General features: G+C 39.6%; 42 protein-coding genes and 1 tRNA gene (1 of these 43 only partly in view). 14 read left to right on the top strand and 29 right to left on the bottom strand.

The window, feature by feature from the left end:
* The 11 genes from A923_RS21905 to A923_RS0101660 all read right to left on the bottom strand — a co-directional run.
* Positions 1–806 (bottom strand): PhzF family phenazine biosynthesis protein (locus tag A923_RS21905; protein ID WP_017219911.1); only part of this gene is annotated, 806 nt, incomplete at its 3' end.
* Positions 807–1,098: 292 nt separating this feature from the next.
* Positions 1,099–1,731 (bottom strand): type B chloramphenicol O-acetyltransferase, encoded by a 633-nt coding sequence (gene catB, locus A923_RS0101705; protein WP_017219910.1) that lies wholly within the window; start codon positions 1,729–1,731, stop codon positions 1,099–1,101.
* A gap of 142 nt (positions 1,732–1,873) precedes the next feature.
* Positions 1,874–2,281, bottom strand: coding sequence for a GFA family protein (locus A923_RS0101700; RefSeq protein ID WP_017219909.1), 408 nt, complete (start codon positions 2,279–2,281; stop codon positions 1,874–1,876).
* Positions 2,282–2,326: 45 nt separating this feature from the next.
* A complete protein-coding gene (locus A923_RS0101695) occupies positions 2,327–2,545 on the bottom strand; it encodes a glutathione binding-like protein (RefSeq protein ID WP_272942713.1) in 219 nt (72 codons plus the stop codon).
* Between the two features lie 20 nt (positions 2,546–2,565).
* Positions 2,566–3,357 carry a PhzF family phenazine biosynthesis protein gene (locus tag A923_RS0101690; RefSeq protein WP_017219907.1) on the bottom strand — a complete coding sequence of 264 codons (792 nt, stop codon included), beginning with the start codon at positions 3,355–3,357 and terminating at the stop codon, positions 2,566–2,568.
* Positions 3,358–3,405: 48 nt separating this feature from the next.
* Entirely contained in the window at positions 3,406–3,957 is a 552-nt protein-coding gene (locus A923_RS0101685) for a sugar O-acetyltransferase (RefSeq protein WP_017219906.1), read from the bottom strand.
* Between the two features lie 8 nt (positions 3,958–3,965).
* On the bottom strand, positions 3,966–4,964 hold the full coding sequence (locus tag A923_RS0101680; protein ID WP_017219905.1) for an alpha/beta hydrolase: 999 nt from the start codon (positions 4,962–4,964) through the stop codon (positions 3,966–3,968).
* Between the two features lie 100 nt (positions 4,965–5,064).
* The gene (locus tag A923_RS0101675) at positions 5,065–5,472 is read right to left on the bottom strand and encodes a bleomycin resistance protein (protein WP_017219904.1); all 408 of its coding nucleotides are present in this window, start codon (positions 5,470–5,472) and stop codon (positions 5,065–5,067) included.
* Positions 5,473–5,569: 97 nt separating this feature from the next.
* A complete protein-coding gene (locus A923_RS0101670) occupies positions 5,570–5,965 on the bottom strand; it encodes a VOC family protein (RefSeq protein ID WP_017219903.1) in 396 nt (131 codons plus the stop codon).
* A gap of 30 nt (positions 5,966–5,995) precedes the next feature.
* The gene (locus A923_RS0101665) at positions 5,996–6,631 is read right to left on the bottom strand and encodes a Vat family streptogramin A O-acetyltransferase (protein WP_420192175.1); all 636 of its coding nucleotides are present in this window, start codon (positions 6,629–6,631) and stop codon (positions 5,996–5,998) included.
* Positions 6,632–6,922: 291 nt separating this feature from the next.
* Positions 6,923–7,486, bottom strand: coding sequence for a GNAT family N-acetyltransferase (locus tag A923_RS0101660; RefSeq protein ID WP_017219901.1), 564 nt, complete (start codon positions 7,484–7,486; stop codon positions 6,923–6,925).
* A gap of 265 nt (positions 7,487–7,751) precedes the next feature.
* Between A923_RS0101660 and A923_RS23300 the strand changes: the two genes are divergently transcribed.
* Positions 7,752–8,096 carry a DEAD/DEAH box helicase gene (locus A923_RS23300; protein ID WP_017219900.1) on the top strand — a complete coding sequence of 115 codons (345 nt, stop codon included), beginning with the start codon at positions 7,752–7,754 and terminating at the stop codon, positions 8,094–8,096.
* On the opposite strand, the gene A923_RS0101650 is transcribed toward A923_RS23300, so the two are convergent.
* The gene (locus A923_RS0101650; protein WP_017219899.1) at positions 8,083–8,499 is read right to left on the bottom strand and encodes a hypothetical protein; all 417 of its coding nucleotides are present in this window, start codon (positions 8,497–8,499) and stop codon (positions 8,083–8,085) included. The two genes, A923_RS23300 and A923_RS0101650, sit on opposite strands and share 14 nt — an antisense overlap.
* A gap of 373 nt (positions 8,500–8,872) precedes the next feature.
* Between A923_RS0101650 and A923_RS0101645 the strand changes: the two genes are divergently transcribed.
* Positions 8,873–10,066 (top strand): DEAD/DEAH box helicase, encoded by a 1,194-nt coding sequence (locus tag A923_RS0101645; protein ID WP_017219898.1) that lies wholly within the window; start codon positions 8,873–8,875, stop codon positions 10,064–10,066.
* Positions 10,067–10,183: 117 nt separating this feature from the next.
* Here A923_RS0101645 and A923_RS0101640 read toward each other — a convergent pair whose 3' ends face one another.
* The 3 genes from A923_RS0101640 to cysK form a co-directional block, all read right to left on the bottom strand.
* Positions 10,184–11,236 (bottom strand): CNNM domain-containing protein, encoded by a 1,053-nt coding sequence (locus A923_RS0101640; RefSeq protein WP_017219897.1) that lies wholly within the window; start codon positions 11,234–11,236, stop codon positions 10,184–10,186.
* Between the two features lie 194 nt (positions 11,237–11,430).
* Positions 11,431–11,835 carry a VOC family protein gene (locus tag A923_RS0101635; protein WP_017219896.1) on the bottom strand — a complete coding sequence of 135 codons (405 nt, stop codon included), beginning with the start codon at positions 11,833–11,835 and terminating at the stop codon, positions 11,431–11,433.
* A gap of 129 nt (positions 11,836–11,964) precedes the next feature.
* On the bottom strand, positions 11,965–12,903 hold the full coding sequence (cysK, locus tag A923_RS0101630; protein WP_017219895.1) for a cysteine synthase A: 939 nt from the start codon (positions 12,901–12,903) through the stop codon (positions 11,965–11,967).
* A gap of 121 nt (positions 12,904–13,024) precedes the next feature.
* Between cysK and A923_RS0101625 the strand changes: the two genes are divergently transcribed.
* The gene (locus A923_RS0101625) at positions 13,025–13,435 is read left to right on the top strand and encodes a GNAT family N-acetyltransferase (protein WP_017219894.1); all 411 of its coding nucleotides are present in this window, start codon (positions 13,025–13,027) and stop codon (positions 13,433–13,435) included.
* 64 nt (positions 13,436–13,499) lie between these two features.
* Here the strand turns inward: A923_RS0101625 and A923_RS0101620 are convergent, their stop codons facing one another.
* From A923_RS0101620 to A923_RS0101610, 3 genes are all read right to left on the bottom strand, one after another.
* Complete coding sequence (locus A923_RS0101620) at positions 13,500–13,721, bottom strand: tautomerase family protein (RefSeq protein ID WP_017219893.1); 222 nt, start codon at positions 13,719–13,721, stop codon at positions 13,500–13,502.
* A gap of 64 nt (positions 13,722–13,785) precedes the next feature.
* The gene (locus tag A923_RS0101615; RefSeq protein WP_017219892.1) at positions 13,786–17,622 is read right to left on the bottom strand and encodes an amino acid adenylation domain-containing protein; all 3,837 of its coding nucleotides are present in this window, start codon (positions 17,620–17,622) and stop codon (positions 13,786–13,788) included.
* A gap of 556 nt (positions 17,623–18,178) precedes the next feature.
* The gene (locus tag A923_RS0101610) at positions 18,179–18,703 is read right to left on the bottom strand and encodes a hypothetical protein (RefSeq protein WP_017219891.1); all 525 of its coding nucleotides are present in this window, start codon (positions 18,701–18,703) and stop codon (positions 18,179–18,181) included.
* Between the two features lie 86 nt (positions 18,704–18,789).
* Between A923_RS0101610 and A923_RS22900 the strand changes: the two genes are divergently transcribed.
* Positions 18,790–18,996 carry a hypothetical protein gene (locus A923_RS22900; RefSeq protein WP_017219890.1) on the top strand — a complete coding sequence of 69 codons (207 nt, stop codon included), beginning with the start codon at positions 18,790–18,792 and terminating at the stop codon, positions 18,994–18,996.
* A gap of 272 nt (positions 18,997–19,268) precedes the next feature.
* On the opposite strand, the gene A923_RS0101600 is transcribed toward A923_RS22900, so the two are convergent.
* The gene (locus tag A923_RS0101600) at positions 19,269–19,679 is read right to left on the bottom strand and encodes a hypothetical protein (RefSeq protein WP_017219889.1); all 411 of its coding nucleotides are present in this window, start codon (positions 19,677–19,679) and stop codon (positions 19,269–19,271) included.
* Between the two features lie 94 nt (positions 19,680–19,773).
* A complete protein-coding gene (locus tag A923_RS0101595; protein WP_026006012.1) occupies positions 19,774–20,247 on the bottom strand; it encodes a cold shock domain-containing protein in 474 nt (157 codons plus the stop codon).
* Between the two features lie 484 nt (positions 20,248–20,731).
* Between A923_RS0101595 and A923_RS0101590 the strand changes: the two genes are divergently transcribed.
* From A923_RS0101590 to A923_RS0101580, 3 genes are all read left to right on the top strand, one after another.
* A complete protein-coding gene (locus A923_RS0101590) occupies positions 20,732–21,493 on the top strand; it encodes an SDR family NAD(P)-dependent oxidoreductase (RefSeq protein WP_017219887.1) in 762 nt (253 codons plus the stop codon).
* Positions 21,493–22,122 (top strand): TetR/AcrR family transcriptional regulator, encoded by a 630-nt coding sequence (locus tag A923_RS0101585; protein WP_017219886.1) that lies wholly within the window; start codon positions 21,493–21,495, stop codon positions 22,120–22,122. The genes A923_RS0101590 and A923_RS0101585 overlap by 1 nt, the downstream gene beginning before the upstream one ends.
* 150 nt (positions 22,123–22,272) lie before the next feature.
* On the top strand, positions 22,273–23,916 hold the full coding sequence (locus tag A923_RS0101580) for an alkaline phosphatase (protein ID WP_017219885.1): 1,644 nt from the start codon (positions 22,273–22,275) through the stop codon (positions 23,914–23,916).
* Between the two features lie 55 nt (positions 23,917–23,971).
* On the opposite strand, the gene A923_RS0101575 is transcribed toward A923_RS0101580, so the two are convergent.
* Positions 23,972–25,009 (bottom strand): GGDEF domain-containing protein, encoded by a 1,038-nt coding sequence (locus A923_RS0101575; protein WP_017219884.1) that lies wholly within the window; start codon positions 25,007–25,009, stop codon positions 23,972–23,974.
* Between the two features lie 185 nt (positions 25,010–25,194).
* Positions 25,195–27,393, bottom strand: a complete 2,199-nt coding sequence (locus tag A923_RS0101570) for an ExeM/NucH family extracellular endonuclease (RefSeq protein WP_017219883.1) — start codon at positions 27,391–27,393, stop codon at positions 25,195–25,197.
* Between the two features lie 81 nt (positions 27,394–27,474).
* Between A923_RS0101570 and murQ the strand changes: the two genes are divergently transcribed.
* Positions 27,475–28,368 carry an N-acetylmuramic acid 6-phosphate etherase gene (gene murQ, locus A923_RS0101565; RefSeq protein ID WP_017219882.1) on the top strand — a complete coding sequence of 298 codons (894 nt, stop codon included), beginning with the start codon at positions 27,475–27,477 and terminating at the stop codon, positions 28,366–28,368.
* Positions 28,369–28,437: 69 nt separating this feature from the next.
* Positions 28,438–28,803, top strand: a complete 366-nt coding sequence (locus A923_RS0101560) for an FKBP-type peptidyl-prolyl cis-trans isomerase (protein ID WP_017219881.1) — start codon at positions 28,438–28,440, stop codon at positions 28,801–28,803.
* Between the two features lie 113 nt (positions 28,804–28,916).
* Here the strand turns inward: A923_RS0101560 and A923_RS0101555 are convergent, their stop codons facing one another.
* The 3 genes from A923_RS0101555 to A923_RS0101545 all read right to left on the bottom strand — a co-directional run bounded on the left by A923_RS0101555 (position 28,917) and on the right by A923_RS0101545 (position 33,194).
* On the bottom strand, positions 28,917–30,107 hold the full coding sequence (locus A923_RS0101555; RefSeq protein ID WP_017219880.1) for an iron-containing alcohol dehydrogenase: 1,191 nt from the start codon (positions 30,105–30,107) through the stop codon (positions 28,917–28,919).
* A 147-nt stretch (positions 30,108–30,254) separates the two neighbouring features.
* Positions 30,255–31,847 carry an MATE family efflux transporter gene (locus tag A923_RS0101550; RefSeq protein ID WP_017219879.1) on the bottom strand — a complete coding sequence of 531 codons (1,593 nt, stop codon included), beginning with the start codon at positions 31,845–31,847 and terminating at the stop codon, positions 30,255–30,257.
* A gap of 93 nt (positions 31,848–31,940) precedes the next feature.
* The gene (locus tag A923_RS0101545; protein WP_017219878.1) at positions 31,941–33,194 is read right to left on the bottom strand and encodes a winged helix-turn-helix domain-containing protein; all 1,254 of its coding nucleotides are present in this window, start codon (positions 33,192–33,194) and stop codon (positions 31,941–31,943) included.
* Positions 33,195–33,604: 410 nt separating this feature from the next.
* Here A923_RS0101545 and A923_RS0101540 point away from each other — a divergent pair, with 410 nt between their 5' ends.
* The gene (locus A923_RS0101540) at positions 33,605–34,822 is read left to right on the top strand and encodes an alpha-xenorhabdolysin family binary toxin subunit A (RefSeq protein WP_017219877.1); all 1,218 of its coding nucleotides are present in this window, start codon (positions 33,605–33,607) and stop codon (positions 34,820–34,822) included.
* A 159-nt stretch (positions 34,823–34,981) separates the two neighbouring features.
* On the top strand, positions 34,982–37,351 hold the full coding sequence (locus tag A923_RS0101535; RefSeq protein WP_017219876.1) for a hypothetical protein: 2,370 nt from the start codon (positions 34,982–34,984) through the stop codon (positions 37,349–37,351).
* A gap of 93 nt (positions 37,352–37,444) precedes the next feature.
* On the opposite strand, the gene A923_RS0101530 is transcribed toward A923_RS0101535, so the two are convergent.
* Positions 37,445–37,535 (bottom strand) — tRNA-Ser (locus A923_RS0101530).
* Positions 37,536–37,833: 298 nt separating this feature from the next.
* Between A923_RS0101530 and A923_RS0101525 the strand changes: the two genes are divergently transcribed.
* Both A923_RS0101525 and A923_RS0101520 read left to right on the top strand, forming a co-directional pair.
* Positions 37,834–38,193 (top strand): DUF2750 domain-containing protein, encoded by a 360-nt coding sequence (locus A923_RS0101525; RefSeq protein ID WP_017219875.1) that lies wholly within the window; start codon positions 37,834–37,836, stop codon positions 38,191–38,193.
* 274 nt (positions 38,194–38,467) lie between these two features.
* The gene (locus A923_RS0101520) at positions 38,468–38,866 is read left to right on the top strand and encodes a hypothetical protein (RefSeq protein WP_026006009.1); all 399 of its coding nucleotides are present in this window, start codon (positions 38,468–38,470) and stop codon (positions 38,864–38,866) included.
* Positions 38,867–38,972: 106 nt separating this feature from the next.
* On the opposite strand, the gene A923_RS0101515 is transcribed toward A923_RS0101520, so the two are convergent.
* Positions 38,973–39,671, bottom strand: a complete 699-nt coding sequence (locus A923_RS0101515) for a metal-dependent hydrolase (RefSeq protein ID WP_017219873.1) — start codon at positions 39,669–39,671, stop codon at positions 38,973–38,975.
* Positions 39,672–39,749: 78 nt separating this feature from the next.
* On the opposite strand from A923_RS0101515, the gene A923_RS0101510 reads away from it, so the two are divergent.
* On the top strand, positions 39,750–39,929 hold the full coding sequence (locus tag A923_RS0101510; protein WP_017219872.1) for a hypothetical protein: 180 nt from the start codon (positions 39,750–39,752) through the stop codon (positions 39,927–39,929).
* 135 nt (positions 39,930–40,064) lie between these two features.
* On the opposite strand, the gene yidA is transcribed toward A923_RS0101510, so the two are convergent.
* Together yidA and A923_RS0101500 are read right to left on the bottom strand one after the other, a co-directional pair.
* Positions 40,065–40,874 (bottom strand): sugar-phosphatase, encoded by an 810-nt coding sequence (gene yidA / locus A923_RS0101505; RefSeq protein ID WP_017219871.1) that lies wholly within the window; start codon positions 40,872–40,874, stop codon positions 40,065–40,067.
* Positions 40,875–41,134: 260 nt separating this feature from the next.
* Positions 41,135–41,438, bottom strand: partial view of a cold-shock protein gene (locus A923_RS0101500; RefSeq protein WP_017219870.1) — the 3' portion only. 359 nt of this gene lie beyond the right edge of the window; the window shows 304 of its 663 coding nt (coding positions 360–663); its start codon lies beyond the right edge, outside the window; its stop codon occupies positions 41,135–41,137.

Below are 41,438 nucleotides of genomic sequence, written 5' to 3'. Positions count from 1 at the left end.
GCGTAGCGGCTTCGTTCAACAATGCTCTTAAGCACAACATTTACCTTTAATTCAATAGTATAATTCTGCTTCTGAGCAACTTGAAAGTACCCGCCTTGGGAAGATAACTGCTGCACTTCTAATTGACGAGCTTCTAACGGATCTACTGATAACTTGTTTGACCAATATGGTACCAGTGAACATTGCGCAGATCCTGTCGCAATATCTTCATCAATACCAATTTTAGGAGCGAAGAATCTGAGTACATAACCAACCTCGCCTTTCTGTGCTGTCACTATCAAAGCATGGTAATAATCAATACCTTTAATGACGGTAAAGTCAGGCTTGAAGTTACGAACTTGGTCCTCATCCTCAAGTACTAAAATCAAATCTCTGGTTGCAAACACATCAATAGGGTCTAGGCCAAATAGCTTGCCATAATCATTGTCATGTAAGTCTAAACTTGGTTTAGCAGTCCAACTCGGCATTACCATTGAATAACCACCAGCTAATTTTTTGATGGTAATGATGCCATGTAGACTATGCAGTTTGACGTCTAATGCATGCTCTGGTGTTATTTCAAAAATAGCCGCCGCAGCCGCTAAACTGCCATGGCCGCATAAGTCGATTTCGACATCACCAGCAAACCAACGAATAGCATAGCCCTGCTCGGTAGCAACAATAAATGATGCCACCGGTTGGCCTAAGTTTTTAGATAATGCTTGCAATTCTGTATCTGCCAACCAAACTGTTAACTTAACGACTGCTGCGGGATTTCCCTGCGCGTGCTCACCTGTAAATACATTTAATATATATGCTTTATTCACAGTCCATCCTTAAAGGGTTAACGCTGATGTATGAGGATTAGTATTGCTGCCACTATTTAACAAAATCAACATTCTGATTATTTAGTTTAATCATTGTAAATACAGTTGCGAATAGTTATCATTAGCAACCAATTGCTTAACGATATGATATATAGGTCAATAATGAAGTGTTGTAAAGATTCGATAATGAAAAAAGTAAATAGAACCTGGCTTGAAAAAATGTTTTACAGCAGCGTTTATAAATGCACTAACTGTAATAAATTGGTTAAGCTTAAATAAAGTAATACATTTATTATAAACGATTCTGATTTTGCCAATAATCATACAGGCCACTAATATCAGGTGAACACATGAAGCTCATAGCCCCTTTAATTTGCTCATCACTCCATTGCCACCATTTCATTTCTAATAACTGGACAATTTCACTTTCAGTAAAACGATAACGAATGTGTTTTGCTGGGTTTGAACCAACAATGGAATAAGGTGCTACATCTTTGGTTACAACAGCACGACTTGCGATAATAGCACCGTCACCTATTGTGACACCACTCATAATCATCGCTTCAGTACCTATCCAAACATCATTACCAATGACTGTATCACCTGAACGTTCAAAACCATCTTTAGCGTCAGCGAAGTTTTCATCATCTTGGTAAAAAAATGGGAAGGTACTAACCCAATTATTTTGATGCCCTTGATTACCTGCCATCATAAATACAGCGCCCGAACCAATTGAGCAATAACTCCCGATAATTAACTTATCAATATCAGTTCTATCAGGCAGTAAATAACGAGCGCAATCATCAAAACTATGATTATGGTAATAGCCAGAATAGTAGCTGTGCTCTCCCACAATAATATTCGGATTTGTTACTTGTTCTTTCAATGATTTACCCACAAAAGGGCTTTCAAAATAATTATTCAACTTAAACTCTCTTTTAAGTTTATGACTAACGCCACCGACACACAGTCGATAGCGTCAGCAAAACAGTTTGGAATAGACTTTGTCACCACAAAATCTCTTTTCTTATAGAACCTCTCGGTGTTCTATGATTTATGACTAAGCACTACTTTCTTGAAGGCTCATACTTTTCATACATTGGTAATGTCGCATCGAGTTCCTCCCAGTTTCCTTTCGATGTAATGAAATTATGGGAAATTGGTCGCTCTACGATATCGCTATCAATCACACCTAAACGTATTCTTAGTTTGTCTGGCTTAGCGGCATTTGAGCTATAGATTGGAGAGCCGCACGTAGCACAGAAGTACTTTCGCTTTCCTTCACTGCTCTCATAGTATTTAAGTGCATTCTTAATATCGGTAATTTCAAGTTCAGATGCATTCACAAATCCATTTGTAGCGTAAGCACTCCCACTTGATTTACGACAACGTGAACAATGACAATAAATCGGATCTAAAATTGCACCATTCAATTCAAACTGAATAGATCCGCACAAACAACTTCCAGTATACATCTCAAGTCCTTAATATTAAAAATATTAGAGTGAAAATCTAATTAGTTACGCCATACCCACGTAACCATCTGTTGATTGAATGCGGCGGCACCAACTTTGAATTTCAGGGTAACGGTTTAAATCAAAGCCACCTTCATCAGCGACATGGGTATAAGCGTAAAGGGAAATATCAGCAATCGTCATTGCATCACCCACTAGATACTGAGTTTCAGATAATTGGTTTTCCATTAATTGCAGCGCTTTGTTACCGCCCTCTTTGACGATTCGACTTACGATTACAAATACTACACATTAATCGTACCTTTCAGGTATAGCACCCCTTGACCAGATACGATGACATGCTGATTGGACACCTGACACTTTAAAATACCACCTCGACTAGAGGTTTGGTATGCCAGCAAGTTAGTCTTGTCTAATTTATCCGCCCAATAAGGCGCTAATCCCGCATGAATAGAACCTGTAACAGGGTCTTCATCACCACCGCTTGCAGGCCAGAAATAACGCGAAATGAAATCGTATTGAGTTGACGCAGATGTAACGACAACGTCATAAGGGGCGAGTTGTTTCAGTTGTGCTGAATCATAAATGACATCCAATACGTCTTGCTCACTGCTTAGAATGGCAAAGTAAGCCTGTCTATTTCTTAGCACTTGCGTTGGTGTTTTCGAAAGCCCTAAAAGCAGTTGTGCTGGTATATCAGCAATAGGCTCTGGCATTTGAATAGGGAAAGTCATTTCTATTTCATTATGCTGATTCAGTACTACTTTTAACGTACCAACTTCAGCGGTAATAAACTCTATTTCGTTTTCAACACCAAATTCATGAAATAGCACAAAAGCAGACGCCAATGTCGCATGACCACAAAAATCAATTTCTGTCAGCGGTGAGAACCAACGGATCTCGTACTGATTTCCCTCAACCTGCTTTATAAACGCGGTTTCTGATAGGTTGTTCTCTATCGCGATACTTTGCATCAACTCCGCTGTTAGCCAATCATCTACTGGAATAACGGCGGCGGAATTACCTTTGAACTGTTGATCTGTAAACGCATCAACGACGAATATATCCATTTTCATTGTATGAACTCCTTTTGCTTTTTTATACGCGATCTACTTGTTAACAGCTTAAACAGATTTCATCACTCGACAAGGGTTACCGACTGCAACGCTGTTATTTGGTATGTCTCGTGTAACAACACTGCCAGCACCAATCACGCAGTTATCACCGATTGTGACTCCTGGTAAAATAGACACATTACCACCAACCCAAACATCATTGCCGATGGTTATAGCAGAACCGTATTCCGTTTTTTGACGTTCAATCGGATCCAGTGGGTGTGTACCAGTCGAAATCATGACATGAGGACCAAACAAGACATTATTCCCTATCGTCACTTTGCATACATCAATAATGGTTAAATTGTGATTAGCATAAAAGTCACTGCCAATTTCAATGTTATAACCATAATCACAAAAGAAATTAGGTTCCATATGAGCGGCACCTTTTATGGATAAGAGCCCTTTCAGAATAGCCATTCTTTCGTCTAATTCAACCGGATCATGCATGTTAAATTGATGACAAATAGATTTAGCCCTCATCCTATCTTTTAACAGCGTCTCTTCCCATGCATCATATGGCAGGCCTGCAAGCATTTTCTCTTTTTCTGTCACCGTCATTTTCCTCTTTAAAAAGTATTCGAATTCAATTTCTGCAACCACGCTTTCACTACTAACCGAATTTCAGAACCTACTACAATGCCCATATGTGAAACCTCAGGTAACAATTCAACTTTAACGGATGTGTATGGTGACATGACAGACTCAAACTGCTCCGCAATAAACGCGTCATCACATTCACCGACGGCTACAAGAACAGGTTGTTTGATCGCAGCAAGGTCTTTTTTATAATGACGCGGTGCATAGGCCGTATTCAGTCGATGAGAATACGACAAGGTTTCAGTACCATCTCGTGCTGATGCAGGCATATTGAATTCGATAGCGGTCAGATGATCAAACCGGTGGATCCCCAGCATATTAAGCATGCTTAACCCGATGATACGAGCAGTATGCGCATTAGCCCAACCACCCGAATTACTACCCATCGTTGGGGCATTATATTTTAGGAAGGGTGATAACAATAGATATGCATCAACTTGATCGGCGTAGTGACTGCCAGCAAAACGTATTGCGAGTCCACCGCCAGATGAATGGCCACCAAGGATCAGTTTGGCATTGGGATGGCGAGCTTGGATCTGAGTAATGAAATCAGCTAAATCATCTTCTAATTGATCGATATAGTCGACATCGCCTCGTCGTTCTGGTGTCATGCCATGCCCGCGTAAATCAGGTGTATAGACTGCAGCTAGTCCGTCTTCACTGATGGATTTAGCTAAAGGCAGAAAATACTGACTATGCCAACCAGATCCATGCAGTAAAATAAGCATCGTATCAGCGCTCGCAGGATAATGTCGATAGGTTATCTCTTTACCATCCCTTGCTTTACAGCTTTGTCGTGGTGGCAAGCATGTGTAATCAACGGTATAAAGTTCATCAAAATTAAGACTGTTATTATCCGAGTTACGTGGTTTTAGCTTACCAAAAACAATCAATAAGGCGGCAACACCCAATTGAATAGCCACCGGAATGATAACAAAGTAAATAACCGTTAAAAACACTGTCTGCATATACTATTTCCCTATACGTTCTAGCTATACCGTCTACCTATACTGTCTACTTATACTATCTACCGATACAGTTCCGAACACTTGGGGTATGTAAACGGCTTCAAAGTATGTCCTGACAAAATCTAAATAGATAACCATCAGGAGTTTGAACAATAAATTGCTGTTGAACCGTTATCTTATTACCACACTCATACGACTTAGATTCTAAGTGTAAATATATCGCATCTGCAGCGAGTGATTTAACACTGCGATATAAAGCCTCGATATTTTTAACGTCCCACTGAAAATTAATACCACGCCCTAATGGAACTTCAAGCTTATCGGTGATCCACTTACGGCTATCACTCTTGATACCTTCAAGCATCAAATCAACACCATCAAGCGTGAGATAGTCAAACTCTTCTTCTGGACGTTCGTATTTTACAGCGAATCCCAACACAGTAATGAAGAAGGCTTTACTCACATTTATATCGGAACAGTAAAGCTCAGGTACTACTCGTAATGTCATCATGCCACCTATTCAGACTACATTATTACTAGGTAAGTATGTGCCACACCTAAATTAAACGAATGGTGGCACTGCTTTCTAATCTATCGGAGGCACTTTAAAGCACGAAGTCACTTGGCAGGAAGTGTGTCGTACATATTTTATTTCCATCAGGATCACGTAAATAAGCGAGATACAATTGACGATCTCCAGTACCTCGAACGCCTGGTGGTTGTTCTATCGCGACACCACCATTTGCTAAGCCAACTCGATGCCATTCATTGACGATTTCAGGGCTCTCGGCTAAGAAACCAATGGTCATCCCATTGCCATGACTAGCCTCTTCATCATCGATTGGCTTCGTTAATCCCAGCACTCCTGTTGGGGTAAAATACATACAACGGCCTTTTTCATCGATTACACCAGCGTTGTAATTAAGCACTTTCATTATTGCATCATAAAATGCTTTTGAGCGAGCTACATCATTCGAACCGATCATTATATGGCTAAACATACACTTCCTTTTTGACTACTTTGTAAAACGTTATACCGCGCGTTGAAGTGCTGATAAATCACAGCCCATAATTGCATCAACATTTGCGGTGATTTTTTCAGGTGACCAATTCCACCATTCCAATCGCAACAACTCATCGATAACAGTTTGTTCAAAACGTTGTTTAATATGAACTGCTGGGTTACCGCCACAAACACTATAAGGAGCGATATTTTTTGTGACCACAGATTTAGACGCTACTATTGCACCATGACCAATTTTAACACCAGGCATTATTGTTGCGTCATAACCGATCCAAACGTCATTACCTATTTCAGTATCACCTTTGAATGGTAGATCACCTTCTTTCGGCATTGCTTTTTCCCATCCATTGCCAAAAATATAAAACGGGTAAGAAGAAAAACCAGATGCTTTATGGTTTGCGCCATTCATGATGAATTTCACATCTTTTGCAATCGCACAAAACTTACCAATAATGAGTTTATCTCCGATGAAAGGAAAATGATAAAGCACATTTTTTTCGAAGTTTTCAGGTCCATCAGGATCATCGTAGTAAGTGTAATCACCCACGATAATATTTTCATTTGTGATGAAGTTTTTCAAATAACCAACTTGAGGGAAACCCGCCATTGGTTCTTTATTATTAGGATTTGGTCCAAACAAAATCGATCCCCTATATTTATTAGCAACGCCATTTAAACAATTTTTTGAACGACGCTATGTGGCAGAGTCTTTCCCCTACCAGTTATATTATCCAACAGCATTATCATTGGATAATATCTTATTTTATTTATCTTTATGAACAACACTTTATCAACTTAATACAGCAAGGTAAACGACCGATAGTATTGAGCGCTATTCTTGTGATCTTGATTAAACTCGCTAATACAACGACTCCAACTTGCTAGAGGCTAGTTCTTTCGAGGGAGACTAGAAATGAATTTATAATTAAAGGCATCAAGAAGATACAGGACTGCTTGATTTGCTAGAGTCGACTTTCATAAGGCCGTAGATATTGTGATCTACTATTTTTCCATTGAGGTTTTCAGAATTCTTTATTGTTCCTTCAAGGTGAAAGCCAAGTCGTTCACAGACTTTTTGACTCGGAATGTTTTCCGTCGCAACATGAATCTGAATTTTAGCCATACTCAATTGGTCAAAAGCATATTCTATAAGGGCTTTACATGATTTTGTTATAAAGCCTTGTCCCTGAAACTCTGCTGAAACCCAATAACCGATGATGACTTTCTTCAGGTCTTGGTTTATTTCGTTTAATGTTATTACGCCAACAAGCCTACCGTTATATTGAATACCGCAAGCAAGCTCTTTGTTTTCAGAAAGACCGGTAAGACAAAGTTTAATAAAGCTTTCTGTATCTTCAGGACTTTTTGTTTTGGGTGGCCAAGTCATCCATTTTTCTAGATATTGTCTATTGTTATCAATTAATTCAAATAACTCTTTAGCATGGTTTTGGGTTAAGAGAACAAGTTTTAAATTGTCTTCTATTTCTTTGACGAACATATTAATCCTTCCTTAGAACGCCTTGCCAGCATAAATTTAATTATCTTTATGAACAACACCTTGCCAATTTAACACGGCAAGGTAAACGGTCAGTGACCATTGGTGGCGATACTTGTTCGGTTCGACTAACACAGATACTTCAAGATTATTAGACGGTGGTATTTCCGAGAGGGATTGCGATTGGTTTAGTACTTGAATACGCCTTAAATATGTTAAAGCATTCTGTTAGAATAATCGGTTATTGATTAAAGAATACCGAGCCAGCATGTCAGAATTTAAAGGATTTTCACTTTTAGAGTCAATTATTGACCGCGTTAATCTTAAAGGCTATAAACAGCCTACTCCGATCCAAAAAGAATGTATCCCAGCGCTTATTAATGGCCATGACCTTCTTGGTATAGCGCAAACAGGCACAGGAAAAACAGCGGCCTTTTCATTGCCGATTATCAATCATTTTGGCCGCAATAACATTGATATCGAATCTACGCTTGGATTTTATCCCAAGGTGAAGGCCCACCAAGATAAAACACGTAATTTACCATATAAAAAAGGTGTCAGTTGCGTGACACCTATTGTTATTATATTTGAAGCAATAGCTACACTAGCATAGCTTTTAACACAGCTTCATATTCAGTAGGAATTGCACGCATCCCTAAAGCTTTCGTTTTATACCAGCTAAGAAAATCAGGATCCGTTATTATTAATGGCGGATCTAATAATTTTAGTTCGCCATCTTTTTCATATTCCACTGTATTTTTATAATCATATTTACCTAGCCATTTACCACCAGCTTTTCGGTAGCATTCTGTACATTTGTAGCTATAGGCGAGTTTATAAACATTTTTTCTACCCTCCTTGCCTTTTTCAATGACGTAAACAGTCGAACCTTCTGCCGCCAATTCAGCTTCATTCTTTTTGCTGGTGTACGAAAATGGCACTTTTCGAACTTCTTTATAGATACTTGTTACAGGCCCCTGATCTTCTGGAAGATGCCCTACGATATAAGAACTCATAAATCCTCTCTAAAAATATAACGCCGCGTTAAGCAGACTAAAATTGTTGGCTAAAATGTGTAGTGACCCCTAACCATAAGCATCACCATTATGGTGGTGCCTTATTGGATTTATTGATATCAATGATTCACAACAGCAGGATTTAATTATCTTTATGGACGATACCTTACCAATTAAATACTAGAAGGTAAACGCTCAGAACAATTGATTACTGAACTCTTATTTACTAACGTTTTTACGAATTTTTTTTGCACACTTTTTTTTGAGAAATTTTGTGGGGATTAGTCAGAAATAGTCAGCTTGAATACGTCTTAAATATATTAAAGCATTCTGTTAGAATAGTAGGTTATTGATTAAAGCATCCCGAGCCAGCATGTCAGAATTTAAAACATTTTCACTTTTAGCGTCAATTATTGACCGCGTTAGTCTTAAAGGCTATAAACAGCCCACTCCAATTCAAAAAGAATGTATCCCAGCGCTTATTAATGGCCATGACCTTCTTGGTATAGCGCAAACAGGTACAGGAAAAACCGCGGCCTTTTTATTACCTATTATCAATAATTTTGGGCGCAATAAAATAGAGATAAAAACCAAGAGCACACGTTCGCTCATACTCACGCCCACGCGAGAGCTTGCCTCGCAAATAATGCAAAACATTGATGACTACGCTGATGGTTTAGGGCTTAAAACTAAGGTTGTTTATGGTGGTGTCGGCAGACAAGATCAAGTTGACTCTATCGCACTTGGACTTGATATTTTAGTCGCCACCCCTGGCAGGTTATTGGATTTAATTAAAACGGGCGATATAGATTTTAATGCGTTAGAAGTATTCGTGTTAGATGAAGCTGATACAATGCTGGATATGGGGTTCTTTAAGGATGTTCAACGCATCATATCTAAACTACCAAAGCACCGACAAACACTGTTGTTTTCAGCGACTATGCCTGCAGAAATAGAAATACTTGCACAAGCAATATTAACGGACCCAATAAAAGTTCAAATTACGGCAGAAACGGTGACTGTCGACTTGATTAATCAAAGTGTATACCATCTTGAAAAATCGAATAAAGTACCCTTGCTACTTAATCTCTTGAAAGAATCTGATTATGAAAAAGTACTCATCTTTTGTAAAACAAAGCCTGGCGCTGACATCATAGTTCAAGCACTAGAAGAAGCATCCATCACAGCCGCTAGCCTTCACAGTGGTAAAACACAAGCAGCGAGGGAAAGCGCATTACAACAGTTTAAAGAGACAAATCTAAGCGTCTTAGTGGCAACTGATGTTGCGGCTCGTGGTATTGATGTTGATAATATTACGTTAGTCATAAACTATAACCTGCCTGAAGATCCAAGAAACTACATACACCGTATAGGGCGAACGGCGCGTGCAGGGAAAAGTGGCATGGCGATTTCATTTGCTGTCGAAAATGATGTAACGCTATTAAAGAGTATTGAAAAAAGCATTGGGCAAGTCATTTCAGTTGTGACAGAACAGCCTTTCCATAAAGAGTTTGCTGAAGCGCCTAAAAAAGCCAAGAAAAAGGTTAAAAAAAGAAATAGAAGATGAGATGAGGTGGTAGACCATACTTATCTCATGCTGTTGAGCTCGTGTATAATTGAACGTCAAGTTATAGGCGAGTTTCTAACGACAATTGAGCAGACCAAGAAAAAAATGACAACTATTTTAGAGCTTAGAGTCCTGATCCAACCCCATCTTTTTTCGCCGCAAAGTCCCCAAGCGGCGTGCTAACACTTTCATATTTTCCACTGTATCTAATTCATCCACAATTTCCACCCCAAGTAGACTTTCGAGTATATCTTCGAGAGTCACGATGCCTTGCATGTCACCGTACTCATTCACGACTAACATGATGTGTGCGCCTTCACTGATAAACGTTTCAAAAACTTGGAACAGTGAAGCGACATCCAAAACAGCGCTAAGCTCGCGTCGATAGTTTTTAATAGGTGCATCACTATAACCTTCATTTTGCGCCACAAATAAATCATTGCGCAACACAAAGCCGGTGATTGTTTCAGGATCTGAAAACAAGGGAATACGAGAAAATACTTTACGGTTATGCTTGCCAATAACATCCAGAATAGGCTTATCTTCCTGTATGGCAAACACAACCGTTCGAGGCGTCATTACATTTTGGACCAGTGTTTCACGTAAACAAAACAGGTTTTTTAACACCATCGACTCTAGCTTATCCAACTCGCCCTCCTGCTCACCTAACTCGACCATAGCCTTAAACTCCTGACGACTAAACCCCTGCAGGGAAGATCCATTAGTTAATCCTCGTGTGAGTCTATTAGATAACAAAACAAAAGGGTATAGAACCCGAATTAAAAAACGTAGTGTATAAGCAGTCACTGGCGCTAATCTTCGCCAATAGTGTGCTCCTAACGCCTTAGGAAGGATTTCAGAAAAAACCAAAATAATGAAGGTCAGCACTGCAGAGAAAATACCAAGAGACATATTACCGAATACCGCTACAATCTGAGCACCAGCCCCCGCAGCCCCCATGGTATGAGCAACAGTATTTAACGTAAGAATAACTGCAAGTGGGTTATTAATATCATTTTTTAACTCCCGTAGTACAGAACCATAGAGCTCCCCCTCCTGCTCTGCATTAACAATAAAAGACGTTGGAACGCTCAGTAATACCGCTTCTGCGATAGAACATAAGAAAGAGACCCCAACAGCGATAAAGACGAAAGTAAAAAGTAGTATCATTTTTTATCAATCTATTTTAATGGCACGCTAACGATTAAATATTTACCTATTGTTTAATACCATAATTAGATAAATACGCTATTGAAGGAAATTGTTTAGCTTTATAAGTTATATACAAGTCTAGCTATGTTACTCGCCACTTGAATCACCAATGTCAACATAGTAGCAATGATCACTTTATGGCGTTAAAAATACTAAATTCGGCATCTCAGCTCCACACCATTCCCTTCAGGATCTTGTATATAAATCGAATTCCCTTCACCTTGAGCCCCGTATCGACTGGCAAACTCACCAACTTCTATGCCATTATTTTTAAGAAAACTAATAATCTCTTGCTCTGGAACTGTCTTGATTTGTAAGCAAAAATGATCGACATTTCTTTCTGTTTTGCTTGGCGGACCGCCGCCAACAGCGCCAAGCCTGCTATTAACGACTACTAAATCGATAAGTGCACTACCCGCTCGAAGCTGAGTGAGGCCAGTTTCTAGCGCTGTCTCTCGTTCAATGGTGCAGCTTAATATATTGGTATAAAAATCAAGCATCTCCTTCAGTTTTGTGGTTCTTAATACGATGTGATCTATTGCTAGCACTTCCAACATTTATATCCCCTTCTAAAAACTAAATAACCAGTGATAATATGGCAAACCTTTCGGATAAATCTGAAAGGGTTTAAACATAATTAGGTTTAATTTTCTGTTGTTAATAACTATTAATTAATTAGTTAATAGTTAAAGTTCCTCAACATCCCACAACGGCGTACTTAAATAACGCTCTCCGCCAGATGGAAACAAGGTAACAATATTTTGCCCTTCATTTTCAGGTCGTTTAGCTAACTCAATAGCACCGTAAAGTGATGCTCCTGTTGAAATACCACCAAAAACCCCTTCTTCACGGAGTAAAAAACGCGACATTGTAAACGCATCCTGATCTTGAATAATAATGGCTTCATCAATTAAGGGGACGTCTGTCGTTTTGGCAATAAAGCCTGCATTTAACCCTTGGATTTTATGAAGACCAGGATCACCACCTGATAATAAAGCACAATTTTCAGGCTCTACTGCGACAATTTTTATCAGCGGGTTTTGCTCTTTTAGATATCGCCCTACGCCAGAAATGGTACCACCAGTTCCAAGCCCGGTAACAAACATATCTATATCACCTTCCATGTCGCGCCAAATTTCCATACCGGTTGTTTCATAATGAGCTTGAGGATTAGCCATATTATCAAATTGCATTGGAGACCAAGCATTCGGTATTGTTTCTAACAACTCTTTTACTTTTGCTATAACGGCAGCAAAGCCTTCTGCCCCCGGCGTTCTTACTACTTCAACGCCCTGAGCTTTAAGTACTTTAACGCGTTCAATACTCATCGTATCAGCGAGCACTACCATGGTGCGGTATCCCATCTGCTTAGCAACGAGACCTAAGCCAATCCCCGTATTACCAGAAGTAGCTTCTATAATTACCGATTTCCCCGCTTCAATTAGACCATCTCTTTCAGCAGTATTTATCATTGATAATGCAATACGGTCTTTAACACTAGACATAGGGTTAAACATTTCTAATTTTGCGTAAATATTTCCAGGTAAATCATTAGAAATTTTATTCAATTTAACTATTGGGGTATTACCAATTAATTCGATGATATTATTATAAAATTTTGTCATATTTATCTCTTAATTCTGCCATAGTTGATTGACTAATATTTGATTTCATACGCGCGAACTAGACGCTTCTAAGTTGGATCTAACTAAGGTATTATTTAATTTTAGCCAAAGGCAAACCTCAATGAATGATTACCTACTAAAAGAACATATATTAGATAGCCAAACAGTCATTAGGTTACGGGCTTCGGTGGGTTGGGATAGCTTAAGCGAACCAACGTTAACCAAAGCACTGTCTAATTCTATTTTCTTTGCCAGCATCTGGCATCAAGGCCAAGCTGTTGCTATGGGCCGTATTGTTGGTGATGGCCATCAATATTTTTATCTCCAAGACATGATTGTTGACCCTGCCTATCAAAAGTTAGGACTGTGTCAACGTATCACTGAACATTTGGTCAGCCAGGTAAAAAGTATTGCCGAACCAGGCGCCTTTTTTGGCTTAATGGCGGCTGCAAATGTGGCGGGTGTTTATCAAAAGTATGGTTTTGTTGAACGCCCTAGCAATATGCCTGGCATGGTCATGCCCATTACTTAATCTATTTATTTATATGGGTAGCAATCGATAATGATTAATAGAATGCTACCGCTTATTTACTGGATTAATATTCAGGTATCTTAATTAATGTCTCTTTTCGTCCGACAATTTCTGGAATATATACTTGTTCATTCCACACTTCGGGATCTACGGGCTCTACAGCAATAGAGACAACGCCGGCATCACAACCAACAACTTTAGTTATGGCTTCAGTGATACTTTTAGCTAACGCTATATGTTGTTCTTCACTGAGTGAAGGGAAATGTTTAATATTTATATGTGGCATTATTCTTCCTTAAATAACAAATGAAAATAAAAAGTATACTAATAAAAAGTAAACTAATAATTAACTATAAAACAGCAACAAGTTGGTCAATATGTGTTGTTTTAAGCATGGTGTAATGGTTTGCTGCAATTTTTTCTATAACAGGTTCTGTGATAGAGAAAACGTTATTATTTTCAATAAATGAGTAGTCGTCTCCGGTCGCTTTAATGATTTTAATAGGCGCTTTTAATTGACGCTGTTTGAGCTCATGAAACGAGTAGGTAAATTCAAATGTCATCGTGACTATATCGATGATCCGCATTACTAAACCGGTTTCTAATTGGTTATTCAACCCACAGATAAAGTGAATAAATTTGTCTTTGGTATCCACAACAGACAAACACTCTATCAATGAATTACTCTTTATTGTCCCCATAAATACCGAATACAATATGGTTAAAAACTTTTTGTTAGTGAATGTTGCTTCGCTATCTTCTGTTCGGTTATCTCCCACCGCTACTTTCGGTGAGCCAGGTGCAATTAAGTATAAGTTTTCCACGACATCGCCAGCTTGCTCTAATTGATAACAAGCCTCAAAAGCAACGCGTGCACCAAATGAATAGCCCCATAACGTATAAGGACCTTCGCTCTGATTTTGCTTTATCATCGCAACATCTTTGGCAGCCATTTCACTTATCGTTTGGTAAGGGGTTTCTCCGACATTAATACCATATGCTTGCACACCAAAAAAAGCGCGGTCTGTACCCAGTTTTTCAGACAGTAATCGCAAATTCATGCAATATCCGCCCAATCCTGGCCAACAGTAAATGGGACTCCCCTTGCCTTTTACTTGAAAAGGAACTAACCGCGACGCTGAATCATCCTCTTTTTGATTAACAGCTTGTGCTAACTTTTGAATTGTTGGAGAGGAAAAAATTATTTGTAGGGGTAAGTCGCAAGACAAGGTTGTATTTATTTTATTGATCACACTCACAGCGATAAGTGAATTACCACCGAGTTCAAAAAAGTCTGTATTAACTGAAATTGAATCTCTGTTTAAGCCTTTCTTCCAAATATCCAATACCACTCGCTCAACGTCATTAGCAGGTTCGATATGTTCCTCGCGGATACAATCAGTCTCTACCGTAAGCAACGCCTTAATATCTATTTTGCCATTGACAGTTAATGGCATTTTATCTATGACTTTAATTGTATTTGGCATCATATAAGTTGGCAGAAACTTGACCAGATCATCTTGAATAATTTCTGATGGTCCTTTCATGTGAACTACATCTTCATTCATACCATCACTGCGTATTTGCTCATCGCTGATAAGACCGCCGATAAAGAAGTATGACGGCCCTACATCTTTATTGAGAATATGCTGTATCTGCTTAGCTGATGGTAGGTTATTGCCCGTTTTTGAGCTGTAGCCTGAAGACATGAAACCAATATTGAAATCGTTCATCTGTAATGATTGTAACTTGCGTCCTAAGTTTATATACCCCAACCAATGCTCATCAGTTGTACTTAAAACGGAGATCCCAAATGAAGCTCTTTCATAAACAGATTGATTAATGGCAATAACATGCTTCTTTAAAATCATCTCACTAGAGACGTATTCTAGTTCACCATTTTCATACAAATATTTACCGGCTTTAAGTCCTGATACTTGCCCTGGATGAGATTGTAAATACAAGCTGACATCATCATTCATTACGTCTTTTGTACCAGACACGATATTAAAGCTACCAAGATAATAATCGTTTTCCTCGACCTCGAATAGCGCCATTGTGCTGGGCACGTAATCACTGGATTTAATACTTAAACCATAATTTGGTAAGATATTTTCGAAAAAGCCAACCATGTGACCAACTTCCATTTCTAATACTTCTAAAATATTATTTTTATATATGGGTTCAATGGCCGACTTTTTCCCCACAAAATGCACTTTAAATTGTACCGAACTACTATTTTCATTGTGAGCGGTTTCTTTTTCAGCAACCTCTTTTTCAGCAAGCAATACTAGTTGATGATGCACTGGATGGTAATAGTAATAACCTGGGGTCAGGTTTCCAATACCACTTAATTCAAGATACATTTGAGTTGCATACAAGGCACCCGGTGACGCATAACCATATTTAGGCAACAATCTATTCTCAGAATGGAACTGGCCAAAATACCTTAAAATGCTACCAAAATCTGCATAGTTAAGATCGGATAACTGAGCATAATGATCGTAATTTACTTTACTGCTGAGTACGTTAAGGATATCTGCTTTAGTGATCTTTCCACCTTCAAAAAAACGATAACTTTTACGGGAAAAAACAAGCTTCCGTTGTTTTTCGGTGGCTGTTTTACCCGGTAAATCAATTATCGATTTATTCACTATTTCAGCATCTTGGCGGCAACCAGTATTCGTTAACTGCATTTTAACTTGGCTACGACTTTGCTTAGATTGATGATGGGGATCATGGTTGCCTTGATCCATCAACGCCGCTTCTCTGGGGTTTAATTCAATCATCGAAACAAGGTTTTGATAACCGGTATACTGATCTTTCTTCAAGAATACCGCGGCGTTATTCACCCAGTCGTGAGATTCGATTATAGATTTGATTTCGTCTAGTTCAACGCGATAGCCTCGAAGCTTAACTTGATTGTCAACTCGACCTGAATATTGCACCGAACCATTTTCATTCCAATAAGCTAAATCACCGGTTTTGTAGAGTGTTTGACTTATTTCTTGATCATCAAAAACATGGCTAATGAAACGCTCTGCAGTTAAATCTTCACGATGTAAATAACCTCTCGCTAAGCCGACACCAGCAATATAAAGTTCACCGATATCGCCTACCGCGACAGATTGCTTATCGTTATCGAGAATATAATATTGTGTATTTTGTATGGGTTTACCAATAGAAATAGTATCAGTACTATCTTGAATTGCTTTAATATCAACAATATGAGCCGAACTGTTGATCGTACACTCAGTTGGGCCATATAAATTAATAATACGACTATGAGGTAATTGCGCTGAAAGTTCATTAGCAAGGTGTTTTGACAGCGCTTCACCGCCACTAAATATTTGCTTTAGCGAAGTACATTGAGTGAACTTTTCAACATTGAGTAACGCGAGCAGTAAAGTAGGCACGCCTTGTAACATTGAGACGTCATGATGCATCATGGTATCTACCAGTTTCTCTGGATTTTTGTATATGCCAGGCTCACTCATGACAACCCGTGCTCCGCAACATGGGGCCAGAATTTCCCACTGCGCAGCATCAAAGCTCATCGGTGTTTTCTGTAAAACAACACTGTTAGAACCTAATGAAAAGTGAGTCGATAACCAATCCATTTGGTTAACAATGCTTTTGTGTTCTATCATCACACCTTTTGGTTTACCTGTACTGCCCGATGTGTAAATGACATACGCTAAGTTATGCGATGCGGCATGCTCTGTGAGCATATAATATTGAGGTGTTTGTTTGGTGATGAAAAAGTGAGTGACCTGTGAAAATGTGATTAATACGACATCATCTAAAACGAGGGTAGCCAGTCGCGCCACTAAATCATCTTGCACTACAATAATTTTACACTGGCTGTTTTCAAGCATGTATTTTAGACGGTCATCAGGATATTCGGGGGCTAGCGGTAAGTAAGCAGAGCCAGACTGTAAGATCCCCCATACACCGACCATGAGTTCAATTGACGGATCTACAAATAAGCCAACGCATCCGTCTACACAGACGCCCTGCTGTTGTAAATATAATGCTAGCGCTACACTTTTTTCACCAAGTTGCTGATAGGTTATGTTTCTATCTTGGAAAGAAACGGCTGTATTTGATCCGTGTTGATCTATTTGGCTGCGAAATAAGTCAACAATATTATCGCCATTGTGGCAATCCAGTTTTAACTGCGTCATGTATATTATATCCCAAGTTTATCTTTATAAGCCTACGACTCCCCTTCGTAATAACAGAGAGTATTCGTTTTGGAATTGCCCCAATATTGAGTCTCGTCATTAATATGAAGACAACACAATGCAATAAAATACAGTACGTTACTTTTAAAAGAATAGATCACAAATGATGGTATAAATAAAAAATTTAATTTTTATTGGATAAGGTCACATATTTTGTCATATGACTTAATCTAGACTAGAGCGGTTGAGTCTTTGGGGGGAGTTTGATGGTTTTGTTGGCAGACAATAGGCTGTAGGAGAAATGTGAGGTTAAATAATCCAATTACAACCTAAATCACTAACTTGAATAGACCGAGTGTGCCTTAATGGAATATTCAGTATGAATAACTTACAAAAAAAATGATTTAATTTATTTATTAACAACACCTTATAAATTTAAAAGTGCAAGGTAACGATTACTGATTCAGATATCGAAGCGTTTGAATATGGAAAGTCGAAATCTAGCTATCTACGGAGCGCTACGAATGAAATTGATTAACGCATCGTTATAAATATCTTATTCGTTAGCAGTGAAGTACGACACCCAAAACACCGGAAACAATACAAGGTGGTTATAGTTGTCTTGGTCAATGTTGTAGCTATAAGACTCACCGCTATTGCGAGTAAATGTATATTTGTACTGGCCATGCTTAGTGCCCCAACTTGGGATAATACCCAGCGACAGTCCCGTTAAAAACTCTTGCGGCAGCGCGCTTAGTTGTAGGTCGCGTGATACCACAATTGAGAAGTTACTCTCTGCTGTATTGGGCGCAAGTGTAGCTGCACAGCCAAGTTCATCTAAGGTGTTTAGCGTTGAAGCGATATAGTCCTGCTTTAAGCTGTTACGTTCTTCATCTGCATGCTCGACATCACCAAACGTATTAGTGTTCGCTTCGCTTTGCAGTGATAAAGTAAATGCGATATCACACGTCGCTATTTGCTTAGATTCAGGCAACTCATCACGTAATTCGTAAGTAATTACAGAGCAGCCACTAAGTAGTAATGTTGATAATAGAAGTAGTTTTGGGGAAATGTGGTTCACTCTTGTTCCTTTTAAGATATCTACACTTGGATTTAATGACACATCAAGATGTAAACATGAAGTAGTGCCTTATTGGAGCATTCAGTATGAATCATTCACAACAGCAACGATTTAATTGTCTTTATGAACAACACTTTATCAATTTAAGACTACAAGGTAAACGGGAAGCGACTGTTGATGGCGATACTTGTTCTATTCAACGCATTACAGAGAGTCCGGGATTATGGCTGTTCTCGTTGCAACGAGCACAGCAAAAGCAATCCGTATTTGTCCTCGCTGCCAGCATGAAATGAGGTGTGTAGGCATTACGCGAACGACCTAGCCAAAAGGCGAACATAATAGGAATAATGGCATTAACATGACAGGTTGGAGATATTAAATTTATGGTACAACTAGCGAGTTAATTGATAAATAACAGGTCTGTTATTTATCTCAACTTCGCTCGTCTTGGATTTAGCCCCAAGACGAAGTGCCCATCAAGATCAAACACGTTATTTGCTATATAAAGAAGGGCTTCGGACTTGTTCAACACCCGAATAAGGTGTCGGCTGCGCGACACCTATTCTTATTTGTTAGCTTTGTTTCTAAACTGACTCTGTACATCATTTTCTATAAAATTATATGCAGATGACAAAAGCTCATGTTCTATTTCTGTATGAAATACGATAACAACACCATATTTACCTTTTGATTGATGATCCAACATAAAACTCACCTCCACAGATTTCTTAAAATTATCAACGGTCAGCTTCAAGGGCTTCAAAATATTTGATAGCCCAGATCTATCTATTTTATATTCATCGATAAAGTCTACCACTTCAGTCTGACTTGAAGCCATAAATCGCGCTGGAGAGAGTATTCTCCATTCGTCAGACTGAGGGTTTGGAAACAAAAAATATTTAGCTATTAGCATGAAAGCAAATACCACAATGAACTTGAGAATATTGATTGCTGATTTATTTTGTTGAAGTTCCATTCGGTACCCTTTTTAAGCGGCTAGAAACAGTTTGCTAAAATGTTAAACGAATAAACTGTCACGACTCCGCCTTGAAAACCCTTGTTAAGTTGATTTACCAACTACTATTGCAGAGCTGTCTTTCACAAGGCTCTCCATCATTATTGCCATCTATTTTTACATTTGGGCAATGAGCTAGATAATATTTAGCTTCATCGCAAGATATCATATGACTACAGTGAGTTTTACCCTCACAACTAAATCCCATTTTTTCATATGCAGGATAAAGCTTGGGCTTAATTACAAATGAATAAACGATAAAGGCGATTAGCATTATAAAAAGAATACTAATTATATTTGAAGTTAATGATGTTTTATCTTTAGGATTAACACCAATTAAAGATATTAATTTAGCATTTTGCTTCCCGCCTTCATTCACAACTTGAAATAATACAGCATCACCGACTTTTGGTCTTCGATACCCTTTATTAAACTGAGAGATATGGGCAAACACATCACCTTTTATTTCTTTCGATGAGATGAATCCAAATCCTCGATCATCATTCCAACGAACTATACTTCCTTGCATCATGCTTCCTATATTCGATTATCAACTTAACAGTTAACTATACGGAATTCTGTATAACATGAATTCCATTTAAATTTAATATCAATCAACATTAACAAATTTATCATAAATTACAAATAGATAATGGTAAATAATGGCACTAAGGCAATTTTAATATGGATAAAATCCAGAATTGCATTTATAGAGACCTATATAATCACAATAAAATTAATTTTTAACCTTTAAAAACAAGTTGTTGAATATTGATGGTGATATAAAAACAACTGAATTATATACACATGTTATCGGTAGCCGCCGTGCAGGAACGCCCAGCACCATTGATGCAGTAAATATTTTTTGATAGTGAAAATGTGAGTGTCTACTCATTCACATGCTCCACGCAACTTAAATAACCCAAGGTCATTTACATCCACCCCAACTCCCTATAACCTAAGTAACTCAGGTTTACTTAACTGAAATCTTCATAACGATAAAAGGAATTACAATGAGCTATACAGTCATCACTGGCGCAAGTGCGGGTATCGGTAGTGAATTCGCGAAGCAATTAGCGGCGACAGGTCAGAACTTAGTATTAGTAGCGCGCCGTAAAGAAAAGTTAGAAGATCTAGCTGACACATTAAAACTCGAACATGGTGTTGATGTTAAATGCTTTGCCATTGATCTTGCTGAACCAGCAGGCAGTGAAATATTAGCGACAGAAATAAGCATTAACAATCTAGCGATCAACGGCTTGATTAACAATGCCGGATTTGGTGACCGCGGTAACTTTGCCGACTTACCACTGCAACGCCAAATGCAAATGATCCAATTAAACGTCAGCACCTTAGTCGAGCTTACTCACCGTTTAGTACCTAACATGCGTGAACAGGAAAAACCTTTCATCATCAATGTGGCATCAACCGCTGCGTTTCAAGCCGGTCCGAACATGGCGATATACTACGCGACCAAAGCATTTGTACTGTCGTTCTCAGAAGCGATACACGAAGAACTACGTCACCAAGGTATTGCAGTCAGTGCACTCTGCCCTGGCCCAACCTTGTCTGAGTTTGCTGAACAAGCTAACATTACCGACTCAAACCTGTTTAAAGCAGGCGCGATGACATCGGCAGAAGTAGCCAAACTCGCGTTAGCCAACCGCCACAGTGCCATTGTCGTCACCGGTATTAAGAACCAAGTCGGTGTATTGCTAGGCAAAGTATCACCCCGCTTCATGACCCGTAAAATTGCAGGCTGGTTACAAGCGTAATGCAATGTATTATTAAATGCCGCGCAACGACACCAGAGCAAAAAGCGTTACGTCTGACACAGATCATGGACGTAACCGCGGCACGTTTTGCAACGCTCAGTTATGAAGAAGTTAACTTAAAACATATCGCTGCCGATGTGGGGATCACCAAAGCAGCCCTGTATCGATATTTCAGAAACAAAGAAACCTTATTTCTGGCGTTATATACCCAAGAATTTAAGCATTTGGCAGAAACCGCTAAAACTCAAATGGAGCAAGTACAACTCACCGATTCGATTTGTAATACCTTAATCAAACATCCGCTATTTTGTAAGCTCAGCGCCATCATGCATACTGCATTACAATGTAACTTAACCCTTGATGAAGCCCGTGAGTTCAAAACGACTTTACTGCTATTTACGCAAGAATACGCAGCGATGTTAAGTACGCATTACGCATTGAGTATCGAGCAAGCGACGGCGTTGTTATTCCAGGTACAACAAGTGATTATTGGTTGTTGGCACATGAGCCATTCTGTTGGCGCAGTGGCCGAGGTAATAAAAGAAGGACCGTTACAGTTATTTGAACTTAACTTTTCAGATATATTACACAATCATATCACTCGACTTGTTGGCAGTTATCAGGCGTAATCTAATGGTAACTTAACACTATCATTAATAATAATTCATAATATTGTTAATATAACTTATATATCATTATTAAATTCACATAAATGTAACATTTCCCTTATACTCTAGCGTCAATAAAACAACTAGATTAACCATTTACAGGGATTGATGATGATTAAACATAGTGTATTAATGCTCGCCGTATCAAGTGTATTACTTAGCGCGTGTAACAGTACTTCAGTAGTTACCGCACCAGAAGCAACGCCAGAAATCAACAAAGTTAAAAATGTAATTTTAATGATTGGTGATGGTATGGGGCCACAACAAGTTGGCTTATTAGAAGAATACGCACAACGCGCCCCGCACTCTATCTACAACGATAAAAACAACAAAACTGCATTATCAACGTTTGCCGACGCTGGACAAATGGGACTTTCATTAGGCGCGCCTTACGGCAGTAATGGCAGCTTAGTGGTTGATTCAGCTTGTTCTGCAACGCAACTAGCAACAGGTGTCGCAGCTGGTTCTGAGATGATCGGTTTAGATGACCAAGGTAATATTGTTGAAACCATTTTAGAAAAAGCCAAAGCACAAGGTAAAGCAACAGGACTGGTTTCTGATACGCGTATTACCCACGCCACACCAGCCGCGTTCGCAGCCCACCAGCCGCATCGTTCATACGAAGCCAAGATTGCCGAACAACTCATAGCCTCAGGCAGTGTCGATGTGATGTTATCAGGCGGCGCGCGCGTATTCTTACCGGCTGATATAAAAACCAACCAAGATAGTCGAGCGAAAATGGCGGCTTTAGGGGCGCCAGATAGCGTTTACAAAAAATCAAAACGTAAAGATCAACGTAACTTAGTATTAGAAGCGAAAGATCAATACGGTTACAGCCTCGCGTTTGATAAAGCGCAATTGGCAGCATCAGACAGCACTAAACTGCTGGGTTTATTTGCCAATTCAGGTATGGCTGACGGTATCGCTTACACAGCTTGTAAAAAAGATAACAGCTGCACGCAACCTTCATTACGCGATATGACGATCAAAGCATTAGACGTACTATCTAAAGATGAAGACGGGTTCTTCTTAATGATTGAGGGTGGCCAAATTGATTGGGCTGGTCATGTCAACGACGCTGGTTGGATGCTACATGAACTGGTCAAGTTTGATGAAGCTGTTGCCGCCGTTTATGAATGGGTGAAAGACCGCGATGATACCTTGGTCGTCATTACCGCCGATCACGAAACCGGCAGTTTTGGTTTCAGTTATTCACGTAATAACTTACCAGAAGCACAACAGCTGACGGGTAATGGTATGCAAGGTAAAGAGTACAAGCCAAACTTTAATTTTGGTGAACTCTCACAACTCGATAAGCTTTACGCTCAAAGCGGTACCTTCTACGCCATGATGGATCAAGTAAACGCAGACTGGGACTTTACTAACACCACCGGTCAGCAATGGGCAGATGCCATCAACAACTACAGTGAATTTAAAGTAACGCCAGAACAAGCGAAACCGGTTACTCAGCGTGAAGAAAATGAGTATTACGTTGAAGGACACAAATACCTCAGCGCGAAAGAGTTTCCAAAAGTGAATGACTTTAAAGAGTTCTTTGTTTATGGCGATGAAATACATGCTAATTTAATTGGTCGTGTATTAGGTGCGTCGCAAAATGTAGTTTGGGGAACGGGTACACACACAGCAGCACCACTACCTGTTTATGCATTTGGCCCTGATAACATAACGAAACAGTTTTCGACTATGCAGCATCATGTCGAATTAAACCAGAAAATGGTGAATGCGTTCTTATAAGCATAAATCGAATAAACACCAACTAAGTTTGTTTAAGGTTTATGTAAATCTGACCTTAAACAATCTTGGCTAATATCTGATTCTTGCCTGAACGTTTCACTCTATACAACAGATCATCCGCCATCTTATACAAATCAAGCATATCCTTATTGTTACGTTTAATGGTCACCAAACCTAATGAAATAGTAATATAACGATTGTCGTCATTGGCTTTATGCGGAATAGCCAGTTCTTGCACTGCAAGACGTATATCACTGGCAAATTGCGATGCCATAATTTCATCATCTGCATAAAACAATAAACCAAACTCTTCGCCGCCCAAGCGGAATATATAATCATCTGCACGTAACAACTTACTCTGTAACATCGCCGAAATAGTCACTAAGGCGTTATCCCCTGCGACGTGGCCGTAGTTATCATTGTATTTTTTGAAGTTGTCGATGTCAATAATAGCAAAATTTAATAAGCGCTTACTGCGCTTAGCAACGCGTAAACTATCTGGGAATACCGTATTAAATTTACGTCGGTTATATAACCCTGTCAGTGGATCTGTGGTGGAATAGGTTTCTAAACAACGGTTCTTTTCGCTCAATTCACGGGTTTTATTTTTCAATTCAGTCACATCAAGCATAACGCCGACAACACCAAGAATGTTCCCATCGTCATCAAGTACTGAGGCTTTATAAAACGAGAATATTCGGATAGCACCATCGGCACACTTCACCGACGTTTCATAAACTTGTTTACCGGGATTCTTTAATAACAATAAATCTTTAGCGTGATATATTTCAGCTAATTCGTGAGGCACATGTTCACCTAAATCAAACAACGACTTATTAATAATTCCGTCTTTATCACTGCCTAACATGGTCTGGGCGAAAGCGTCATTACATTGCAGATAGACACCATCGGTATTTTTATAAAACAGCGGGCTAGGAATCGTATCAACTAACGTTTGTAATAGTTGTGTGGTTTGCAGTGATTTACTTGTTATTTGGTTCGCTACCTCAAGTTGTTGCTGTAAAACAGCCGATTGCGCTTTAAGGGCTGCAACTTGTGCTTCTAATGCTTGGTAGGTTAATTTTTTGCTCATCGTACACCAAAATAAAAAGTAAAAAGTAAATAGAAGTCAAAACGCTACAAACGCCGTGCTAAATAGAATCCACGAACCAAACAGGAACCACCTCAATATAGGTAGTGAAGTATAGGTGGCTGAATTGTACAGGATTATGGCTGCTTGTAGCTAATACTCCGTTACATTATTTCATCTCATTAGGTTTATTTCAGTTCAATAAACAAAGGTTCGTGATCTGAAGACGAAAATACGGGTGTTATATCTGTCATATTAGCTAAAACAGCGCGATTATTATCCCGTGAACGACTAGCGTTTAACACCTTTCGACTATTTAACAAGTGACTTTCAGCCGCGTTAATGTGCCAGACCTTTTTCGTCACTATACTCGACACCAGATCTGGACTAAGCAAAATATAATCTAACCGCCCTAATGCGTTAAAAGAGTAAGTCCAACTATCATAAGCTTGATTCATGAATGGATCATGATAACCAAATCCTGCGACAGGTTTAAGAGGCGGTGTCAGTAACGTTTCCCCTAGGTAATTGTACTCACTGTGGTCGATTTTATAATAACCAGAACCCGCAGGATCATGATCCGTTAATACCAACAGCGGATCTTCTTGCGGATAACTATTCAAATCGCCGAGAATAATCGTACCGTTCGGTTTATCAACGGGTTCACTGGCCAATGCTTGAGCTAATACGGTTGCCGCGGTCGCTCTAAATTGTGCACAATGCCCTTGCCTATCGGACTGGTGTTTTACCTGCTGCCATGCCCGTAATGATGGCTTATCTTTACTGCTGTTACGCTTTAGTTTCTTCAGCATAGTAGCACGCTGTTTATCTTCAAAACATTTCGAACCTTTCGATTTCAAATGATTCACGCTAATAGTCAGTCGTTTCTCTCTATACTCCCCACTATTATGCTTTCCATTACCCTGTTTACTATTTTCCCAGTCATGCTCTCGATCATCATCGATACGTATAAATGTCGCGGTCAGTGCGGGTCGATGATAGGCATTACCTAACCGACTGCGTTGTACCGGCAATTGAATAACGCGCGTATTAACCAGTTGCAGTTTTGTCGGACGATAAAACCCAGCAACCGTGATCGCGCCTGAACCCAAAAAACGCCCTTGATGTAAGTCTGACTTATCCGGCTGGATAAAAGCGTAATGCTTACTGGGGTTGGTTATCGCGTCATTCACTAACCCTAGCAATCGTCTTATCGCAGACTGTTTACCAAAGCCATTATTCTCCATTTCCATCAAACCAATAAAATCAGCATCCAATGCCACGATAGTGTCACGCAGCTGAACTTCTTGCTTACCTAATTCAAACACAGTCTTCGCACCTCGATTTTGCATTAACGGGTTGATCCCGCCACCCGCAGCGCTATTGAAATAATTAAGGACATTGAAACTAGCAATGCGCAGATAGTTATCGCTTCGCGGCGGCAAGATCTGCCTGTCACTCATGTGTATAAACTGAGCTTGGGATAAAGCATTATCCACCAGTAATCTAAACTCGCCATAACTGAAAGCGATAACACCGACAATACCTGAGACTCGGTCATTCACCCGCATGTGCTCCAGACCAGATGTCAGAGAATCGCCTGAATCTAACTGTAAATACAAACGCCGCTGCTTGTTCGCTAACGCTTGCTGGTCAGCATCAATACTGCCAGGCAAGGCAGTGGTGTTCGGGTGAAGGTTAATCTGCTGATGACTAAGCACGATAGTGTAACGCTGCCAGCGGCGAATATAATGTAACGGTTTGGTCACCCGCATATCGAGGGAATTAACCAAGCGTACTTTCATGCCTTCATAACGCTCTAAGGTTTGACTAAAGTCAGCATCTGCTGTCGCCACCATTATATTCGTAGGCGTCAGCCTTACCGCATTCGCGAGTATTTTGACGCCTGCTGTCGGCTGTAATCGCGTCATACCATAATGCTCAACAACAAATCCACTCACACATACGCGGCTCTCTCGTTTAATATTGGCAATGTTATCTGTGCTGACAAAGATACCCGTTGATGCCAGACTGAGTGTCGTTGCTGTCGTTTGCTGCATAAAAAAGCCCGCATCTCGCCCCAGCTTTACTTTCGTCACCACGCCTTGCACAGTAAATACTTTGTCACTACGATAATGCTTTTTTTTGCTATAGGGCTTGGTATCAAAGGCAGTGGTGTTATTAACAAACGGTGAGCGTTTACCCTCTCCTTGCAATTGACTAATCGAACTATTCTCACCAACACATAAAACCGGCTGCTGTTTAACGTTGTAGTTGGAGTTATTGTAGTTATCGTACTCATTATCCTTCTGCATTAATTCAGCGGCTAAGGCACTATTCATCGTCACTATAATGAGTATCGCACCACGAAATAAACCCCCTAGCATTCTCTACACTTCTGTTTTAGAATCATCACCATCAATCCTTTCATTAGACCCTGCGTCTTGTGCTGTATGAGTGTAGTTACTATGGATATACAATCGCTTACTTCTGAGCAAAGAAATTCGGCAAGTGCTAACCTAGATCAACTTTCAACATTAGAACTTGTTAAGTTATTCAACAGTGAAGATGACAAAGTCACACAAGCCATCAAGCTTGAACTCCCACTTATTGCCGCTGCAATTGACATGATCGCCCATGCATTTCAACAAAATGGTAGATTAATTTATATTGGCGCAGGCACATCTGGACGCTTAGGGGTATTGGATGCGTCAGAATGTCCACCGACTTTTGGTGTTGGCCACCAGCAGGTACAAGGTATTATTGCCGGTGGTGAAGCAGCCATGTTTAAAGCCCAAGAAGGCGCTGAAGACGATTTAAACATGGCGCAAGTCGACTTAGAGCGTATCCAATTAACATCGCAAGATGTGGTTGTTGGTATCGCCGCATCTGGGCGTACGCCTTATGTCATTGGTGGTTTATCGTTTGCGAATAAGCTGGGCTGTGACACGGTTGCCATCAGCTGTAATGACAACTCACCAATATCAAGTATCGCCAAAATTGCCATTACACCCGTTGTCGGTGCTGAAGTCTTAACAGGTTCAAGTCGGATGAAAGCCGGTACAGCACAAAAATTAGTGCTTAACATGCTAAGTACAGGCGCCATGGTCAGAACCGGTAAGGTGTATCAAAACCTGATGGTTGATGTGAAAACATCGAATGAAAAGCTGATCACCCGTAGCGAAAACATCATTATGGATGTGACAGGTGTAGAGCGTGAACGTGCTAAAACACTGTTAATTGCCGCTAATCAGCACGTAAAATCAGCTATCCTGATGGAATTAAATGGCGTTGATTATACCACTGCAAGCCGACAGTTAGCCGATAACCAAGGGTTTTTACGCCAAGCGTTAAATCAATAGCCCTGTATTTCAAAAGCTGCATATTTAAATACTTTGCACACTTTGCAAAACATAAACATGAGATTAAACATGACTGAACACAAGACGACACTTCAAGAAAACGGACTACAGATAACAGACATCGTCATTGGTGATGGTAAAGAAGCAGTAAAAGGCGCGTTGATCACGACGCAATATCGTGGTTTTCTGGGCGATGGTACGCAATTCGATTCGACTTACGACAAAGGTAAAACGTTTCAATGTGTGATTGGTACTGGCCGTGTAATTAAAGGCTGGGATCAAGGTATTATGGGCATGAAGGTTGGCGGTAAACGTAAACTGTCGGTGCCATCTGCACTGGCTTATGGCGAGCGTCAAATGGGTTCAGTGATCCCTGCGCATTCAGATCTTAGTTTTGAAATTGAGTTACTTGAAGTGCTAACGCGCGACGATTAATCAGTTTGGCTATTTAGCGAGAGTAATAATGACCCGCATAACACGCATTTTAGCCGTTATGTAGGTCATTTTTTTAGCTGTTTCAGCTTATCAACTAGTTCAGCCTCAGCGAATTAACCAGCCACAAGTTTATTCAACAAAGCTTCACATTGTGTTCTGTTCATCAGTTTCGGCACAGGGTATTCACAATACGCTTCTCTCACTGCACGTTTAGCCAGTTCAGCAATGTCATTCGCTTTAAGCTCAGGGAAATCAGTTTGAATATTTAATGTTTTATTCAATGCTTTCACACCCGCAACAAACTTATGCGCAGCTGCAACTTGGGTATCTTCCGCTGTTGCTAACCCAGCCGCAATCGCTAATTCAGCATAACGGCATAATGCATTTTCGAATGAGAAATCAAGAATATGCGGTAAGATCACAGCATTAGCCAGGCCATGGGGAATATGGTAATAACCACCCATTTGATGGGCAATGGCATGCACATAACCAATCGATGCACGGGTAAACGCCACACCCGCATTGAAACTCGCAATCGACATTTGACGGCGTGCTTCAACATTACGGCCATCTGCATACGCTGTAGGTAGGTTAGCAAAAATACGTTTTACCGCATCATAACCGTAAGCTTTGGTTTGCTCAGTGGCATGGTAACCAATATAAGATTCAATCGCGTGTGTTAACGCATCAATGCCGGTTTCAGCGGTGATTTTAGCGGGCAGTCCCAACATGAGCAGCGGATCAAGGATCGCAACCGCAGGCACTAAGCTTGGATCAATAATGGTGAATTTTTGCTTTTTAACGGGGTCAGTCACAACAGCAACAAGTGTCGCTTCAGATCCGGTGCCTGCCGTCGTTGGAATAGCAATAAATGGCGGCAGTGCTTTACGCACACGTAACATACCCACCAATTTTTTCGCATCTACATTTTTAACAGCTGCCGCTGCAATCGCTTTAGCGCAATCCATTGGTGAACCACCACCTAATGCGATAACACTGTCACAACCATTGCGCTTGTATTCTTGTAAGCCATTACCAATCAGTTGTAATGTTGGATCGGGTGTTACTTCGTCAAACAGTGCATACGCAATATTTGCAGCATCCAACGCATCTGTTAAGTGTTTAGCAATACCTAACTTTACTAACATCGCATCAGTCACGATCAGCGGTTTAATGCCGCCAAGTTCTGTTAATGCTAGCGCCGTTTGCGTAATAGCGCCCTCGCCTTCAATCAACTTAGGCAGTGGAATCGGGATGAGTTTATTGGCTTGTGCGCGGATTTGAATAACCGTTTGATGTAACATAAATTTTCCATTTTAATTAATACGTAATGCGAGTTACACGATGAATCGCATAGTCTGCATGAGTTAATTAAAGTAATAACCCTAATTAATCTCGAATGACCTAAATCGCGGTTCGCCTTAAAAAGGCATAATTTACATTATATATAATTACGATTTTTCTTTGTTATCATTATCCGCCAATAACAAATTACTGCCTTTGCTGTCGTACTCTTCGTTGTACATACCAAACTGCGAACATTCAGAAGACAATGCATTGACCGTCGACGTCATCGCTATGCCTGCGACGCTAGCGACATCATTAGCCGCTGTTGCGGTCGCGTTGACTCCGCCTGTAGCACCATAAGTTCCAGCACCGTCAGTAACAGCACCTTCAGTAACCTTGACCAGTTTATCGCCAAATTCGATATCCAGATCTGTTTTGCATTCTTTTTGTTTAATCAGTTTAAATGCCAAAATGATAGACGCGATACCAAAGAACACCGAGCCTAACGCCTGACCAATTAAAATACCTTTAACACCAGCCAATTCAGCACCAACCAGCACAAATGGGATAGTACCCAATGTCGCTTTGCCCATATTAAACCAAGTCGAATATTTCGGTTTACCCAGGTTGTTAAAGCTGGCGTTGGCAATAAACATCATGCCATTAAAAATAAAGGTCAGGGCTAATAAACGGCAGAATAGTGTCACGACTTCAACCGCATCACCCGTCAGGTTAAAACCACTGATCAAGTAATCTTCAATTAAAAATAGAATGAACGACACCACAATCACATAACCCGTGCAAAACCATAATGCGTCTTTGAGACTCTCACGCACCCGCGGCATTAATTTAGCGCCGTAGTTTTGTCCTAAAATAGGGCCAATCGCCCCAGACAACGCGAAGATCATTCCAAATGCGACCGGAAGAATACGATTGATGGTGGCATAACCCGCCATGAAGCTATCACCGAATTCGGCAATACTGCGGGTAACAAAGGCATTACCAATCGGCGTAGCGATGTTGGTTAACATCGCCGGTAAGGCAATCGCCATGATAAAGGGTAATTGCGCTTTAAAACTATTGATGTACCAATTGCCGAGTAGTTTATGTTTCGAGTACACCCCATAGAATGACAAAGCAAATACCGCACAACGGGCCAACACACTGGCAATCGCCGCGCCTTCAATACCCATGCCTAAAGTGAAAATGAAAATCGGATCTAATATCGCATTAACGAGGCCGCCGCCAATAGTTGATAGCATAGATAACTTACCATCACCGACTGCACGTAAACTCGCGCCCAGTGACATCGCAACCGACATCAACGGCATCGATGGCACTAAGATTTGTAAGTACACAGTGCCTAAACGTAAGGTCTCACCTTTGGCACCGAGTAAACTCAATAGTGCTTCAATATTAAACCAGGTCAAGACCATGATAATCAAGGAAACAATAATGGTCACGACACTGATATTCATTACATACGAGCGCGCACTATCTCGCTTGCCCTGCCCTAACGCTTTAGACACCAGTGCGCCCATTGCAATAGACAAACCAATTGAAATAGAGGTAGTAAAAAAGGCCACTGTGCCCGCATAACCAACAGCCGCTGCTAAGTGTTGCTCGCCCAGTAAACTGAGATAAAACAGATCCAGTAAATCGACTAAAAAGAGGCAGGTTAAACCGATAGCGCCCGTCGAGCTCATATAAATAATATGAGACAACGTCGAGCCTTGGGTGAACTTAGCTGTGGTCATAAGAGTCGGGATCATGAATAAAGGGGAATGATTACTATTAGTAACATTGTGGATCAAGTATGGCAACACAGAAAGCAAAAAGCGGTGAAAATCCTAATAGAGTGGGTTTTCTTCAAACAACCACATCTTATTAGAAGAAGTGGATACCCATAGAGATTGATTGCCCCATTCTCCCACCTTCCAAATGACACGTTTTTCTGTGATCTGTTTGCTACATTTATCTTTTAAAAGACGATTAAAAGGAATGATGTCTATCGTTCTATTTTGCATTATTAACGCTGCCGTACCGACATTGTGATCAAAACTAAAGGTAAAATCACCACTACGGCTAACAAAGGTATTTTTTGTATCTGATTTCTTCGAATATAATATAGAGCCTTTATACTTTCCTGCATATTTTTTATCTTTAAGCTTGAACTCTTTAAACCCACTTTCGACCTGATTGTTAAAATCGAAAATAAAGCGCACTTTATCCGTAATGGTGAGTTGTTCATCAACAAACATATAGTTAACCGAGCTCATCATTACCCCTGTAAATAGCGGCAGTTCACTTTTAATTTCTTGCTGTAATGAGAACCACTCTTTCACTTTAGTAACCGCAATGTTCTCTTCATTGGCTGGCAGTTCTAATACTTTACTTACAGTACTGTCACACATAATGGCATTATTAGTTAATGGGCAAGCTAGAATATAGGTTTTATCAGTGGTTATAAAAGAAAATACCTTACTTTTAGTGGGTATTTTATCAACGAACATTTCAATCATGACTTTTCTATCTTTGTTTATATTCTCATTGGAGATAAATGTAAGGTAGTGGCCATTATGTATATAGTTTGTTTGCGGAGACAAAAATCCCAATTCTTCATTATTACTTTCATTGTGTAGGTACTGGTCATAGAGTATGTAGGGTAAGAGTAAACAAATGAAAAATGGTAGGATATTTGTCGCTTTTATCTTAACGACTTTTAATTTAAAGACTTTTAACTTAAAGACTTTAAACTTATAAATAGAGTGCGGTCGTAAAGATAACGCATCTTCCGATAATACCTCCGCATTTTTAACGCTATAACCCTGATTGAACACAGTCGCAATAACATCATCAGCGCCACATAAAGCTAATTTTTTTCTGAGTGAATAGATAGCTTGTGTTAAAGATTGATCGGTTACTTCCAATCCTGGCCAGCCTATTACTTTCAACTCATCTTTAGAAACAACAGAGCCATTTTTAAAACATAACAAGTCTATGATTTCTTTTTCTGATGAACTTAATTTCTGCGTACTTTCTAAACTTTTAAAATTCGCTTTTACTTTACAAAAAATGACATTGTTAGAAATTTTGTATGTCATGAAAGCAACCTTCTATCAGGATAATAAATTAACTCCACGACAATTAACGTCATAATAATTAACATCTTAGATGCTAATTATATAACCTAAAAATATAAATATAGCTATGTATTCCACTTAATATTTTATAAAAACGAGCGCCGTAATTTATATACCCGAGTTTAATCGTTGTCTACATAGGCGATAACTTGCGATTTACTCATATGGAAAATAAAACCAAATCCTTTACAAATCAATAGGTTTATATTTATAAACAGACATAAATGTAATAAATCTTTATTGATACATATCAAATTTAGATCTCTGTTCCAAAAACCATTATATCGCTCTGGCATATTCCTATCGCGGAAAAGGATTAATATTTTTTAAACCTTAAAAATAAAATCATATTTATCTAAGGGAACAGACAAATGAAAATTAACACAAATAAACAACTACGTGGCTTTAAAATGAGCTTACTTGCTTTATCTATCGTTGGGTCAACATTATTGCATGCACAAACCATCACTGAAATTCCTCCTCTTGATTATGATACGATCCAAGGAGACTTTGAAGGTGACTCATTATTTATTGATACTGGGTCAGATACATCGCTACTTTCAACCGCGGAGTGGTATCAAATTCAAGCCTATGCAACGGCCGCTATCTCATTACCAACAACGGAAGCATCTTTACGCACACTCACAAAGTTTCCTGCGAATGATGCATTTAGCTATGAATATCAGAATTTGCTAGCTGAATTTACCAGTATTAATCAGTCTGGTCATGATTGGAACTCAACCATTTACCCAAGTATTGTTGATTTAGCGCTACAACTTGCAAACTATGGCGATATACACCCACAACTTATCCAGCCCTTGATGAATCAGCTTACCCAGCTACAACAAAACGCCCTCGCGTTTGACCTTTCTGCTGCCGCGACCAATCGTGATGCAGCACTTTCATTTTTAAATGTATTAAAGAACTTTACCCATCTACAGCAGCAAGCAACAACGAAAGCCGTTGAGGATTTAAAACAATTTTCCGCCGACGTTGAAGCTCAAAAAGCACAACTTGATGTTATTGAAGGTGATTTTTCTACATTACTCAACAGTGATTCGATTAGTACCTTAAGGAATAACATCAGCCTACTAAACAGTGAAATAGCAGGTTACAGGAGCGATCTAAGTGAAGCGAAACGTAATATTGGCCTCTGCGCAATAGGTGGTCCGCTGGTTTTAACTATTTGTGGCAGTATTGAAGGCGCTAGAAAAGTCAGGTTAGATAATTTGATTGCAGATGTAAACAACCAAATAAATGCAGCAAATGCAAGTTTAGAACATGCGGTTAACCTTGGCGCTTCTTATGAAATCGCGCACTCAAACATCAATAAAATGCTGACACATATTGAAAATGCATTACCTCAGCTGAAAAAAGTGCAACTTCACTGGCAGGGCCTAGAAAGTGATTTCGACTCGCTCACCACATCGTTAAATTCATTAGATAGTGAAGATGCCTTAAGAAATGCCAATTTACTGGTTGCCGGTATTGTCAGCAGCCCACTGGCTGGCGTGGTAGGTCCTAAATGGCTGGAAATAAGCACCAAAGCAAGAAGATTTGCGCAGAACGCTTATGTGATCATGGATTAAAGCGATCTATTAACACGATCTATTAGCACTATTTATCTAACGCTGTAAGGGGTTAGGTGAATAGCTATTATGGCCTCTATAGGCTCAATCTATTTTCTATACTAGCTGTCTATATTAGCTTTCAATACTAATCGGTTTCTATGACTATAAGGATGTAAGATGAATGTTTTCAACGCTTTTATTATCACACTCAGTTTGTTATTTAGCTTCGGCGCTAATGCCGCTGAATGGATTAATTATCATGATCTTCCGGCACCTAAAAATTTACCTGATAGCGTGACTGAAAAAACAATAATAAATGATGGTCAATCTTATTTAGTCTCAGGCATGTTATTAGATTTAAGCACTATTTTAAATGATTATTCATTAACCAATGGCGCGAATAAACCGAATGTAATCGTTATTGTGGCCGATACACTGGTTATAACCGAAAGTGTTATCGCTAACTTAACTAATCAGCGATTATTTATATTTGCTAGAAATATTACTGGCGATAGTGCTGTCACATTAAATATAGATGCAAGAACGTCAAACTCAGTGAGCCTAGGTATATTTGCAAAAAATATCAATGGTAATATCAACGTGATCACCCTACTTCCCGCTGGTTATGAGTTTGATATTGTGGTGCCGGTAAGCGAGGGTTTTGGTGAAATTTATACTATTTCAGAAACGACATATGACAAGAGAACGATAGAAAGTGAAATAGATGCCCTGATCGCAATAGAAAGTGCCCCATACTTAGCTATTTTTAATCATTCTTTTGATATGGCAGCGTCTATTTTTGATAACGCACCAGAGCTTAGCTTAGCGATGCTTGACTGGGTTGAAAGCGTATTGAGGTTCATGCCTGTCGCGATTGACCAAAACGTAGAATTAGATTCACTCTATTTACAAATCTCAAATTTAAAGCAATTCATTCAGCTTTCATACAATAATCCTCATTATGTGCCGGGCTTAAACCATGATATGTATGAGTATACCTATGCCAGTTATTTAGACGCGATGGGCGCCTATGAAGATAAATATCAGAACTATATTGATAGAGGTCTCCTTCTTGCAGATCGTAAGCAACTTGCAGTGCTTATGCTGGAAGACCTGCAAAGCGTAAGCAGTGCAGAGTTTGCGATTATTGAGCGGTCGGTTAACCAAGTTAATCAATTAAGGGAATCGCTTATTCAGCAAACTGCGAACTATGAAGGCCAAGATACGAATATCCTTAAAGCCCAAATTGCGTTTAGACAGGGTTTAGAGACTTTTGCAGACCGAGCGACCATTCAAACTGTGTTTGATGTAGTCAGTGCAATAGCCAATGCAGGCACGGCGATAGCAGGTTCAGCCGGAGGTGATCCCAGTGCTTTGATCAAGTTTATATCGACGCTACCTGATTTAGGCACCAAAATAATTCTGTTAAAGAAAAATTTAGACACGATCGCGAAAAGACAACGTGAGATTAAAGAATCGCTGGCAGCTCTCGACACCTTTTCTAAAGATGTAGAATATCAAGTGCTGGCAGATGACATAGCCAAATTTTATAATACGATTCAGCACACGGTACCAACAGTGGAAGCATCCAATCTCGTTTGGGATGAGTTTCTAATCGATGCTCGAGCTGACTTTTCAAGTGTTATTAGTGCAGGTGTTATTGGCAGTACCCAATACCTTGCAGAGCTGGAAAGACTGGCTGCTCAAGCAAAAGCGATTTCGGCAACAGCAATTAACTTAGCACAAGAGTTATCCAGACAAATCGATTTAAGAATTGCGAGCCAAGTCAATGTAGCGAATATCAACCGAGTATCAGCGCTTATTTCATCAATTGATGACGATGCCAGAGCTGTGACTGCATTAGAAGACGCATTTTTCAGGACCTTGAGCAACCTTAAACGCCCTATGTTTATTGCGCTTGCTAATTATCGCTCCGCTTTTGCTTACTGGTCTTTAGAAGAGAGTTCTGTGACCGCTTCTTTAAACAAATCTTTTGCTGCTTATACACAAGATCTTGCTTTTATGCGTGAGCAGGAAGCGGCTAGTTTGGATCATTTTTATCCTCGTCCGCAAGACTTTACATCGATTACTCATAATATTAATGACAGCTATAAATTAGCCGAATTTAAAAATACGGGTATTTTGCATTTCACATTACCATTAGGTAGCACAATATTTTCAGATTTCGACCGAGTAAGGCTGAGTGAAGTCGGTATTTTTATCGAGGGCACAGGCCTACCGACAGGTTTGTATAATATTGATTTACTATCGAGTGGCTCTTATCAAGATAGAAGATATCAAGATAATTACACTTTTACAGCCATGCCATTGTTTAGAAGAATCATTTACAATTTGATCAATAGCGAAACACAAGAAGTGAAAATGCTGACCAGTGGCGCGATAGCATCTGATTATGCGTTAAACTATTTTATGCCAACGCCTTTTACCACTTGGACCATAAAATTAAATAACTGGGAAGATATCGATCTCAGTACGATAGATAATATTAAAGTTAGTTTTTCTGGAAATGGGATCCCAACTCTTTAGCTTAATAACTTAATAACTTAATAACTTAATAACTTAATAGCAGAAAGCAAAAAGCCGGTACTTAAATGAATAAGTACCGGCTTCTCTAAATAATGGCGGAGGAGGAGAGATTTGAACTCTCGAGGAGCTATTAACCCCTGCTGGTTTTCAAGACCAGTGCATTCGGCCACTCTGCCACCCCTCCGCAGCAGGTCCGAATAGTATAGAAGCTTGCATGCATTGTAAATATCAAAGGCCTAATTAACTCAACCCGTTCACTTTACGTTGCGATTTACATCTAACTACGTTGTAATTAGGCCAATGTGTTGATAAATCACACTCACTTGTCCTGCAAATTATCCCAGTAAAAGAAGGCTCCCTAGCCACTTAAACTTCCTCATCACCATGAGTTAGTATATTTACTGACTATTTGCGATGTTATCCGTATAATGCGCGCAGAACTATTATTCTTAATACATTATTCCTAATACAAAGAGAATCTCATGACAGAAACAAATCCAATAATAACTAAATTCTTTGCTGACGTTAAACCTAACCAACAAGTTTGGGGCTTACAAGACAAAACAGGTGAAGATTGGGTTGTATGTGATTCAGTTAACTTCGAAAACACAGATGCTATGCCAATTTGGTCTACAGAAGCACTTGCTACAATACATTGCAGTGATGAATGGAAAGACTTTAAAGCAACGGCTATCTCAGTATCTGACTTACTTGAATTTTGGATTGAAGATCTAAACGAAGATAACGTTATCGTTGGTCTAAACTGGGTATCTGAAGGCGAATGTGCAGAACTTGAACTAAATGCATTTACGCAATCAGTTGTAGAAATCGAAAAGCTTTAATTCGTCAAATCGATTAATACAATAAATGAAGTGCTTAACCTACCTGTTAGGCACTTATTCCCTACTTCCTTTTCTATTTCCCCCTCTCTTATCTATCACCTCAAAAAAGTACTGCCATTAAAGACCATAAAACATTATATATAAGACTAAGTAACGCATGATTAAACATCATATTACCGTCGTTTATATATTCTCAAAAATTACGGTGCCTGTTATTGAAAATGTCTGCCGTTGTACTTATTATGCATCCACAATTACAACCAGTGAGTATCTTATGAAGTTTTCAGGATTCGTTTTATCTGCAGTCGTGCTAGCTAGCTCAGTTTCATACAGTAACGATGTTGCCGCGGCACGTATTACCGATAACGGTATCTGTAAAGCAGCATTAGCATTAACGCTAAACAAGTCACCAAGAACAATCAACGCCGTTGGCCTTAAAGGACCAAAAGTTTTATTGTCACTTAAAAGCAAGAACAAAGATAAGTGGGAATACAGCTGCCGTGTAAATAACAAAACGGTTGATCTGGATGGTAGAAAAAAACGTCAAGACGCGTTTGTTGATGGCCTGATCACGTATGATGTAATGCGTGGTAAACAGAAAATAGCCGTAACTCGAGACAAGAAAGCATCTGGTGTGACGCGTAAAACATACCGCTTTGAAGAATTAAGATAAGTCAGTAAAGATAGGTCAGTAGACAGACAGTAATGAGGGCGTTAATTGTAACGCGCTCATTACTGACAACTATGTTTTGGCTTAGTTAATGTATACTTTAAACGAGTTAGAATAAACGAAACATCGACCAGTCACTCAGCATATCCAGTGTACTTTCTACTTCAGGTGTCGTTGTCCACAGCATACCGACAACAAACATCATCGCTAACATCAACAATTTACTGTCAAAATCGACGATTTTCAGCGCCGTACCAAATGAACGTTTTATCCTAATGTTGCGTAAATCAACACTGTACAGTTCATCTAACATTAAATGAATCACACCACCTAAGCATACAAAACCACCCGACAACCAGGCTAGAATATCGGCCTTAGCGGAATCAATACCATCAATATTGGCAATCACTTGCGTCGTCAACAATCCACATAAAGTTAAAAATAACAAAGAATGGCAACTGCCCCTGTGCACCGTTAAACGTTCAAAAACAGTTCTGAATCCGTATTTCATTACCCCATAAGTCACAACTGGGATCCCAATGACCTTGATAAAGCTTAAATCACCGGCATCATCATCGATGAGGTAACGCATGATGATCAAGATAATCGCAAACGCAAAAAGATTAAAGATGGTATCCAGTGAGGTCGAATTATCAGAATCAATATCCGGTAATAAACCGCCCATTGTGCCTAAGAACCAAAGCCACACAGCGGTATCAAGTTCAATGTGCCCGGCGGCAACTAGACTGGCAGAACAAACACCTGTTACGAGTGCTGCTACATTTAAGTGTGTATTGAAATTTGCCATTATGGCCTTTCATTATAGAGTTTAATGCTGCTATTATATGACAAATAAGAATTAATTAATCATTAGAATGGAATTATTATGTTTAAGCTTATCGCGATCGCATTAATCGGCTTTGGTATTTATATTGGTATTAATTACACGGATGAAATCAATAGCGTTATTGAAAGTGATGGATTCGAGCAGGTACAAGAGAAAATTGCAGACCTTATCGACAATAAAGATGAGATCATTGAAAAAATTGAAGAGATTAAAGGTTAACAGTTTATTACTGGTTAGGCACTAGCCTATAAACAGCAATGGGTCACGTTGTAATAACATAACCCATTCTATTTATGCGGTAGAGACAGCGTTATTTAAGTACAGCGCTAGTTCTATACGAGTACGATGCCAGTACTATTTTGCTAATACAAACGCTTCAATAACCAGCGCTACACCATCGTCGTTATGGCTTGCCGTAATATGGTTAGCGATGGCTTTAATGTCATCACTGGCATTGTCCATTGCCACACCCAGTCCAGCATATTCTAACATTTGCTTATCGTTACCAGCATCACCCATGCAGATCACGTCGTCGGCGTGAATGCCAAACTGATCGGCAATGGCTTTTACACCGATACCTTTATGGCTGTCGGTATGCAAAAATTCTAAAAAGAACGGTGCGCTTTGCAGAATATTATATTGTTGATAAATCGATGCCGGTAACTGCGCAATCGCGGCAGATAGCTTTTCAGGCTCATCAATCATCATTACTTTTAGCATGCCTTCATCATCACTCAGGGTGCTAAAGTCCACTTCAGTGATAGACAGACCATTAATTTTAGCTTCATGGTCGGTATAGTAATTATGTTTCGGGGTGATCAGACCGGCTTTTAATGAAAATGCATGTACATGAACACCTAGCTCAGTCGCTAGCGCGGCCAGTCTTTTTGCATCTGCGCCCGTGACGGTTTGGCTGCGTAAAAGGGTCTTATCTTCGACTTGATACACTAGACTGCCATTGTAGCAAGCAACGTAATCATCTTTGCCAGTCATGCCTAACTCTTCTAACGCCCAGCTCATCCCTTCAAGGGGTCGACCTGAAGCCAGCACAACACGCGTACCCTGCGCTATTGCAGCAAGAATCGCTTGTTTATTACGCGGTGAAATAGCACCTTGAGAATTAAGTAAAGTACCATCCATATCTAACGCGATTAATTTATACATACAACCTCAGGAAATTACGAGCAACAATATTGTGGTTATATTACAACATAGAGGTAGGCTGATCAGCAATAAATACAAAATACCCTAGGCACGTCACACTTTATTGTAATTAACACACATAAAAAAGCGGTGGTATCGAGTTAACTCAATACCACCGCTTGATATTCAAATCATGTCAAAAGACAGGCTTAGCTCAATATTATCAAGCTATTTAAACGTGCCGCATTAACGATACTGTGATAACAGACCGTATTAACGAGCTAGATAGAAATGGCGAAAACAGCACCTAGAATAACAACCGCACCCATTAATAGCAGTGGGTTAAATTTACGTAATTGCTTCGCTTTCGCTTTAATTTCAGTATTACTTACACGTTGGAATTGCCCTGTTACAGTTGCAACACTGGCTTCAATGATCGCGACAGATTCATTACATTCCGTATCGTTGTTACACGGTACATCTTCTGTCACTAATGCAAAGTCACCGCTAAATGAATACATAGTAATATCTTCGCCACCTTCAGGAAAGGTAACCTTTTCTACATTTGTATTTAAAATAGCATTA

Origin of the sequence: Moritella dasanensis ArB 0140 (assembly GCF_000276805.1) — a bacterium.
In the GTDB taxonomy this organism is placed as follows: Bacteria; Pseudomonadota; Gammaproteobacteria; order Enterobacterales; family Moritellaceae; genus Moritella; species Moritella dasanensis.
This window is presented reverse-complemented; position numbering and strand designations above follow the sequence as displayed.

Excerpts from the sequence above, each read along its gene's own strand:
- A923_RS0101700 (WP_017219909.1), bottom strand. The coding sequence starts at position 2,281 with ATGTATACTGGAAGTTGTTTGTGCGGATCTATTCAGTTTGAATTGAAT.
- A923_RS0101690 (WP_017219907.1), bottom strand. The coding sequence starts at position 3,357 with ATGAAAATGGATATATTCGTCGTTGATGCGTTTACAGATCAACAGTTC.
- A923_RS0101685 (WP_017219906.1), bottom strand. The coding sequence starts at position 3,957 with ATGACGGTGACAGAAAAAGAGAAAATGCTTGCAGGCCTGCCATATGAT.
- A923_RS0101680 (WP_017219905.1), bottom strand. The coding sequence starts at position 4,964 with ATGCAGACAGTGTTTTTAACGGTTATTTACTTTGTTATCATTCCGGTG.
- A923_RS0101675 (WP_017219904.1), bottom strand. The coding sequence starts at position 5,472 with ATGACATTACGAGTAGTACCTGAGCTTTACTGTTCCGATATAAATGTG.
- A923_RS0101670 (WP_017219903.1), bottom strand. The coding sequence starts at position 5,965 with ATGTTTAGCCATATAATGATCGGTTCGAATGATGTAGCTCGCTCAAAA.
- A923_RS0101660 (WP_017219901.1), bottom strand. The coding sequence starts at position 7,486 with ATGTTCGTCAAAGAAATAGAAGACAATTTAAAACTTGTTCTCTTAACC.
- A923_RS23300 (WP_017219900.1), top strand. The coding sequence starts at position 7,752 with ATGTCAGAATTTAAAGGATTTTCACTTTTAGAGTCAATTATTGACCGC.
- A923_RS0101650 (WP_017219899.1), bottom strand. The coding sequence starts at position 8,499 with ATGAGTTCTTATATCGTAGGGCATCTTCCAGAAGATCAGGGGCCTGTA.
- A923_RS0101645 (WP_017219898.1), top strand. The coding sequence starts at position 8,873 with ATGTCAGAATTTAAAACATTTTCACTTTTAGCGTCAATTATTGACCGC.
- A923_RS0101640 (WP_017219897.1), bottom strand. The coding sequence starts at position 11,236 with ATGATACTACTTTTTACTTTCGTCTTTATCGCTGTTGGGGTCTCTTTC.
- A923_RS0101635 (WP_017219896.1), bottom strand. The coding sequence starts at position 11,835 with ATGTTGGAAGTGCTAGCAATAGATCACATCGTATTAAGAACCACAAAA.
- cysK (WP_017219895.1), bottom strand. The coding sequence starts at position 12,903 with ATGACAAAATTTTATAATAATATCATCGAATTAATTGGTAATACCCCA.
- A923_RS0101625 (WP_017219894.1), top strand. The coding sequence starts at position 13,025 with ATGAATGATTACCTACTAAAAGAACATATATTAGATAGCCAAACAGTC.
- A923_RS0101620 (WP_017219893.1), bottom strand. The coding sequence starts at position 13,721 with ATGCCACATATAAATATTAAACATTTCCCTTCACTCAGTGAAGAACAA.
- A923_RS0101615 (WP_017219892.1), bottom strand. The coding sequence starts at position 17,622 with ATGACGCAGTTAAAACTGGATTGCCACAATGGCGATAATATTGTTGAC.
- A923_RS22900 (WP_017219890.1), top strand. The coding sequence starts at position 18,790 with ATGAATCATTCACAACAGCAACGATTTAATTGTCTTTATGAACAACAC.
- A923_RS0101600 (WP_017219889.1), bottom strand. The coding sequence starts at position 19,679 with ATGGAACTTCAACAAAATAAATCAGCAATCAATATTCTCAAGTTCATT.
- A923_RS0101595 (WP_026006012.1), bottom strand. The coding sequence starts at position 20,247 with ATGCAAGGAAGTATAGTTCGTTGGAATGATGATCGAGGATTTGGATTC.
- A923_RS0101590 (WP_017219887.1), top strand. The coding sequence starts at position 20,732 with ATGAGCTATACAGTCATCACTGGCGCAAGTGCGGGTATCGGTAGTGAA.
- A923_RS0101585 (WP_017219886.1), top strand. The coding sequence starts at position 21,493 with ATGCAATGTATTATTAAATGCCGCGCAACGACACCAGAGCAAAAAGCG.
- A923_RS0101580 (WP_017219885.1), top strand. The coding sequence starts at position 22,273 with ATGATTAAACATAGTGTATTAATGCTCGCCGTATCAAGTGTATTACTT.
- A923_RS0101575 (WP_017219884.1), bottom strand. The coding sequence starts at position 25,009 with ATGAGCAAAAAATTAACCTACCAAGCATTAGAAGCACAAGTTGCAGCC.
- A923_RS0101570 (WP_017219883.1), bottom strand. The coding sequence starts at position 27,393 with ATGCTAGGGGGTTTATTTCGTGGTGCGATACTCATTATAGTGACGATG.
- murQ (WP_017219882.1), top strand. The coding sequence starts at position 27,475 with ATGGATATACAATCGCTTACTTCTGAGCAAAGAAATTCGGCAAGTGCT.
- A923_RS0101560 (WP_017219881.1), top strand. The coding sequence starts at position 28,438 with ATGACTGAACACAAGACGACACTTCAAGAAAACGGACTACAGATAACA.
- A923_RS0101555 (WP_017219880.1), bottom strand. The coding sequence starts at position 30,107 with ATGTTACATCAAACGGTTATTCAAATCCGCGCACAAGCCAATAAACTC.
- A923_RS0101550 (WP_017219879.1), bottom strand. The coding sequence starts at position 31,847 with ATGACCACAGCTAAGTTCACCCAAGGCTCGACGTTGTCTCATATTATT.
- A923_RS0101545 (WP_017219878.1), bottom strand. The coding sequence starts at position 33,194 with ATGACATACAAAATTTCTAACAATGTCATTTTTTGTAAAGTAAAAGCG.
- A923_RS0101540 (WP_017219877.1), top strand. The coding sequence starts at position 33,605 with ATGAAAATTAACACAAATAAACAACTACGTGGCTTTAAAATGAGCTTA.
- A923_RS0101535 (WP_017219876.1), top strand. The coding sequence starts at position 34,982 with ATGAATGTTTTCAACGCTTTTATTATCACACTCAGTTTGTTATTTAGC.
- A923_RS0101525 (WP_017219875.1), top strand. The coding sequence starts at position 37,834 with ATGACAGAAACAAATCCAATAATAACTAAATTCTTTGCTGACGTTAAA.
- A923_RS0101520 (WP_026006009.1), top strand. The coding sequence starts at position 38,468 with ATGAAGTTTTCAGGATTCGTTTTATCTGCAGTCGTGCTAGCTAGCTCA.
- A923_RS0101515 (WP_017219873.1), bottom strand. The coding sequence starts at position 39,671 with ATGGCAAATTTCAATACACACTTAAATGTAGCAGCACTCGTAACAGGT.
- A923_RS0101510 (WP_017219872.1), top strand. The coding sequence starts at position 39,750 with ATGTTTAAGCTTATCGCGATCGCATTAATCGGCTTTGGTATTTATATT.
- yidA (WP_017219871.1), bottom strand. The coding sequence starts at position 40,874 with ATGTATAAATTAATCGCGTTAGATATGGATGGTACTTTACTTAATTCT.